Annotated in this window: 60 protein-coding genes and 3 pseudogenes (2 of these 63 cut by a window edge); 34 read left to right on the top strand and 29 right to left on the bottom strand. The window is 54.6% G+C overall.

What is annotated here, in order from left to right:
* From AV059_RS20975 to AV059_RS21000, 6 genes are all read left to right on the top strand, one after another.
* Nucleotides 1-237, top strand: partial view of a VirB4 family type IV secretion system protein gene (locus tag AV059_RS20975; RefSeq protein WP_058997950.1) — the 3' portion only. It extends 3,030 nt beyond the left edge of the window; the window shows 237 of its 3,267 coding nt (coding positions 3,031-3,267); the start codon falls outside the window, past its left edge; the stop codon is at nt 235-237.
* A complete protein-coding gene (locus tag AV059_RS20980; protein ID WP_058997952.1) occupies nt 230-607 on the top strand; it encodes a hypothetical protein in 378 nt (125 codons plus the stop codon). Before AV059_RS20975 ends, AV059_RS20980 begins: the two co-directional genes overlap by 8 nt.
* Entirely contained in the window at nt 604-1,077 is a 474-nt protein-coding gene (locus AV059_RS20985; protein WP_058997954.1) for a hypothetical protein, read from the top strand. Before AV059_RS20980 ends, AV059_RS20985 begins: the two co-directional genes overlap by 4 nt.
* Complete coding sequence (locus AV059_RS20990) at nt 1,074-1,829, top strand: relaxase/mobilization nuclease domain-containing protein (protein WP_058997956.1); 756 nt, start codon at nt 1,074-1,076, stop codon at nt 1,827-1,829. The genes AV059_RS20985 and AV059_RS20990 overlap by 4 nt, the downstream gene beginning before the upstream one ends.
* Nucleotides 1,826-4,042 (top strand): type IV secretory system conjugative DNA transfer family protein, encoded by a 2,217-nt coding sequence (locus tag AV059_RS20995; protein ID WP_058998032.1) that lies wholly within the window; start codon nt 1,826-1,828, stop codon nt 4,040-4,042. The genes AV059_RS20990 and AV059_RS20995 overlap by 4 nt, the downstream gene beginning before the upstream one ends.
* A gap of 1,175 nt (nt 4,043-5,217) precedes the next feature.
* Nucleotides 5,218-5,529, top strand: a complete 312-nt coding sequence (locus tag AV059_RS21000) for a hypothetical protein (RefSeq protein WP_058997958.1) — start codon at nt 5,218-5,220, stop codon at nt 5,527-5,529.
* 2 nt (nt 5,530-5,531) lie between these two features.
* On the opposite strand, the gene AV059_RS22200 is transcribed toward AV059_RS21000, so the two are convergent.
* The 3 genes from AV059_RS22200 to AV059_RS21010 form a co-directional block, all read right to left on the bottom strand.
* Nucleotides 5,532-5,684, bottom strand: a complete 153-nt coding sequence (locus tag AV059_RS22200; protein ID WP_154021066.1) for a hypothetical protein — start codon at nt 5,682-5,684, stop codon at nt 5,532-5,534.
* Between the two features lie 636 nt (nt 5,685-6,320).
* The gene (locus AV059_RS21005) at nt 6,321-7,472 is read right to left on the bottom strand and encodes an SOSS complex subunit B family protein (protein ID WP_058997959.1); all 1,152 of its coding nucleotides are present in this window, start codon (nt 7,470-7,472) and stop codon (nt 6,321-6,323) included.
* 1,101 nt (nt 7,473-8,573) lie between these two features.
* A complete protein-coding gene (locus AV059_RS21010; RefSeq protein ID WP_058997961.1) occupies nt 8,574-8,795 on the bottom strand; it encodes a hypothetical protein in 222 nt (73 codons plus the stop codon).
* 345 nt (nt 8,796-9,140) lie between these two features.
* On the opposite strand from AV059_RS21010, the pseudogene AV059_RS21715 reads away from it, so the two are divergent.
* The 3 genes and pseudogenes from AV059_RS21715 to AV059_RS21020 all read left to right on the top strand — a co-directional run.
* Nucleotides 9,141-9,289 (top strand): annotated as a pseudogene (locus tag AV059_RS21715) (AAA family ATPase); the annotation flags it as partial.
* 73 nt (nt 9,290-9,362) lie between these two features.
* Entirely contained in the window at nt 9,363-10,055 is a 693-nt protein-coding gene (locus AV059_RS21015) for a nucleotidyltransferase domain-containing protein (protein ID WP_058997963.1), read from the top strand.
* Complete coding sequence (locus AV059_RS21020) at nt 10,042-10,554, top strand: hypothetical protein (protein WP_014030740.1); 513 nt, start codon at nt 10,042-10,044, stop codon at nt 10,552-10,554. Before AV059_RS21015 ends, AV059_RS21020 begins: the two co-directional genes overlap by 14 nt.
* Before the next feature lie 234 nt (nt 10,555-10,788).
* Here AV059_RS21020 and AV059_RS22585 read toward each other — a convergent pair whose 3' ends face one another.
* Nucleotides 10,789-10,926: a hypothetical protein gene (locus tag AV059_RS22585; protein ID WP_195156704.1), complete on the bottom strand. Its 138-nt coding sequence runs from the start codon at nt 10,924-10,926 to the stop codon at nt 10,789-10,791.
* A 407-nt stretch (nt 10,927-11,333) separates the two neighbouring features.
* A pseudogene (locus AV059_RS21025) lies at nt 11,334-12,301 on the bottom strand (IS1595 family transposase).
* 336 nt (nt 12,302-12,637) lie between these two features.
* Between AV059_RS21025 and AV059_RS21030 the strand changes: the two are divergent.
* The 3 genes from AV059_RS21030 (at nt 12,638) to AV059_RS21035 (ending at nt 16,023) form a co-directional block, all read left to right on the top strand.
* The gene (locus AV059_RS21030; protein ID WP_058997966.1) at nt 12,638-14,785 is read left to right on the top strand and encodes a P-loop NTPase fold protein; all 2,148 of its coding nucleotides are present in this window, start codon (nt 12,638-12,640) and stop codon (nt 14,783-14,785) included.
* Between the two features lie 671 nt (nt 14,786-15,456).
* The gene (locus tag AV059_RS23205; RefSeq protein WP_369815305.1) at nt 15,457-15,660 is read left to right on the top strand and encodes a helix-turn-helix domain-containing protein; all 204 of its coding nucleotides are present in this window, start codon (nt 15,457-15,459) and stop codon (nt 15,658-15,660) included.
* A gap of 3 nt (nt 15,661-15,663) precedes the next feature.
* Nucleotides 15,664-16,023, top strand: a complete 360-nt coding sequence (locus AV059_RS21035) for a hypothetical protein (RefSeq protein ID WP_058997968.1) — start codon at nt 15,664-15,666, stop codon at nt 16,021-16,023.
* Nucleotides 16,024-16,072: 49 nt separating this feature from the next.
* On the opposite strand, the gene AV059_RS22880 is transcribed toward AV059_RS21035, so the two are convergent.
* Nucleotides 16,073-16,540, bottom strand: coding sequence for a hypothetical protein (locus AV059_RS22880; RefSeq protein WP_228841864.1), 468 nt, complete (start codon nt 16,538-16,540; stop codon nt 16,073-16,075).
* Nucleotides 16,537-17,094, bottom strand: a complete 558-nt coding sequence (locus tag AV059_RS22885) for a hypothetical protein (RefSeq protein ID WP_228841865.1) — start codon at nt 17,092-17,094, stop codon at nt 16,537-16,539. Before AV059_RS22885 ends, AV059_RS22880 begins: the two co-directional genes overlap by 4 nt.
* Nucleotides 17,095-17,387: 293 nt before the next feature.
* Here AV059_RS22885 and AV059_RS22205 point away from each other — a divergent pair, with 293 nt between their 5' ends.
* Nucleotides 17,388-17,993, top strand: coding sequence for a YIP1 family protein (locus AV059_RS22205; protein ID WP_154021067.1), 606 nt, complete (start codon nt 17,388-17,390; stop codon nt 17,991-17,993).
* A gap of 38 nt (nt 17,994-18,031) precedes the next feature.
* Here AV059_RS22205 and AV059_RS21725 read toward each other — a convergent pair whose 3' ends face one another.
* The 4 genes from AV059_RS21725 to AV059_RS22210 all read right to left on the bottom strand — a co-directional run bounded on the left by AV059_RS21725 (nt 18,032) and on the right by AV059_RS22210 (nt 20,762).
* Nucleotides 18,032-18,565 (bottom strand): stage II sporulation protein M, encoded by a 534-nt coding sequence (locus AV059_RS21725; RefSeq protein WP_195156705.1) that lies wholly within the window; start codon nt 18,563-18,565, stop codon nt 18,032-18,034.
* A gap of 1,154 nt (nt 18,566-19,719) precedes the next feature.
* Nucleotides 19,720-19,983, bottom strand: coding sequence for a hypothetical protein (locus tag AV059_RS21050; RefSeq protein WP_058997972.1), 264 nt, complete (start codon nt 19,981-19,983; stop codon nt 19,720-19,722).
* Nucleotides 19,980-20,309 (bottom strand): hypothetical protein, encoded by a 330-nt coding sequence (locus AV059_RS21055; RefSeq protein WP_058997974.1) that lies wholly within the window; start codon nt 20,307-20,309, stop codon nt 19,980-19,982. The genes AV059_RS21050 and AV059_RS21055 overlap by 4 nt, the downstream gene beginning before the upstream one ends.
* Before the next feature lie 159 nt (nt 20,310-20,468).
* Nucleotides 20,469-20,762 (bottom strand): hypothetical protein, encoded by a 294-nt coding sequence (locus AV059_RS22210; RefSeq protein WP_154021068.1) that lies wholly within the window; start codon nt 20,760-20,762, stop codon nt 20,469-20,471.
* 174 nt (nt 20,763-20,936) lie between these two features.
* Between AV059_RS22210 and AV059_RS21060 the strand changes: the two genes are divergently transcribed.
* The 4 genes from AV059_RS21060 to AV059_RS21070 all read left to right on the top strand — a co-directional run bounded on the left by AV059_RS21060 (nt 20,937) and on the right by AV059_RS21070 (nt 23,935).
* Complete coding sequence (locus AV059_RS21060) at nt 20,937-21,215, top strand: hypothetical protein (protein WP_008313668.1); 279 nt, start codon at nt 20,937-20,939, stop codon at nt 21,213-21,215.
* Nucleotides 21,212-21,346, top strand: a complete 135-nt coding sequence (locus AV059_RS23065) for a hypothetical protein (protein ID WP_255356219.1) — start codon at nt 21,212-21,214, stop codon at nt 21,344-21,346. The genes AV059_RS21060 and AV059_RS23065 overlap by 4 nt, the downstream gene beginning before the upstream one ends.
* A gap of 202 nt (nt 21,347-21,548) precedes the next feature.
* Nucleotides 21,549-22,421, top strand: a complete 873-nt coding sequence (locus AV059_RS21065; protein ID WP_058997976.1) for a hypothetical protein — start codon at nt 21,549-21,551, stop codon at nt 22,419-22,421.
* Between the two features lie 365 nt (nt 22,422-22,786).
* The gene (locus AV059_RS21070; protein WP_058997979.1) at nt 22,787-23,935 is read left to right on the top strand and encodes a Fic family protein; all 1,149 of its coding nucleotides are present in this window, start codon (nt 22,787-22,789) and stop codon (nt 23,933-23,935) included.
* A gap of 136 nt (nt 23,936-24,071) precedes the next feature.
* Here AV059_RS21070 and AV059_RS21075 read toward each other — a convergent pair whose 3' ends face one another.
* Complete coding sequence (locus tag AV059_RS21075; RefSeq protein WP_058997981.1) at nt 24,072-24,317, bottom strand: hypothetical protein; 246 nt, start codon at nt 24,315-24,317, stop codon at nt 24,072-24,074.
* 85 nt (nt 24,318-24,402) lie between these two features.
* Here AV059_RS21075 and AV059_RS21080 point away from each other — a divergent pair, with 85 nt between their 5' ends.
* Together AV059_RS21080 and AV059_RS21085 are read left to right on the top strand one after the other, a co-directional pair.
* Nucleotides 24,403-24,600, top strand: a complete 198-nt coding sequence (locus tag AV059_RS21080) for a hypothetical protein (RefSeq protein ID WP_058997983.1) — start codon at nt 24,403-24,405, stop codon at nt 24,598-24,600.
* Nucleotides 24,601-24,972: 372 nt separating this feature from the next.
* Nucleotides 24,973-25,986 (top strand): hypothetical protein, encoded by a 1,014-nt coding sequence (locus tag AV059_RS21085; protein WP_058997985.1) that lies wholly within the window; start codon nt 24,973-24,975, stop codon nt 25,984-25,986.
* Nucleotides 25,987-26,331: 345 nt separating this feature from the next.
* Here AV059_RS21085 and AV059_RS23210 read toward each other — a convergent pair whose 3' ends face one another.
* The gene (locus AV059_RS23210) at nt 26,332-26,688 is read right to left on the bottom strand and encodes a hypothetical protein (protein ID WP_058997987.1); all 357 of its coding nucleotides are present in this window, start codon (nt 26,686-26,688) and stop codon (nt 26,332-26,334) included.
* A gap of 122 nt (nt 26,689-26,810) precedes the next feature.
* Between AV059_RS23210 and AV059_RS21095 the strand changes: the two genes are divergently transcribed.
* A complete protein-coding gene (locus tag AV059_RS21095; protein ID WP_007190019.1) occupies nt 26,811-27,644 on the top strand; it encodes an HPP family protein in 834 nt (277 codons plus the stop codon).
* 187 nt (nt 27,645-27,831) lie between these two features.
* On the opposite strand, the gene AV059_RS21100 is transcribed toward AV059_RS21095, so the two are convergent.
* Nucleotides 27,832-28,851 (bottom strand): hypothetical protein, encoded by a 1,020-nt coding sequence (locus AV059_RS21100; RefSeq protein WP_058997989.1) that lies wholly within the window; start codon nt 28,849-28,851, stop codon nt 27,832-27,834.
* A 547-nt stretch (nt 28,852-29,398) separates the two neighbouring features.
* Here AV059_RS21100 and AV059_RS21105 point away from each other — a divergent pair.
* The 4 genes from AV059_RS21105 to AV059_RS21120 all read left to right on the top strand — a co-directional run bounded on the left by AV059_RS21105 (nt 29,399) and on the right by AV059_RS21120 (nt 33,768).
* Complete coding sequence (locus tag AV059_RS21105) at nt 29,399-30,238, top strand: hypothetical protein (protein ID WP_058997991.1); 840 nt, start codon at nt 29,399-29,401, stop codon at nt 30,236-30,238.
* 79 nt (nt 30,239-30,317) lie between these two features.
* A complete protein-coding gene (locus tag AV059_RS21110) occupies nt 30,318-31,574 on the top strand; it encodes a hypothetical protein (RefSeq protein WP_154021069.1) in 1,257 nt (418 codons plus the stop codon).
* Nucleotides 31,575-32,483: a hypothetical protein gene (locus AV059_RS21115; protein WP_058997994.1), complete on the top strand. Its 909-nt coding sequence runs from the start codon at nt 31,575-31,577 to the stop codon at nt 32,481-32,483.
* 373 nt (nt 32,484-32,856) lie between these two features.
* A complete protein-coding gene (locus tag AV059_RS21120) occupies nt 32,857-33,768 on the top strand; it encodes a hypothetical protein (protein WP_058997996.1) in 912 nt (303 codons plus the stop codon).
* Nucleotides 33,769-33,964: 196 nt separating this feature from the next.
* On the opposite strand, the gene AV059_RS21125 is transcribed toward AV059_RS21120, so the two are convergent.
* The 6 genes from AV059_RS21125 to AV059_RS21145 form a co-directional block, all read right to left on the bottom strand.
* Complete coding sequence (locus AV059_RS21125) at nt 33,965-34,546, bottom strand: hypothetical protein (protein WP_058997998.1); 582 nt, start codon at nt 34,544-34,546, stop codon at nt 33,965-33,967.
* A gap of 75 nt (nt 34,547-34,621) precedes the next feature.
* Complete coding sequence (locus tag AV059_RS21130; protein ID WP_058998000.1) at nt 34,622-35,452, bottom strand: hypothetical protein; 831 nt, start codon at nt 35,450-35,452, stop codon at nt 34,622-34,624.
* Nucleotides 35,453-35,509: 57 nt separating this feature from the next.
* Entirely contained in the window at nt 35,510-35,749 is a 240-nt protein-coding gene (locus AV059_RS21135; protein ID WP_228841867.1) for a hypothetical protein, read from the bottom strand.
* Nucleotides 35,746-35,946 (bottom strand): hypothetical protein, encoded by a 201-nt coding sequence (locus AV059_RS22590; RefSeq protein WP_195156706.1) that lies wholly within the window; start codon nt 35,944-35,946, stop codon nt 35,746-35,748. Before AV059_RS22590 ends, AV059_RS21135 begins: the two co-directional genes overlap by 4 nt.
* Nucleotides 35,947-35,995: 49 nt before the next feature.
* Complete coding sequence (locus AV059_RS21140; protein ID WP_004966492.1) at nt 35,996-36,376, bottom strand: hypothetical protein; 381 nt, start codon at nt 36,374-36,376, stop codon at nt 35,996-35,998.
* Nucleotides 36,373-37,242 carry a ParA family protein gene (locus tag AV059_RS21145; protein ID WP_058998004.1) on the bottom strand — a complete coding sequence of 290 codons (870 nt, stop codon included), beginning with the start codon at nt 37,240-37,242 and terminating at the stop codon, nt 36,373-36,375. The genes AV059_RS21140 and AV059_RS21145 overlap by 4 nt, the downstream gene beginning before the upstream one ends.
* Nucleotides 37,243-38,983: 1,741 nt before the next feature.
* Between AV059_RS21145 and AV059_RS21160 the strand changes: the two genes are divergently transcribed.
* Complete coding sequence (locus AV059_RS21160; RefSeq protein ID WP_058998008.1) at nt 38,984-40,660, top strand: transposase; 1,677 nt, start codon at nt 38,984-38,986, stop codon at nt 40,658-40,660.
* Between the two features lie 390 nt (nt 40,661-41,050).
* On the opposite strand, the gene AV059_RS21165 is transcribed toward AV059_RS21160, so the two are convergent.
* Nucleotides 41,051-42,790 carry a transposase gene (locus AV059_RS21165; protein WP_079990842.1) on the bottom strand — a complete coding sequence of 580 codons (1,740 nt, stop codon included), beginning with the start codon at nt 42,788-42,790 and terminating at the stop codon, nt 41,051-41,053.
* A 317-nt stretch (nt 42,791-43,107) separates the two neighbouring features.
* On the opposite strand from AV059_RS21165, the gene AV059_RS21170 reads away from it, so the two are divergent.
* The 6 genes and pseudogenes from AV059_RS21170 to AV059_RS21195 all read left to right on the top strand — a co-directional run bounded on the left by AV059_RS21170 (nt 43,108) and on the right by AV059_RS21195 (nt 48,196).
* On the top strand, nt 43,108-44,412 hold the full coding sequence (locus AV059_RS21170) for a site-specific integrase (RefSeq protein ID WP_058998011.1): 1,305 nt from the start codon (nt 43,108-43,110) through the stop codon (nt 44,410-44,412).
* Between the two features lie 232 nt (nt 44,413-44,644).
* On the top strand, nt 44,645-45,181 hold the full coding sequence (locus AV059_RS21175) for a helix-turn-helix domain-containing protein (RefSeq protein WP_058998013.1): 537 nt from the start codon (nt 44,645-44,647) through the stop codon (nt 45,179-45,181).
* Nucleotides 45,178-45,705 (top strand): hypothetical protein, encoded by a 528-nt coding sequence (locus tag AV059_RS21180; protein WP_058998015.1) that lies wholly within the window; start codon nt 45,178-45,180, stop codon nt 45,703-45,705. The genes AV059_RS21175 and AV059_RS21180 overlap by 4 nt, the downstream gene beginning before the upstream one ends.
* 22 nt (nt 45,706-45,727) lie before the next feature.
* Nucleotides 45,728-46,072, top strand: a complete 345-nt coding sequence (locus AV059_RS23215) for a phage integrase SAM-like domain-containing protein (protein ID WP_058998017.1) — start codon at nt 45,728-45,730, stop codon at nt 46,070-46,072.
* Nucleotides 46,059-46,726 (top strand): annotated as a pseudogene (locus AV059_RS21735) (tyrosine-type recombinase/integrase); the annotation flags it as partial. The gene AV059_RS23215 and the pseudogene AV059_RS21735, both read left to right, overlap by 14 nt.
* Before the next feature lie 231 nt (nt 46,727-46,957).
* Entirely contained in the window at nt 46,958-48,196 is a 1,239-nt protein-coding gene (locus AV059_RS21195; protein ID WP_079990843.1) for a PQQ-binding-like beta-propeller repeat protein, read from the top strand.
* Here the strand turns inward: AV059_RS21195 and AV059_RS21740 are convergent, their stop codons facing one another.
* Nucleotides 48,197-49,279: a PQQ-binding-like beta-propeller repeat protein gene (locus tag AV059_RS21740; RefSeq protein ID WP_195156707.1), complete on the bottom strand. Its 1,083-nt coding sequence runs from the start codon at nt 49,277-49,279 to the stop codon at nt 48,197-48,199.
* 1,202 nt (nt 49,280-50,481) lie between these two features.
* On the opposite strand from AV059_RS21740, the gene AV059_RS21205 reads away from it, so the two are divergent.
* Both AV059_RS21205 and AV059_RS21210 read left to right on the top strand, forming a co-directional pair.
* Nucleotides 50,482-50,988 carry a hypothetical protein gene (locus tag AV059_RS21205; RefSeq protein WP_058997866.1) on the top strand — a complete coding sequence of 169 codons (507 nt, stop codon included), beginning with the start codon at nt 50,482-50,484 and terminating at the stop codon, nt 50,986-50,988.
* Nucleotide 50,989: 1 nt separating this feature from the next.
* Complete coding sequence (locus AV059_RS21210; protein ID WP_058997867.1) at nt 50,990-51,514, top strand: PH domain-containing protein; 525 nt, start codon at nt 50,990-50,992, stop codon at nt 51,512-51,514.
* A 517-nt stretch (nt 51,515-52,031) separates the two neighbouring features.
* Here AV059_RS21210 and AV059_RS21745 read toward each other — a convergent pair.
* The 4 genes from AV059_RS21745 to AV059_RS21225 form a co-directional block, all read right to left on the bottom strand.
* Nucleotides 52,032-52,289 (bottom strand): hypothetical protein, encoded by a 258-nt coding sequence (locus AV059_RS21745; RefSeq protein WP_079990837.1) that lies wholly within the window; start codon nt 52,287-52,289, stop codon nt 52,032-52,034.
* A gap of 63 nt (nt 52,290-52,352) precedes the next feature.
* Complete coding sequence (locus tag AV059_RS21215) at nt 52,353-53,201, bottom strand: N-6 DNA methylase (protein WP_228841860.1); 849 nt, start codon at nt 53,199-53,201, stop codon at nt 52,353-52,355.
* A 32-nt stretch (nt 53,202-53,233) separates the two neighbouring features.
* Nucleotides 53,234-53,506, bottom strand: coding sequence for a PadR family transcriptional regulator (locus AV059_RS21220; RefSeq protein ID WP_058997869.1), 273 nt, complete (start codon nt 53,504-53,506; stop codon nt 53,234-53,236).
* A gap of 53 nt (nt 53,507-53,559) precedes the next feature.
* Nucleotides 53,560-54,000 (bottom strand): hypothetical protein, encoded by a 441-nt coding sequence (locus AV059_RS21225; protein ID WP_058997870.1) that lies wholly within the window; start codon nt 53,998-54,000, stop codon nt 53,560-53,562.
* A gap of 106 nt (nt 54,001-54,106) precedes the next feature.
* On the opposite strand from AV059_RS21225, the gene AV059_RS21230 reads away from it, so the two are divergent.
* Nucleotides 54,107-54,475 (top strand): hypothetical protein, encoded by a 369-nt coding sequence (locus tag AV059_RS21230; protein ID WP_058997872.1) that lies wholly within the window; start codon nt 54,107-54,109, stop codon nt 54,473-54,475.
* Between the two features lie 8 nt (nt 54,476-54,483).
* Here AV059_RS21230 and AV059_RS21235 read toward each other — a convergent pair whose 3' ends face one another.
* The 3 genes from AV059_RS21235 to AV059_RS21245 form a co-directional block, all read right to left on the bottom strand.
* Entirely contained in the window at nt 54,484-54,870 is a 387-nt protein-coding gene (locus tag AV059_RS21235) for a hypothetical protein (RefSeq protein ID WP_058997874.1), read from the bottom strand.
* A 75-nt stretch (nt 54,871-54,945) separates the two neighbouring features.
* The gene (locus AV059_RS21240; protein WP_058998024.1) at nt 54,946-55,845 is read right to left on the bottom strand and encodes a transcription initiation factor IIB family protein; all 900 of its coding nucleotides are present in this window, start codon (nt 55,843-55,845) and stop codon (nt 54,946-54,948) included.
* Nucleotides 55,846-55,902: 57 nt separating this feature from the next.
* A protein-coding gene (locus tag AV059_RS21245) for a hypothetical protein (RefSeq protein WP_058997876.1) crosses the window boundary here: on the bottom strand, nt 55,903-56,505 show its 3' portion. It continues 84 nt past the right edge of the window; the window shows 603 of its 687 coding nt (coding positions 85-687); the start codon falls outside the window, past its right edge — the gene reads right to left on this strand; it ends in the stop codon at nt 55,903-55,905.

Below are 56,505 nucleotides of genomic sequence, written 5' to 3' on the forward strand. Positions count from 1 at the left end.
CGCGCTGCTGATTTCGAAGAGTTCGTACGCTCGAAGGCAGTCGAGCAAGAGCTAGCGACTCGTGGATTGTCCCCGGAGAAGGCTGAACACGTCCTTAACGGACTCAGCGAAGACGAGTTGGTGGACGTGGTGTCTGTAGCACTTGACCAGACACAGCCAGAAGCAGTTGTCGCTGACGGTGGTATCGAGGCAGAGACTGATACGGAGTTTGACACTACGGAGAATTCAAATGAGTGACAAAGTTACAATTCGGCTGAGTACAGAGCAGCGAAAAGAGATCGTGAAGCAGGCTAACAAAACGGGAGAAGGGGTTTCAGAGTACATTCTGAAAGCTACGGAACAGCGTATATCTCGTGAACTACAGGAACAGCGTGCGGGGGAATTAAATCTTGGATCGGAACTGGACTACATCGCTGATGCCGTCGTCGAAGACGTTGAGGAAGCAACAAACGTTGACACGGAGCAGGAACTGTTCTACTCGGTCGCTCTGTGGGATTTAATAGCCTCTGAGTTCCCGGCAGACAAGCGCGCTACTGCGATGGAGGAAGCGACAGATAAACTAGAGGAAGAGGTTGAAACCATCCGAAACAAGGAGGGTCAGGAATGACTGAGCGACGCACTCTACTCCAGATTTACACGACCGAAGAGAACAAAAAATTGTTTGACCAGTTGGCTGACGCCGCGGGGACATCCACCTCCGAATATGGACACGAGGTTATCGAGGACTACGTTGAATGGGAGACTGGAGAGAGTCAGTATCAGCGGTACAGCACTAACACAAAAATCGAAGCTCTGCTGGAGGAGGCAAAACGCGAAGTGACAGAGCTGTTAGAAGAATTTGAGTCTGGAACAATGGAGGAGGTAAAAACCGTCCAAAAAGTCCGGACGGCATACACCATCGCGATCTGGAAACTGATTCAAGATGACTATTCAGCTGAACAGCGACGGCTTGCGCTGAAATTTGCCGGCGAGCATGTTGGGAGAGATCCAGACATAGAATCGCAAACACCAGACGAGGAAAGCAACCCTGAGTCAGATGCCTCGGCCGCTGCTGAATCGGCAGGTGAGAGTGCATGATGCTGAAAACAGATTATCAGGAGGGTGGTGCAGGGAACCTCGTCGATTACATTCAGCGTGATCGCGAACAGGACGCCGGCGCGACGGTCGACCTCCGAAACCCCGCCGGGCGAGAACTGTCTGACTCAGAGGTGAATCGGTTTGTCGACAAGAGCCGTGAGTTCGGATTCCAGCGGCACATGATCGTCTCGCCAGACCCCACGGGACAATATTCGCCAGAAGAAGTCCGTGCCAACACTCGGGACTTCATGAACAGTGAGTTTACACAGCAGCCGACAACCGACTGCGTGTATGGTGTTCACCGAGACACAGAGTTTCCCCATGCACATATCGCGGCGACTGGCGAGCGTGCGGAATTAGAAATGGGTCGGGAAGATATCCAGCAGATGCGCGAACAAGCAGCGACCGCGTTTGAAGAACCCGCTCGAACACGCGACCCAACGGCTGCCGCTCGCGATGCTCCGGAGGACATTGGCCGGGTCGTGGATGAAGAAGCTCGGGAGCAGTACCACGAGGCAGAACTATCGCTGAACCCCGAAGCAGAAAAAGCGCTCAAACGGGCGACTGAGAAGAGTCAACAGAAAGATGTCGGACAGCCTACGGCTGAGAAAGCGAGCGATGAGCGCCAAACTGAGCCACTCTCAGAACGTGCTGCGGAGAGAGCCGAAGAACAGGCGGCAACTGAACGCGAACCCGAAGTTGATCTTGAACGCGAGCAGGAACCCGAACGCGAAGTTGGGTGGTGGCAGTGAGTTCTAGTTCCTCTGCACCACCAGGACAACGCTCCGGCGAAGTCCCGAATAGCCTCAAGTACGACAACGTCGTCGGGTTCGTCTGGGCCGGGTTCATGCTGTTGTTCCCGCCAATGATCGTCGACAGCGACAAGGTTCTCCCAAAGCGGTTCTGGGCGTGGCGCTACATTTACCTCGGCTTTGGACTGATCAGCGCGGCGTTCTTCTACGACGTGCTTGTCCAAACTCCCAGCGCAGCGCTGTTGTTCCCGTTCGCACATGTCCTGGCTGCTATCTCAGTCGGGACACTGTTCGCTGACTTCACTGTGCCCGGCCTGTCGCTGCCGATGCTCTCGTACTCGACCACGGTGATCCTGTATGCCATCTCAATTGGCGTTGTGTTCTCCGGGGAACTACTCCGCCGGACCTCGCCGGAAATGCTCGCGATGAACCAGTGGGACCACGACGACGGGGAGTCCGTCGTCCCGCTCGAAGAAGTCTCTCACGAACACGAAGAGACCGAGATGCCGTTCACGCTCGATCAGGATGTCTCTACAGCCGTCGTAGGGGAAACTGGGAGCGGGAAGACGTCGATGATGAAGCTGCTGGCCTACCAGTTCCCGTACTACAGTAACACGGCAGTCATCGCTCACGACACCGGCGAGGACTTTCAAGCATTCTACGAGGAGTTGGGCTTCGACGTTCAGCGCATCCGCCACGAAGATAGCGACGTAGTCTGGAATCTGTTCAAGGACGCCGATTCAGAGTCGGACTTCCGCGAGGTCGCCGGCGCGATCTTCGGCGAAGCCGACGGCCACGACCCATTCCATCGGCCCGCCAAACAGACCTTCGCGGAGATGCTGATGTATCTGCATCTCAGCGCACAAAAGAACAACCGCCGTCACGCGCTCTGTCACGCCGATATCGTCTCACTCCTCAACGAGGGCCACATCGCGCTCAAGAAGGCACTGGACGAGTTCGACCGGCTGGATTCGGGTCATATCGACCCTGACAAGGGCAAAGGCGCACAGAACGTCTACCAGACGATCAAGGAGAACGTCGATCCCGTCTTCACTGGCGACTTCGGAGACTACGGGGAGTTCTCCCTGCAAGAGTACATCGAGAACCCGGAAGGCCGAGTCCTCATCATTGACTCGAACCCGACGGAACTGGAAACGCTCGGGCCGATGTACCAGCTGCTCGTAGACTGGTCAATCCGCTATGCGATGAACGCCTCGAATCCGACGGTCCACATCCTCGACGAGATTGATGCGCTGCCGGCGCTCACTCAGGTAACGAACCTGACGGCACGAGGCCGGAAACACAAGGCTCGGGCACTAGTCGGCGTCCAGACAATCGGCCAACTCAAGGACACGTACAGTACAATCTCTGGGATTGTCGGCAACTGTCCACAGGGAGTTTACTTCGGGCCGGGTGACAGCGAGTCGACGGACTTCATCCTCGACGAACTCGGCGAGAGCCGCCAGTACGACCGGTCGGAGATGGTGTCGATGAGTCACCAGGGGCGCGGTGAAAATCCACGAACGCAGGCTCGGGACACGTACAAGGAGAAGGACAAAACGCCGGTCACGTCCGGCCTGCTCCGAGACTTCCAGCCCGGTGAGTGCGTTGCCGTCTCGCGAACGACGTGGGTCCACGGGCAGTCTTATGAACTGGCTGACGTTCGCGATAGCCTCCCGGCGCAGGGCGCAGAGTCGCCGGACAGTTCGGAGCCGGAACCCACTGACGATGACACCGACATCGAGAGCGACAGTTGGTTCTCGTTCACCCGGGCTCGGCTCGACGATGTGCTCTATGGGTCACTTGGTGAGACCGAAGATGATGAGTCCAGAGACAGTGGCCCGGATCGTGACCCCGAAGTCGAGCCAACCGCCGACGCGACAGACGGGTTGGGCGACGACGAGTCGACCGACCCACTCGACCAGACAACAGCAAACACTGCCGTCACGTCTCCGGACACAGACCACCCAGACCTATCAGATTCAGAAGATGAGTATGACGGTGGCGATCACGACCAGCAGTCCGACGACAACACTGGAGGACTCTTCTCTGAGCCGGACCCAGATCCCAGCTTAGGGGGGACGGAATCTGCCCAGCAGGAAGGTGGTGAATCACCCACTGAATCAGGTGCAGAGGGAGACTCGAACAAGACTGAAGAGCGGGACGAAACTGAGTCAAAAGAGGAAGAGCGCGACGTATCTGAGTTCATGTAATCCGCCGTTGTGAACTCGTTCCCCTGTATAGAATATCTAATGCTTTTGTGCTGTTCTGTGACTGTAATTCTCTCTACGCCGCTGGTAAGAGTGGATTGCAAGAACGTCTATCCCCCATTTTATCAAATTTCTACACTTACCTTTATTGCTACCATTATATCGTTGAAATCGCAAGACGGCGGCGGTTTTCGCCCGGTTTGAATCACCGGCAGTGAATCACCACCCCCGACTGACACAAACCTAAATCGCAAGACGGCGGTCGAATTATTCACCGAAAACCGCCGATGTAAGACACTCTTTATCTTGTCCTTTGGAGATTCAGTCGTGAGGCAGGCGCTGGAAACAGCGATGCATAAGAAATAGAATATAACCGCCGGTAACGAGTGACGGAACTCAGATAGAGTAAAACCCGCCCACTCAGCCTCCGGCTATAACTATTGGGGAACAGATATATCTCGACTCACTCTCCAGAGTCCGACCGGGACTGCACACGGCAGGCCAGTCCCACCGAGCATCATACGATTACACTGTGCCACGCACGTCGCCGGCCGCCGACGTCCAGGGCCACGCCGATCACGACCACACTCGAACTGAGCCAGTGCTGGCAGACCCACGCTCGACCCTCGCTTGCTTCGGCCCCTCGTGGCGCACAATCCGACAGTCACCGGCCGGCGACCACACCACTTTGTCCGGAGCTTTGTATCCGAATCCCAACAAGTACAACACGCCTTGTTTTCGCATCTTTTTGATATCGTAATTTAGTATGGTATTCAGCCGGGGAACCGTCCGATTCCCGCCGGGGATCGCGCCCGCCACTGCAGGCACGATTGGACCGGCGTGAGGCGCGCGACCGCGCCGAGCGCAGCGCTCCGTCGTCCGAGTGAGCACCAGCGAACGAGGACACGACAGACGAGCATCGCGAGTCTGTCAGTGGCGTCGCGCGCTGGGACGCTCCACCAGCCATCTACTAAGCCCAGCCATTGCTGGCAGACCCACGCTCGCGACACGTCAGGGGGTAGACTCACTTCGCTATTGATCGTCGATGATCGGTGCCGGTCTAGTCCCTGCACAAGCGATTTAACCGATGCCGATAAAGAGCGATTGAAGCGATTTTCATGTCAAAGACACATCCATCTCCAGAGCGGCGGCTACCTAACGAGCGAATCGTTCCGTCAATGACTACTATCGGCCCGGTCGTTGACGAAGTCGTCGAAATCGCACAGCACAATCTTAAGCGTCCGATCTCGGTCAAGATCTGGACTTGGGAAGACGGGACATTCAAAGTTCGTGCCAAGCACTGGTATCCAGCTGGGACCACGACCCGGTACGGCCACCGGTCGGTAATCCAGTACCACAGCGACCGTGAAGTCGTCAAAGGATACCTGCTGGAAAAAGACACAGAAACAGATGAAGAATCACTCCTCCTAGAAATGAAACTCGACGAAATCAGTGATCCAGTCCCACGAAAAAATGAGAAGGGCGACTAACCCTATTTGTCCATTACGAACCGGTAGCACTTCTCACACAGCCGGTCGAACGATTCCTCACGCTCGCTATCATAGAACGACCCCAAGCGCATTCGCTCGTCATCGAGGAAGGTATTGAACACCTTCTCGCACCGCGGACATTGGACGTTTCCCACATTTCTCACCTCCTGGGACCCCTTCTCGGGCCGCCACCTGCCTGCGGCCGCACAAAATCCACGCCGGCGAGCAGCGGTATCCAAGCGCTCCCCCGACGCTTAACCAACATACCCGCGATCTCACCCGCCCAATGTTGGTTAACACCGCTGCGCCACTCTCGCCGACGCCGGATCTCGACGAACCAGCCACGAATGCGGTTCCCGTCCACCTCCCGGCGGCAGGCCGGGATCGCGCCCGCCACTGCAGGCACGATGGACCGCCGCGAGGCGCGCGATAGCGCCGAGCGGAGCGTTCCGTCGTCCTCGTGAGCGACAGCGAACGAGGGCTCGACAGACGACCAGCGGGAGTCTGTCGGTGGCGTCGCGCGCTGTTGCGACCCACCAGCCACCCAGCCTCAGTTCCTCCCGGGCCGGCTGGCCCACGCTCACGCACACACCAAGACATCGGCTCTCTCACAGCCCCCACCAGACTGACCCACGTTGACGCGCTGGTGCGGTGGCGTGCCAGTCCGTGCGCGCGGTTGTCTCGCCGCCGCCCGGTGTGCCGGAGGCGGCGGCGAGGCCGCGTGCGCGAGCACCTGTCGCACCGCCCGAGGAAGCCCCCCGCTTGATGGGGGACGCCCTCGCTACCGGGCGTTAGTCTGCGGAGTGGACGATACCGCGATGAGTGGCGGCCCCATGCTCAGTGTCGAACAGGTCCGAACACTCGGGTTCAGGACAGCGGGCCTTGCCGAGCGTCACGGCGACCGCGCGGTCAGAATCCCGCTCGTTGGCCCACTGATGGGTGTCTGACTCGGCCTCCCACGACGCCGCCGTTCGACTATCGCCCGAGGAGCCGAACATACTACTCCCGTGTCCGGTGGGCGCGGGACCGTCGCCGCGCTCGATGACACACATGAGCGTGTCGCTCGTGACGGCCACCGTCTTGATACCGTTGTAGTCGTCGGGCTTGCCCCCGGAAATCCGAACTCTGTCGCCCTCGTGAAGCGTGCGCACCATCTCGCCGCCGTGCATGGACTTGCCCCAGACCGTGACCTTCGCGCTCGTGCCGTCGTCGTCCTCGATGTAGAGGACTTGGTACTGATTGCGGGCGTCTGGCTCCGCGATGATGTGGGTCACTTCGCCCTCGACCGTACACTCGTAGCCGTAGGGACTCACCTCGTCGATAGGCGTGGGGACTTGCAGGTCGTTCTGGGCCTCGTCCAAGACAGTAAAGGAAGCCTCATACAGGCTGTTACAGTCGCCCATCTGCCCGGACACAAGGGCCGCAAGTCGGCGGCTTGCCGCCGCCTGCGACAGACTGGTCTTGTCTGCCAGCGTCGCGGCTTGCTGGTTGACTCGCGCCAGCGTGTCGCGGTCCATCCACTGTCGGGGGTCAGCCGGGGAGCGGAACCCGTCAGCCCGTCCGGTTTCGGCGTTGGTGAGCTGGCGAGCCGAGGCTTCGCGGTCGGCACCGTCGACGTGGGCGCGTGCGACCTCGGAGTGTCGGGCTTGTTCGGCTTCGCGCCCGTGGCGTTCTTCCTGCTGTTCCAGCGTTTCGCCAAACCGCCGGTCCGGACCAACCTCGGTCGAGCGCGTCCAGTCGTAGTCGTATGCCTCCTCCTGTCGGGCGTAGAAGTTGCCACGGCTATCGCTACCCCGATTCATCCTGAAATCGAGTTCGTCGCCGTTCTCCGTCTCTGCGACCGCCTCTAGAAGCTGTTCGGGGCCACCCTCGACGTGGGCCGAAAGGGAAACTGTCTGGTTGCTTGCCGATGCTTTCTTACCGCTGGAATTGCTAACGTACATTGTCTTTCACTGCCTTACGGAAAGACACTTGTCGGGTGCTAGTACACCCGATTTCTGCGGCGTGAAACTGCCCTGCCAGCGCCGCGTGCGTCGTGTCTTTCCGTACGTAAAGGCATGGGTGGATACTATTTAAAGGTAACGGACCATTTTGATTGTTTCAAGTGCAATATTCGGGTGTCTGAGTGGTTTCTAAGTGGCGTCTTGTGTTTCGAGTTTCGAGGGAGAATAGTATATAAAGACCGTAGGTGGTTGACACCCCGGCGGGCGGTCCCATCGTGTGCGGTTGCGGTGAGCCAGCATCCCGCGCGGCCAAGCGAGTGCCGGATGGGTGAAAGCCCGGCAGCGCAACGAAGTGAGCAGCCCGGAACACAGCGACTGCAAGGAGCGTCCTCGTTCCGGCGAGGGAGCGCCGGCCGCGAGGGTTCCTCAGCCGGATCGCGCGCGACTCTGACGCGTGCGTTCGATTACTGCTGTGTTGTGCCGTAGCAGTCGGGTGGGACTGAAAGGGGCACGCCGCTGGCGCTTGTTGTAGTCGCGTCAGCGGCCCCTATCCGCGTGCGGTTTGCGCGGATATGTCGCTGAGCGACCGCCAGCGGCGTGGGGCTTTCAAGGTGTGCTGATCCGACACCGAGTTCGTCGTCGTGATGTTGTTTGGAGTAGTGCCGTCGAAGCCAGTAGTTCCCCCGAGGTCAGTCGTGCCGCCGACGTCAGTGTCAGTAGTCCCGTCACCAGCAGTTCGACGAGTACCGCCAGCCGAACCGTCGCCTCCCTCGACACCGTCACAAGTGCCACAGGACTCGACTCTAGGGCCAGCAGTGCCAGAATCCCCTGCTCGCCACACACGAGACGAATCCCACCCGTACCCTCTCCGCCGGCCCTCGGCCTCCGTACCGGCTTCGGCAAGAGCGAGCGTGCTGCCCAGCGGCGGCTGCCCGGCGGTCAGACGTCACACCAGCCAACCATCCGTTCCTGCCCGGCCGTCAGTCCCACGCCGACACACACTCGTCTCTCGCGCTCTCAGCCGGCCTGCCAGCCCCACGCTGCTATCCACCAGGTATCCAAGGAGTCATACAACGTTCCCCACACTACTCAGGTAGTCTTTCAATCGGTGCCCTGTGACAACAGATTGGGCTTAAGTCCGATTACCAGCATTTCAATCGCCGCCAAGACCTGCAATCCGGCTACGGCAACATACCCCCTTTCGAACCCGAAAATCGCCGGCATAGAACCGTCAAGTCCGACATATAGAATGAAGATTGTAGAGCAAAGGATGATCGGCACGGCTATCAGAGCCACAATTCTCGATACTGTCCTGAAGAGCATACTAATACGAATCGCCAGCATAAACAAATAGAGTTTGCAACCGACCTGCGGCACTCGCATACTTACTGATAGGGTAGTTCTCTCTCAAGAGTGGTGAAACAAACTACCCTATGAACTGTTCCATGACACCGTAATCAGGTATACCTCTGTTTCGCCCGGCCGTCTGCCCCACGCTGAGAGGGACCGACTGCCAGCGCGAGTGGAGTCGTGTCCCTCTCGTCTCCAATCGCGCGTTTCGAGTAGTGAGATACGCGGATCGACCACGACTGAGACCACCCTTAATCTCGACGGCCTCCAAGCTGTCCTTCGGGAGCATCCGGTCCGGCTCGCAATTCTCTTCGACTCTCACGCCACCGAGACGACCCACGGACGAAACGGACCGTCCGGACGTACCTCTCCAAAATGGCGCAGTACAACCTCCTCGAGGCGTGGAGGACGAGTCGAGACGAAAGTACTCGCTCGTCGATTCGGCAGCTGCGTCGCCGATGCAATAGGTCGAGACAGCTCCGAGAACTCTGTATCTCTTCAGTATCAAGATTTTTGGCCCTTTGAACCATTAGACCAGCCATGAATGGTGACGCAGTTCAAAGTGAGAATCCGAAAGAGGGATCTTACGTTCGGCTCCCCATCCCGCTCGGTGAGCCCGACGCTTTCCGATATGGGGCAACTGCTGATATCCTCCATATCCTCGTCGACAACCCAGATCGAAGGTTCACGAATCGAGAGCTCCACCGGGTGACGGGAAAAGGACTGAGTAGCGTGAATGCCGCCGTCGATACGCTCGAAGCACTTGGCGTGATTACCGTCGACCGATCTGGCCGGGCGAATGCTGTTCAGATGGATTCAGCAATGCTTGTCAAGGCCGATGATCCAGTGACGACCATTCCACAAGCAGCGTATCACGCACCAGTCAGAGCAATTCTGAGTAGACTCGAAGAACGGGTTACCGACGAAATCGGCGTCGTCCTCTTCGGCAGCGTCGCACGAGGGAGCGCTGATCGAACGAGCGACATCGACCTGTTCGTCGTTGTCGAGGGCGACCGAATGCAGGCACAGCGTGAGGCCCACACCATCGAACAGGAGATCGCCGACGAGGAATTTGACGGCGATCGGTACGAGGCCCATATCGTCGTCGAACCCAGCGAGTCGGCCGCGAACCACGACCGGATCGGCAACATTCTTGCCGAAGGGCTGACGCTCCGAGAGTCGCCGGCACTCGACGCGATAAAACAGGAGGTGTTTGGAAATGGGTCTGAATGAAGTCGTCGCCGCACTCGAACACGCCGAACAGTTGCTAGAGGATGACCAAACCGGGCCGGCACAGGACTCGCTCTCCTGGCAGCGGGCTGACGACGACGCTGACATCCAACTCGGGAAGGCCTGTGCCATGCTGGGGACGTGCCGGCAGCTTCGGCAGGGAACGAACAACTACGTGAGCATCGTCGAACTGTCGTTCAACGCCATCGAGCGCTCGTTCCAGTTCTACCTTGTAGAGATGACGGCGGCGGAGTCAGCAGATTACATTAAACACGAGGAAGTATTCGACGACATCGCAGTGCGAAACGTCTTCTCCGACGAGGACGTCGCTGGTCGGATCGAAGCCTTCCGCTCGGAACATCGGGCACGCTTCTACTATGACATCGACCGGCCCGGTCGAGACTTCGCCATGGCAATGCACGACTTGGCGGAAGAAATCCACCAATATCTTGTGGAGTTTGCTGACGCTCACTCCCGGTGCAGCTGCGACGATCGAAAATGAATCCGTAAAGGAATTCTCTCAATTCAGGTAAAGAACCTCGGGGTAAATCCCCAAGGCACTCGCCTTACCTATCTGTAGAGGCGATGGATAGCTCTCTATACTGGCCGATGTACATCATGAACAGAGTGAGTGACTGTGTTTCTTCCCCAGGTGATGGGATCGTAGATCACCCTATCGAGATAGGACTTCTGGACACACACTGCCGCTGTTTGGAACCGGTAACAATCTAGGGTATCATCGCTCACCGTGAGGACGGCCCTGAAAAACTTCGCCACTGGCCTGTGCCTGCCGGTGCTGGGTACGAATGTCTGGTTGGTCGTCGGCTTCGGTGCCTGAAGGCTGCTCGTCGACGGACTGCTGTTCGGTACTCATGTTCGGGAAACCTCTCACCCTCTCGGGGGGACACAAAATACGGGCGAGTACGCAGCCGACGGGGCCTCAGTCTTTCCTTGAGCATCTTCAGGAAGAACACGATTACGATCAGTCGGAAGCACACAGCATCCTGAACAGCTAACAACCAGCTAGGGCTCTACGAACTCTTCTCTCGCTCGAATTATTTGTCAGTACGTTATATATGGATGGAAGACATCATCCATATTGTCGAACTAGCCGATCAGGTTTGCGAAATAGTCGACACCGTCGTCGAAGTATATCGCTTCATACGCCGTAAGCGGGAGGACGACCACGTTCGTTACTCAATGAGGTGAGACGAACGACTCTAACGGTGTGGTTTGTGTCACGGTTTACTTCTGAAGGCGCTCTTCGGTAGGCTGGCGGAACTAGCGGAATACATTGACGGCGATGCAATCAACGAGACCGTGGATCGGTGCCCCAGTAAGGTTCAGTGACCGGAGGAAGCCGTAGGTCCGAGCGGCCTGCTCCAAGCCCTGCTTGGACAGGCCGCGGAACTTCGCCAACCACGGCTGGAGCAGTGACCAGAGACACTCCACCTGGTTTGTGTGGACGCCTTCGTCGGAGACGTACCGGTCGTCGTGGACAACGTATCGGTGATCGTGCTCCATGCCTCGGTATGCTGGCAATCCATCAGTCCAGACCTCTCCCAGCGGCTGGGAGAGGTCGTCTGCTTCCTCGATAACTGGCCCGAGATCATCTTCGTAGTCGCTTCCCTCTTGGGCTGAGACCACGCGAAGCACGTCGCGGCAAGCCGCGACGAGCGTCATTTCGTCTCCCTGATCCCCTGTCCAGCGGGTGCGTCCGCCCTCGGGCGACCCGCCGCGGTCGAGTCCCTCCCGCGGCGGGTCTTGGCCTTTGAAGCCGAACACACCTGCTGTGTTTCATCGACCTGTGTTGGCCCATCGACTGTCTGTGATATGCGCTCCCAGACAGTCGGAAATCCCCGACAGAACGCGGTTTCAAACTCTCTGAGCTGGTCGTGAAGAGTCGTGTAACACGGTGAGAGGAGCTCAGCGATTTGGGTGATGCTGAGCAGCGTATCAGCATAGAGGATGAAGGCGATGAGGAACTCACCGGGAGTGAGTTCCGAATCGTAGAAAGGTGTGCCTCGTGTGTACGTGGTTTTCCAGTCACAGCGGCCACACCAGATACGGTCAGAGCCGTTGAGAGCATGGAGACTGTCTGCGCCACAGTTTGAACAACATCGTTCCTCCTAAGTCGTCTTGAGACGCCGCTCGACGACGGCGTCAAGCGGCTCGGGCCGAAATTCTATTACCCCAAGTTCCGAAAGTTCCGCTAGCCTCTGGCCGAAGGCAGGACGGTCCTCATGCATACCCGTTTTTGCCGAGCCAGAGGCACTAATACTCCTGGTTCCGCCAGTTTACTGAAGAGCGTCTGAAGGAGAACAAGTCAGCATCTGCCAAGCGACTTCGGATCGCAACTTCGCCAGCTCTTCAGGAATGAGCTGAAAGGAATCCAATGGTTTCTACACCGTTAACACTTACCAACCTCAAGCAGCCTCTCATGCAAATCCCAAGGGGTATTGGACGACAGGCTACCTGAACGATCGCAGATTTTGTAGCACACTTTGTTTTGATTTTACTGGTACTTTTGAATCCGGATCCCTCTATCCGATTATCTTTTATTGTTGTTGAGATCATCATTACACATGGGACATGAGGAGGGGCAGAAGCTGTACTCTGATACTGCATTGAACGATATTGAAGCAGATCAGTTAGGTTACGGGACCTTTGCTGAACATCTTGCAGATACTATCTGTGGTTGGACCCCAGACGAGGAGTTCGTCATTGGAATCTACGGACAGTGGGGATCAGGAAAGAGCAGTATTCTGAATTTTGTCGAGTCAGAAATTGAGAGCCGTGAAGAGCAGCCAGTCATTGTCAGGTTCAACCCATGGTGGTTCTCTGGACAAGCAGATCTAATAGAGAAATTCTTCTCGCAGTTGCGGACAGGCTTGGGGGATGACGAAAAGTTCAGCGACGCAAAGGAGAAGTTGGCTGATCTTTCTCGCACTGTATCAAAAGTTCCATTCTACAAGCTTACCGGTGTCCCTGCAGGCCCATTTCTCGGAAGGTTTGCAGATATGATTTCGATTGAAGAGGAGAATATCGGCAAGCTCAAGGACGAGATTTCTGAGTTGCTAACAGGAATAGATCAACCTATAGTGGTGTTCATCGACGACATCGATCGATTAACTGATGAAGAGATCAAACAAATGTTCCGGCTCGTCAAAAGCGTCGCTGACTTTCCAAATCTAATATACGTCCTCGCATTCGACCGCGACATTATCACTGAGGCCCTTGAAACGGGTGAGAGGGGTGTGCAGAACGGAGATGAATATCTGGAGAAAATAATCCAGTTACCCCAACATGTTCCAATACCCCGTGAGGGATCACTTGACCAGTTCTTTACTGACCGATTAGATGCTATTGTCGGGGACGACGAGATCGTATTTGATTCGTCTCATTGGCAAACGGTATACAAAGAGGGTATTGAACCGTTGGTTCAAACTCCCCGTGACGCTATACGCCTATCCAACGCTGTCAAGACATCGTATGGTGCCCTCCAGAACGAGATTAACTATCTTGACCTCATTGCAGTGGAGGCACTTAGAATCTACTTCAACAGTCTATACGACCAAGTCAGAACGAATAAATCGAAATTTACCAACCGGAGGCAAATGGAACGGTCTAATAGTCCCGACTATTCTTTTTTATGGGAAAACTTCGATGGTGATCACAAAGACTCTGCAACGATGCTTCTCTCATATCTATTCCCGCGATTTGAAGAAGATGACTTCGCCATGGGCCGCACTATATCAGAGAACTCAAACACATATCGGAAGAGGAACCGAATCTGCCATCCAGAGATGTTTTCCTACTACTTCCGACAAACCGTGCCAGAGGGACAAATCCCAATAGACGAATTCCAATCGATAGTCCAATCCACAGAAAACCCTGAAAAATTTGAGAAGCACCTAATGGAGCTATCAGATCAGAGGAGAGATTCAGGGAGGTCTGAGGCCCATAACTTTCTAAAAAGGTTCGAAGAACATGCCGCTGAAGTCGGAAATAAAAAAGGGGCAACAAAAGTGCTCTTCAGACTCAGCGACCACCTGATAGAGGTTGACCCACCTGCCAACCAGTTCAACGACGGTAATCGAGGGCACATTTACCGAGCTGTACACAACATGCTCGAAGATACAGCTGATCCAGGACCCATCTTAGAAGACGCCATTCGACGCGATGGATCGACTTACTTCACCACCCACTTTCTTATTCGATGTCTACAAGAACATGGAGAGCACGGCGGCAACACGAAGAGAGAAGAGAATCGACTGCTATCCATGGATACCATCAACAGTCTCAAACAAGTTTGGGTGGAGCAGGTAGAAGGGAAGGCGGAGAGTAATAAATTATCTGAGCAGCCACATCATCTTGACAGAGTTCTTGACACTTGGATAGAATGGGGGGATCAAAAAGAAGCAGTAGAGTGGTCTCAGAGCTACGCATCAGACGACGAGTCGCTGGTGGACTTGGTTGATAGCTTCCTACGGGAAGGTCGTTCGTCTGCAATAGGGCGGTTTTACTATATCGATCCAGAATGGCTTGAACCATTCATAGACATAGAAGAGGCTGAAAAAAGGCTGCAATCAATCGATAAGAACAGACTTGATGAAGACGAAAGGAAAGCGGTGGAAAAGTTCTTGCGCGGAAGAGAGTTACGGGAAGCAGGAGAAGACCCCAGCTCTCTTGAAGCATGGACATTTTCTAAGCGCAAGAACATGAACAAATAGGTCGGTCTATCGTAGCACATTGTTGATAGCTGACAATCTTGCGGTTTTGGTCGGTGTCAGATAATCGCTAATCGAGTTAGAGAGGCATTCTATTCGTTCTCGTCGACCCCCATCAGAACACCGAGAGCGTATCAACAATCTCCTACTGAAGAGTGTTGGTTAGCGGACCCCACCCCCGGAAGTACAAGCCATCTTTATTACACCCTATCACACACCGCCAGAGTACGCCCCTCATAGGCACTCAAGCGCCCGAATTACATAGCGGACCAACTCGATCCTCAAGGGCAAGACCGCTCAAACACGCTTAATCTCCTGATGCTCTGTACCTCCCGGAAGTCCAAGCAGGAATGATAGACCAGTCGCGACGGCTTCTATGACGGACTCCTAGTTCCACTGCATTTGTAGAGAGGTATTATGACAGTAGCAGAACGATTCATTGCCGTGACCGCCCGATTCGACGAGCCACCTGTCGACGAGTGGCTGCATCCCGACGATCCCGACGACTACCCTGACGAACTGCATATCAGAGCGGGGGCGGCGTCGACGAGACAGCCGACACGTTCATTGAGCAGTTCGAGGACCAGAGAGCGGCCGCTGCCATTCACCACTTCGACAATCCGTCAGAACTGCGGACGCTCCTGTCGCCGCAGCGTGTTGCGCTCATCCGCGAACTGCAACGAGGGCCAGCCGACAGCGTCACCGAGTTGGCCGACCGCCTCGACCGGAAGAACCCGCAGGTGAGCAACGACATAGGTGTTCTCGAAGACGCCGACATTGTCCACTTCCGCGAGGGCAAAGGGCGGGCGAAAGCGCCGTTCATGCCCTACGAGCGCGTGCACATCCAAGCCGAAGTGACCGCTGCTGGAGAAAAGTAGCTCATGATGCCGACAGACGATACAGCGGAGCTGACCGAACAAGACGTGCTGAAAGCGTTCGACTACGAGACCACTGTGGATGCTCCGATGCTGACTGTCGCCGAGGTCGCCGACGCGCTGGCCGAGCATTTCGATATCGAGGTCGGCAGCGAGATTATTCGGTGTCGCTTGCGGGAGATGGAAAGCGACGAACTGGTCGCAAGCGAAGGCACCGAGGACTCCACGGTCGAGTGGACCGCACTTGTCGCGCTACGGCTCTCCGACGAGGTGCTGGCCGACGTCGAAGCGGTCGAGGGCGAGTTAGAGCGCGGCGAAACGGTGCCGCTCAACGAGCTTACCGACGATTTGTTCGGCGACAAATAGTGTGGTCAAAAATTATCGCGTCAGCGGTTTTTCCGGTATGGAAGCTACGCTACTCTGGCCCCAGCTCGGGATCTGGGTCACCAGACGAGCCTTCTAGTTGACTGGTGTGCTGTAGCCCTTCTCGTTCGACATAAACATCGACATCCTCAGCCAGTTCTTCAAGTTCCGCCATCAATTCATCTTCATGCGTTTCCAGCGTTTCACGCATTTCTGCCGTTAGTTGCTCTTTCAGCAAGTCCGTATATGCGACGCGGTATTCAAACGGGGCATCCCGAATCAGGCCTGTTTGACACCCTTCAATAACACCGCGGTGTTTTTGGACATCTCGGTCGATCCATTCCTTCAGTTGCCAAATAAACCCGCTCTCGACCTGAAGCCGTTCTCGGTCGGATTCGACAACTTCGTTGTGCCATCGTTTGACTTGATTGACGACCTCTCGCCGGAAGGTCCAATCAAGTTCGTCTAAGCTCCCTGAATCGACGGCGACAAAGACGTCACCAGAAAAGACGACGCTCATATTGGCAAATATGTCAGTCCGAGTTTCGTCTTCGCCTTTTTTGTCCGTTCGCTCACCTCACCAGTTAGTAGAACTCGGATTGAGTCTTGATGGATGATTGGGAAGGTCTCGAACTCTTTTCTGGTATAGCCATAGATGCCGCCACCTGTTGCTACGATGCCGAGGAGCGTCCAGAGAAGACCGCCACCGCCGATACCGAGCAGGAGCATCACAATCCCCAAAACAGCACCCATGGCACCATGTGGGCCATACGGGCGGTATTCCAGTTCCCCGTTTCCGACTTCAAGCCACTCTGAGTCGGCCCGCAGTCTCCCTTTCATCGTGCCCGTTTTTGCTCCAACGTCTTCGCTCTCGATTTCGAGATCGGCACTTTGCGTCCCCTCCGTCTCATATTTGAATCCGCCGGGGTCTTGGATCTCTTCGACAGCGCGCTTTAATTTCCGATAGAAGGATCGCGGATTGATACCACTGTAATCCCCCTCAACGAATTTGGTTGCCTTGCGGAGGTCTTGTCTCGTGAAACTTTCTAGTCCACCCTCATCTGCCTCTGTCATTTCCATGTAAGAATTATTAACATGATGTATAAGTGTTAGGTACTGTTATCAAATTTAATTCAAAGAGAGGGAAGTGGTAGGTACAGTCCTGAATCATGGATTTCGGCATCGCAGGTGCTCAATTTTGAGTGGGCTCTTCAGTCTCCCGAAACCCGAAACGGAGCACCCAGCGCTAGTCACCAAACGTGGCCGACGTATAGCTGAATCGCGTCTATAGCCTACCTGAATTGAAAATACAGAGTCGAGCAATATATCTAAATACGGTCAAATTCACAAACAAATACAATAATAGTATGATTGGCAAAGTTATTCATTCTCCAACCAAATTTTTCGTGAAACAGATAGAACAGTCGGGAGTCGGCTATTCTGTCGTCGTTGTGGGTGTTGCTGGATTAATGCTTGGTGTGTCTATTATTATTTCAGCGTTCGCAGCCCTTGGAAACACATCAAGCGACGCGGTAGTCTATTACGTTATTGGGAATCTTGTCACAGCAGGAATGGTAGTGGCGCTACTCTATTTGCTATGGTTATTCTATGCGGGATCGATCTACACCTTTTCTACCTATGTATTTGGAACAAGCGGGGAATTCAGAGAACTGTTGACTGTAATTGGGTGGGGATTTATTGGTCTTGTCGTTGCAGGCGCTATTAGCGTAGTTTTTGAAGGAGCTGTTTTGTTTTTGGGAGTGGATGGAGCCAGTACTATCCCGGTAATCGGGCTAAAAGCAACGTCTTTGTTTCATCTTATAAATAATACATTATTCTTGTGGACGTGCTATCTATGGGTGACGGGCGTCAGAGTAGCAACCTCTAATGGGATTAAGCGATCGGTTCTACTAGTTGCAATCCCAGTTGGGTTCTCACTGCTTGTCTCGTATATTCCCTCGATGTACGCATGAAACCTCAACTGCCTCAGCGAGAGTCTCTATAAGGATACTCATCTTATAATACTGTGCGTGACCGAATATTCAATTATTGAGCTGATGACTATTAGAGTCTCTGCTACGAGAAATAATTTTACCGTGTCAACAAGGTCTGAATGAGTTAGTGGCTCAGATTTTTCCTCTCGGAGGTACTCCTTGAGTCCAAGTGGGATGATTAATCCAGCCGCTATAGCAGTAAATAAGGCCGGAAGTTCAATAATTGCGTGAGGAATGAATAAGATTGCAACGCGATAAATCCCTACAGACTCAGAGATTCCTGTTCCAATAATAATACCGTGAATGAGGCCTGTATAAGACCCAATCAGAATAGTGAAGATCCCCATTGAGAGTAGTCCAAGGACTATAATCAGTACGCTCAACATGTTATTTACAACTAAGCTAAGTAGCTCAATATTGGTCTGTATCGAACTTTCGCTTGATACGCCAGGAACACCAGATGGGTCCACAAATCCAGTCTCTAATGCCAATGTCAAACCAATAAGGAATCCAACACTATAGATAGCTCCACCTATCTTCAGTAAACTCACACGGGTTCGGAGAGCAGAGTATACTCCATGATACATTGGATACCAAATATTAAAACGAAATGTCTTAGAGCCGTTGTTATAGAGCGTACCCGAGGCTTTTAAGCATCTGCATGACCCCTCGGGGAGCCAAACCGGGTCCGGCAAAGAATGTGATAGTGCCAGAGCTAGCCGTCACGACACTGTAAGCAACAACGGAATCCCCTGGAATCGGACTCGCCACCGTAATGCCCAAAATCACGAGAGCACCATCAGCTGTCGCAACTGCTCCGCCGACACCTCCGGCGAGGAGGACGAGGGCCGACAGGCAAGTAAGCAGTGCTATTCGAGCATCTTCCCCTATTTTTCTGTCTAAGTTTATTTGAACCACGATGTCATTTGTATCCTCACTCTTATTGAATTTTTTCCTGATAATACATGCTGATCTGTCCGATGAGATCAGATTGCTTGGTCCACTCAGTCCGTCCGAACAAGGTACTGATGCTTGGACTACGGAGGCGTCAGCGGGAGTATCAGCCCGGCCAATGCGAACTCTCGAAGCACTTCGGGCGGGACACCCCCAGTCTCTCACAGCATGGGGTCGAGAAACAGCGGGCACTGAGACAATCGCTTGTGATGATTCGGTCAGTGCAGTGACTGTAACTTGCAGACCACAAAAGCTCTGGTACTAGTCAGAATTGGTCGTGAACAGGACCTACACCGAAATGAAACCAGTCCGTAAAAAGACACTCTACCGATCATCAGCAGCCAGTCCGGCTAACCAACACTGGACCGCCATCACCACCAAGTGTTGGTTAGCGACCCACCACCCCGGAAGTACAAGCTATCTTTATTACACCCTATCACACGCCATCAGAATATAGCCCTGACAGCGACTCAAAAGGCCGAACTGCATAGCGGGACCATCTCGGTCCCCAAGACCAAACCCACTCAAAGGCGCTTATTCTCGCACTACTCAGTACCTCCCGGAAGTACAAGGGGGGGTTTACATACAACTCGGCCGTCAGCCACAGATACATACTCGCGCTGTCGTGGGACCTGCCTCACCAGGTCCCGGCGCGGGGTCGCGAGCTGTCAGGAGTAGTCTCGGAAACCATCGCAACCCATGCAAAAGGCACGCCTAAATCATCAAAAAGATAGAGGTATCGCTGTCCCGCTCAGGCCGTCGCAACGACGTGCTGATGCTCAGCCTGCGTGGGCGTCGGTTGGAGCGTCAGCCCGGCCAGCGCGAGCTCCCGGAGCACTTCCGGCGGGACACCCTCAGTCTCTCGAAGCACGGCGTCGAGCGTCCAGGCGTTGTGTTCCGAACGCACCGGCGGCGTCGTCTCGACCACCGCGGTCGGCGCGGTCTCCCGCAACGCTCGGGCGGCCCGCTGGACTCGGTGGCGGTTCTCGACCGTACAGCGAACGGTCTTGCTCATGCGTTCAGCCCCCGAGCGAGATCGCCGATGAGTGAGCCGCCGACGTGCGGGCCAACGGCCCAGCCGCGTTCGTCCTGCGTGTACTCGCACCATCCTGCGAGTGTTTCATACGGCGTCTCGGCAAGTGCGACTTTCTCGGCTTGGTCGTCCGTCGCAACGACGGCCACGGCGAACTCATACGAGTCCCAGTAGTATGCCGCGCCTTCGCCGTCGACGCCCAAGAAGAGCGGGCGGCCTTGCGTGAGCAGTTCGCGAGCGATACGTTCCTGTGGATGTGCGTCAGTCGTGCCGACAGATTTACTAGTCGGCGAGGCAGACTTACTCATGGTTCTTCCAGGAACCGACGCGCCTGCCGTGTTGTGACCACGGTGGGCAACTCGTGTTCTCGAAAGCACGAAATCGCCCAGCAGCGCGTCTGTTCCTACTCAATAGTCACGGCTTCCGGCTACTTAGTGCTTGTCATAGTACTATGCCAAAAAGAAGCGCTAAGATTGGTCTCCGTAGTAGTATCTTCGTCCCTTTTCAGTCGCTTTGTAGAACCCATCAGTACTATCAACTCTCTCTACGTATCCTTCCTTAAGCAGTTCCTTCAGATATCGATTAACAGTCCGTCTTTCGAACGTAGCACCTCTCTCCTTACAGTTGTGGAAAATAACGTTTGGCGGGAGGTGAAGCTCTGTTTCGACCAACAGACCCAGCACTTGTCTCACTCTTTCCTCCTTACCCATACTGCTATTTTCATCGGGTTTGCTGTTATTTCCGCCGGATTTGTCGGGCATACCTTGTTCTATGACTTGTGGCATTGTTCTACTGTATTTGGCACAGTACGATGCCAACCACTAAGTGCTTGTGATGGTACATCACCGAATATGTGCGACTCGCCGGGGAACAATAGGCTACCAAAATCGAGCCACCGGGGTTAGGGCCCCGCTGACCCGGTCGCGCACGGCATCATGACCGAAGCAATCAGACCACAAAACGATACCGCACAGGACCGTCAGGAGCGTAGACTATCGACAGCCAAGTGCCTCTTATCAAACGCCGACACTGACGCCGCCGTCATCGAGTACTGCCAGAGCGTCCTCGATCCGCCGGGCTACGAGCGCAGCTACACCCAAGCACGCCTCGACGCCTGCGCAGCCCGACTTGCACTGGCCCAGACAGACACCACAACCAGACGAACACGCGAAGCCAGACAGGTGCTCCTCGCCGTCAGCGGAGGCCCACAATGAGTACGCACCGATCAAACTGCCCGGCCTACCTCCACGGCCATCCGCATCTGGCCGCCCAGCCACTCGAAGCCCCCACAGTGTCGCCCACAACTGTACCACTGCCACCAGCGGGGGTGTCCCGCGACCGGTGAACCCAGTGTCACGCCGGTCCGGGCGACGGCAGCATACACGCACTGCTAGTCGGCGGCGTGTTGCCACGACGCAAATCCACTAGACGGAGCGGGGTCGCCACGAGCCAACCGCTCGTCTAGAGAGCGCCAGCTACGTCACCGGTAGCCCGTGCTGTGGTCAGCACTGCTCGGTTCGATTCCGAGCACGGGCCCTGTGGTCACAATGCCACGACAAACAAACTCCAGCGACGACGACACAGCCACCAACCAAGCCCTCGCCGACCACCTCGACATGGATATCGAACAGGCTGAGATGGATACCGACGAACTCCAAGCGCTCGTCAGCGATCTCGACGGCGACGTGTCACCCCTCGTTTCGAGTGTTCTTGAGACGCTGGTCGCGACTATCGATGACCTCCACGAACGCGTCACCGAACTAGAGGCCAACCTCGAACGGACCCACGAGGTTGCCACCACTGCCGTCGGTGACGCCGCCACGAACGACCAGCGCCTTGACGACCTCGAAGCACAGCAGGAAACCACCCGCGAGGTTGCCAAGAGTGCTATCGCCAAAGCCCAGCAACTCGAAGCCGACGCCGACCAGCAGGAAGACGCCGAGCAGCTCCCCGAAGGAATCGAACCCAGCAGTTCACCGCTGGATTTCTTCGCGAACTGCCGCCAATCGAAAGTCAAGACCATGTTCGTCGAGCGCTCGAACCGCCAGAACACCTATCGCGCGATCAGCATCGCCAAGCGCTGGCCAGAGTTTGCCACGAAGCGAACCGACGGCAGCGGCGTCTTCATGACAAAAAGCGATATACAGACTGCCCTCACCGCCGAACTCGGGAAGGAACCACATCGCCAGACGATCAAGCGTGTCTGGGAGACACTGGTCGACATCGGCGGCGACGACGTCGTCGAGAAAACCCGGCAGGTCGGCCGAGCCCAGACACAAACCGAGATCCTCGCGATGGATATAGAGACAGCTGAGGGGTTACTCGAAAAACGCTACGTCGGTCTCGATCTGCTGGAGAACAGCGACCACAAAGCCGCCACAGGTGGCGTCACACCCGTTGTGGTGGAGTCCACGCCCTGACCCTGTGACACACGCCGGATAGGATCGGAACCGACACTGAACCAACGCTACTGGACGCGGTGGTACGTGCCCTGCCGCCGTCGACGCCGCTGTTTGCTAGCTGCAGCAACCGGGAGCGACCCCCTGTTGTCAGGAGTGTAGTGAGTACTCGTAACACGAACGAAGCGACCACAGCAATTCCAGTGGTCACAACGGGTGTGACGCCAAGACCAGTCACAAGAACTTCCTGTAGCTCGTATCCCCGATTTGGGTTAGCGGCGGTGTCCGGTTTTCCGCATATATAGAGATGTCGGATATTCGCTGCGCTAACCAAAATATATCACAGGTGTTTTTGCCTTAGCCCGAATACGATGACCGCAAGCAAAATGGCGGGCAACAGTCTTCCCGATGAAGCGCCTGGCGAGTATGTTCCCTTCGGACGCCGGCCATACTATCTTCCAGATCCACTGCCACCGGCACATGCCCTCGAATTCGACGCCGACTTCCAGCAGTTGCTGCAGGACGCCATCTATCAGCTCGGACGGCTGGAAGGGATCGGCGACGAGACGGAAGCCAATCCGTTGCTATACACGACAATGGTCCGTCGCGAAGCCGTCGAATCGGTCGTGCTTGAGGGTGCAGATATCGATATCGAGGACGTATTCCGGTCCCAGGAACTTGCCGATAGCGGTACCACTCGGAAGGATGTCCAAGAAGCACTCAATTACGAGCGGACGATCACTAAAGGTGCGACTCGGCTCTCCAAGGGCGACCAGATCACACTTGGACTGTTACAGAACCTGCACGAGTTGCTGATGGCGGACGTGCGTGGTCACTGTGAATACCCTGGGGAGTTCCGTGCGAAGCCGATCAATCTCCCGGCAGCCTCGTCGTTCCAGGAACCATTCGTCCCGCCAGCACCGGACCGGATTCCGGAGCTGATGACGAATCTAATCGAGTACTGCAACACGACCAGCGAGTACCACGACCTTGTCCAGCTTGGGCTCGTCCACTATCAGTTCGAGACGATTCACCCCTTCGAGGATGGGAACGGCCGCTTGGGACGTATTCTCATCACGTTACAGCTGATTCAGAACGGCTACCTCACACAACCGTATCTGTATCCGAGCGCGTATTTCAACCGCAACAAGATCGAGTATGCTGACCGGATGCGAACAGTCAGCGAAACGGGTGCCTGGGAGCCTTGGCTAGAGTTCTTCGTCGAGGGGATTCGCTCACAAGCTGCCGAGGCAGTCACACGAACGAACAATCTTCGGAATCTCCGTCGAGAGTACGAGCGAACCTATGGACACGAGAAAACAGCTGCCGACCGGTTAGCGATGCGCCTGTTCAAGCAGCCATACCTGACCACGAACGACGTCGCTGAGCTACTGGATGTGACCGCACAGACAGCACGGAACGCAATTCAAGAACTTGAAGCACAGGATGTCCTGACCGAAACAACGGGGAAAGAGCGGTATCAGGAGTTCAAGGCTGTCGATATCTTCGACATTCTCGACCAGCCCCTAGAGTGAGAGCGGGGCCAAAACGAACTAGCTTGGTCTGTACTGTGTGCTTTTCCGACATAGCTGGTAGTCAAGACGCTCTCTCTGGAACGCCTCTCACCCGGCGGAGGCTCACAAAATACGGGCGAGTTCCCTTGCTGTCAGACTAGGATTGCTCTAGTGGCTCGACCCACTCGGGAGCGCAATCATGGATCCCGCCGTAGATCGAGCGGTCGGGATACTGGTCGTCGTCAGCCTCAACAGAGACGATCACGTTGCCGCCGGAACACGAAATTTCTGTAACGGTTCCGACGACTACATCGAGTGGGCCGTCTCCCTCGGTCCAGTCGGCTCGGACGCGACCGCCGCGGTCGAAGTCATACTCCTCGAAGGAAGGTGCTGTCGTACTCATGCTCTCCTCCGGCTTCGAGGGAGACACAAAATGGCTCGGATGCCAGCCAGAGTGCTGATACTGCTTGCCGAGAGAAGAAGAACTGATGACCGAATTGCGGGTCCGGAAACCCGATGGCTGGACGACCGTCTCGTTTCCCGACGAAATCGGTACAATCTCGGTTGTCGGAGGGAAGGTCGACGGCCAGCTGTGCCTGACACTCACCGGCGAACGGGAGGACGGTCCCCGTCTCGTCGAACCCGGTATTCTTGATGTCGCCCCAAGAGACCGGTTCCGTCGCTGATTCCCGTCATCCGTGGGACAGCGTCCTCTAGAGGTATCGTTCCGTCACCGTATGGTCAAGTCATCAAACCTGCCATCCCTGCGGACCGTCACCCGTCTTCCGCGGGCGTCGGCGTGACGACAAAGGGGTCAACCCTCAAAGCGGTCGTGTCCGGATTGAGCTCTAGATCAGTTCATAATTAACACTGAGGAGCGCTCTCCAAGATGAGCGCTCCGAGAACGTGATTTATGCCCCTCGATTGAGCTACCTATCTCGGCACGATCTAGTGATTCTCAACAGAGCCCGATAAATCAGTTCCATACCTACGCCGTCCCCGACTCATGGAGTGAATCCAGGGGAATATTCATACGGGTTGAGTCTACTGGTTGACGTGTGTATCAGTTTACTCCTGACGAAATAGATAGAGATCGCGCCCATCACCAAGCGGTGAAGCAGGGCGCAGATAATGTTGATGTGAAGCGTATCGGAAATCTTGGGGAAATCGCGTTTGAGCAGTTCTGTCGAGAGTACCTCCCAGCGGAGATGTGGGAATGGGAGAACGAGGATGCGATTCGACGGTGTAACCCAGAGAGCTACTCTGGTCACGATTTCGAGGTTTTTGGCTATAATATCGACGTTAAGACCTCTCGGGACGTTTCGTCATTCCTGCCTGAGACGCTTGTTGAGAAAGATTCTGAAGATGATATCATTGTGATGGCCTGGCATCGAGACAACGAGGATAGTTTGATTCTGCTCGGCTGGGAGCACGTCGAAACGCTTGAATCGAAGGTCGAGACAGAGGAACAGTTCTCTGGTAACTCGCCTGAGAAACTCGAACACTTGGCAACTCGACCAATGAACGATCTCCAGGACCTCGGGCCGAACACCGCAAATATGAATCAAACTCCCGAGAATCCGTTCCAGCCGGGAGATCGCGTCCAGAAGTGCGACGACGAAGATGCATCAGTGGGTGTTGTAATTGAGGTTCTCCCCCCAGAAACGCAGGTCGAACTGTATGGACAAGAACTCGATGGAGAAGCTGTCAGGGTAGCATTCCCGAGTTCACTTGATGAGGGGCCCGGTGACTGGAGAGATATTTCACCGGCCCTGCTCTCATCATACTGCGATGATCAGGATATTAGTCTCTATACGTACAAGCACGAGAATCTGGAATTCGCCGAAAATCCGTTCACGGTCGGCGACTACGTCATCAAATCTTCACACGATGATCCCGATCTTGCGGTGGTAGTCGAGGTAGATGGGTACGATGTTACTGTAGTCTATGAGGGCCCGAAGGGAGACGAGGTCATCCCAGCGAATCTGAGCGAGCACTGTGAAAAAGAAGGCCTATCCACATACCAGTATCTGGAGGAAGAGTTAGAGTTTATCGACTTGAACAGTCTCTAAGCAACAACAATACCTACCCTCTGAGGTTTTGACCGGACTTTTGCATTGGGACTGCCCCGTCGTATCGCTTGTGAGCGTGCGTTCACAAACTCGCTCGGCCACCCACGTAAGGAGGTTCCACTTGTATGAAGATAGCCTTCAGCGCGGAGCGTATTGTGTACTCACTTCGCGACTGTAGACTCGGCCATTGATATATCAGCCGCCTTCGTCAACAACGAATGCTCTTGGAATGTCACAGTTCTCGGTGAGAGGTGTCGGTGACTCATGCATTGAGGAAACGTAGTGCTCAGCACCTTCCTATACCTTGGAATTCGAGGCCAGCCGTACGTCGTCCGGGGCAATGGTTCAGGCGCTTTTGAATTCCGCAAGTGAGTGATTCTGACTATCAGTATTCCACTTACCGATCTGGATCAATTCAAACCCATCGACAGAAGTCGCAAGTGCGTCAGCGACTTGTGTCCGAACCGCAGTAGAAAGGCTCTCTACAGGGATCGCAGTGAGCGTGTGCTGAGTGAGGGCGTAACTAGTGGCAAGGCTTGTTGGAGCAACGACCACGACGTCCGACCCATCAGCGTTGTCGAGTGCAATTTGTGCATCTCGGTGCTGGAGCACTATCGCGTCCAATTCATCGACAGGAAAGAGACAGTCAGCGGCACCGTACTCAATACTCGCCCCCGCTGACTCGAAATGTCCTTTAAGCATATATACTATATAATATATGCCCATAGTGCATTAAGCTTGGGGTAGATGAGGACCCAAGTCTGTCGCAGATGCACTGCATACATTCCGTTGAGTTAATTTATCCAGCAATTTCACCAGCGGATATGCCACGCGACCTCTATGACTGCACCGCGTCTGAACTTGCTACACACTCTATCGAACATCTCGACCGCGATACGTCACCAAGTGATGCCGCTGCGTGGCTCAATGAAAACGGATACGATGCGGCCCCGGTCTACGCTGACGGCGATCCAGTCGGATTCGTACATAAGAATGACATCACGAACAGCGATAAGGGAGAGACTCTCAGCGACTCTCTCACCCCACTGACCATCGATTATATGATCAGCGGCGACACCCCGTTTACAGACCTTCTTTCTGCCCTCATTGAGAAGCCCCTCTACTTCCTTGGCGGTCACAGCCACGTCACCGGTATCCTCACCCGAGCTGACCTCAATACCCCCCCAGCACGCATCTACCTCTTCGACCGTATCACATATCTTGAGCAACACCTGCGGGAACTCATCCTCGATAAGAAGCCAGACTGGAGAAATTCGCCAGTCACTACAGACGAACTCGAGGGTATTGATGACCGATATGAGGACGCACAAGCCGCTAACGTCGCTCTAAATGAGCTCCACTATGCCCAGTTTTCCACGCTCGAAACGATCGTTTCCAGCGTCAAGGCCTGCTGGCAAGTCTGCGGGTTCTCGACGAAAGGGAGCGCAGGATCACGCCTCCACGAAGTCACCCAGCTCCGCAATGACGTCGCCCATGCTAACCTTCTTGTAGAGAACACAGACAGTAACGAGTTCCTTAGCAGCGGTCGCACCACAGAAAACCTATACGACACTCTCGAAACAATCGAGCAAGTTCTGACAAGTCTCCAAGAGGCCGGGTACGCTCCAGAGACAGCGGAACCACAGAACCCCGAGTAATACAGTACGGATCGTACTCTTCACCTAGTCAAGGCGGTAGTATTTCCCTCGAATCGGTGAGACAACATGGCTAGTGCGCACAAGGCTGACGAGCACTTGCTGGAGAATACAGTGCCCCGGACCGAAGACGGGACGAGTGTCGTTTTAGATCGACTACTGCCGGATTGACTGCGATTTCAACTGAGGACTACCGCTCCCACGGGAAGAAGCCATTCCGCTCGCGATAGGCACTGATCTGGTCCTGAAACTCTTGTTCCTGGAAGTCTGGCTCGTCGCCGTGGATGTCCTCGGGTGAGACGCCGTCGGGAAGATGCTCATAGCCCGTGACGTCCGCCGTGTCATCCTCCTGTTCGGGCTCGTGTCGGTGCTGCCCACACTCTCTGCAGGTCCAGATCATGCGGTCAAGGTGTGGGTGGCACTCGAAGCCATCGAGCCCGTGAGATTCGTGTCCCGTCACGGCGCCACACTGCCGACAGTGGAACCCGATACCGATTATCTCCGGTTCGGCTCTTGCCTGATGGCGCTTCACAACGCCGGGCACAAGCCAGTACGTGCCGTCGTCCTGTCGGAACTCATCCGTGAGCTGCTGGAACTCCGAGCGGTCGGTAACTGGTGACCCGTCCTCGAGATAGATCCGTGGCTGGACGTCGTCCCCATCCCCGTCCCAGTTGGTCTGTTCGTCGGCTGTCTCTAGAAGCGCCTGTCCGGGTTCCGCGTCGATCGTGGTTTCGGTCGGCAGGTCGGGCCAGCCCTTCGTGAGAGTGGCGGCTGGCTCGGTCCCGAACGCTGCTCGACACTTCACCGTTCCATGGGAGGTGTCTTCGACGCTCGCGATGCTGTCGGAAACGGAGAAGGCCGCAGCGCCGAGGGCTCGTGCATGGAAGTCAGTATTCGCTTCAACGAGCGCGAGCACCACCCGACCGAACGTCCACTCCCCAAGTGGGCTGCTATCCTGATCGTCGAACGAAGTCTCTGAGATGCCGGTTTGAGCGCAGAATGGACACTGGCGTTCATCCCGTGGAATGGCCTGTCCACAGGTCCGACAGGTACGAGTCTCATCCTCTGTACGGTCGGGATAGCCGGTGGAGTCGAGGACTCGTTCCCGTCCGTTCCCCCTCGTTTCAGGGTCGGAACTCGCTGCGCCGAGGATATCAGCGGGATCGTACTCAGGATTTCGGTCAGTCACACGCTTGGTTGCGTTCGTCATCGTATTTAAACCTCGGCCCCGGGGGAAGCACAAACCGACAGAGAGCGAGAGTCTTGCCTGATCCAGTGAAACAGCTGTCGACCTGATGATGTTGTCACTGGTTGCCGTGCAAGATGTAGAGGGTGAAGTCAGCAGTCGGTGATTGATATTTTCACACCGGTTCGGATGAATCAGCCAATCAGTAGAACTGCGAATTTAGCACGTCACCCACTGGCTATTTACTCTTCTAACCCAACCTTCCGAACACGATGTATCCCGCCTTACAAATTGGTCTTGAGGGGTCGGGAAGTCCCACCGATTTCCTTCTAGCGGTGGTGATTTTGTTCGGTGCATTCGTCGTTGTCTTCCTGATTGGCAGGCTATTTGATAGCGTTTTTTGACGCTGCGAATATTGGCATTTCGCAAACAGCTAGCTGGTCGCTGTCTCCCCTGTATTTAGTGAATCCCCGTAGCATACCAAGGGTCTGAGAACTGGTTTATCACACCCTCTTTTGGAGAAGTAATTGATTATAAGTCCTGAATATAGTTTGTAAGAGTAAGGGATTCCATGGGAACAATCAGTAAGAGAGTCTCTCAAGCTTTACTGATAGTCATATTGGGGTTAATTGTACTGTCTGCGGGAGATTTTATGCTCAGAGATGGGTCTGTCTTCCTCAACGGTGTATTAGAATACGCAGACACGCACAATACAGCCCTCTCAGTACTGCTGTCTGCGCTACTGTTTACTGCGTATTTGATGCAGTATTTCATTCAAAACACGCAGACTGACTTGGCATCACGACAAGAACAACTGATGCGAGCGGGATACACGCCAATCGTGGGCGTTAAAGACAGAGAATGGGGGAAGAAACGAGTGGACGAGACTGACATGGCAACGTATGAGGCGAACAAGTATTACTTGCAACTCGTGAACAACGGGAATTCGGCGGCGCGAGATCTCAGACTCTGGATTGGGGTTGCGTATGATGTTCCGGAAGATCAAGAGATCTACTATGCTTCAAATGCGGTCCCGTTGCAACGGACTGATGAGGGGACGTGGTGGCCGACTGATGTGGGAGGTGCGCTGTCTGACACGGGGGATGAAGCAACGGAGTTCGTTGCCAGGCCTAGGCTTGTAAAGATGAAAATGGGTGGTTTCCTGAGGAATGACTCAGAGTTAGGTGAGGAAGATATCGGTGATGCGCTAGAATCGATTCACGGGGATGTGGAAGAGGTTTCCTTGGCATTCAGTGTAAAGTATACAACAACGACGGGCGATGATCAAGAGATTACAATCGGCGTAATCAGGGAGAAGCTATCGAAGTTGGAGGAGGTTGATTGGACTCTGTATGATGCTCAGGAGGCTAGTAGTGACGAATACGATGAAATAAAACAGAACGCGAATTGATTACTTTGGCCGCGTGGATAATCAATTTATACCGTGAGAGAGACGTTCGAACCATCCCGGGAACCTATGGTGATCAATATTGCTCTTTAGCGACCAAGACGTAGAGAGTGAATCGACTGAGAAAGTACTCGAAAAATTCGTAGATTTCGTCACAAAAACGGATGAAGAGATTGCTGAAGAAGGTAGGGAAAAAAAGAAGCAATCCACAGAGTTGAAGCTGTATACAGCAGCTAGTAACGGATTTGAAATTGGACAGTTACATAATACAATTCAGGAGCTTGTTGCTTCAGACTCTCTAAATCAAGCACCTCAGCAATTTTTTGAAAAGCATACATTTTCTATCGAACCAGTGAATGATGAGGCGTCACTGCTGGTCATCACAACGCCCAAATACAGTCGTGACGATGAGTTTCTGCTCATTGAGGGTGATGACTACCTGAAAGCAGTGACGGTGGTTCGAAAGACAATTGCTGAGGATACGATCGAACGGTTAATTCAGTATATTCCATCTCTGGACAGGATATTCCTGAGCTCAGAAAACCTTCAGGAGATTGTTAAAGAGTACAAGAAACGTGATTTGTCGGGGTTCACCGCTAAATATGAACCATTCTTTAAAGACGAATACATCAGCGTGCAGGTCCATGGGGGGTCAGACGATCATCTACGCAAGGTCGAAGAAGATTTCGACGCTCGCCCTAAGCGCGTCGTATTCAGTCAGCGAAATAGCCCTGCAGAGGCTGTGAAAGGCACCGTGAGTCAACACGGATACGCATCCATCCCTCGTGTACGTGAAGGGTCAGGCGACGTCGGGATAGAGACGATTGAGAATATAATTGAAACTACGCAGCAGAAAGATCAGGAGAACTTCGCTGTCCCCCACCGTCCAGAACGGCTCACACCGGGTGACCGGTACTTTTTAACGCAACTAACTCTCGATGAATCTGGCGACGAGAATGAGACAGACGGAGGGATTCCTGAAGCGTTGCGTGATGCCGATCAAGGCAGTGTACTTGACGGACTGACGATCTGTGTGTTCAGAGAGGAACTACGAGATGAAGACTATCCGGATGATGATGCCGTCGCTCAGAGTCTTAAAGAAGATATCCTAGAGTACAAACAGCGGTATCGGTACTCTTTGATCGGTAACAATCAGTACTTAGTGTACGATGGGGATAGGGGGCAGTCGTTCGAAGTAATCGTGTCAGAGAAAGATTTGAAAGTCTACACGAGAGGAAATACGACTCAGGAAGGCCTTCGAGACTTTTATCAAATCATCGATGACGAATTTAATTCGTCCTATAGTATAGATAAGACGGCCAAGAAAATGAGGGCATGAATGAACGGGTGGGTACCTCAGAAACAACACATTCAGACCCATAACCTCTTTCACTCAGCTGTATTCGGGGAAGAGAATAGAGGGTTGGTTGATCTCGGATTCAGAATTGTCGGTGATTTTATGTATATCCCTGATACCCGGAACGACGTTGATATAGAACCTCCGTACACACTGCTCGATCGTAACACCGTCGTCTTCTTCGATTTTATTACGCCAGAACGAATCACTGACGACGATATTCAACGAATAGCCCGATATAACGAAATCGGGCTTGAGGCAGTCGAAAACCACCTGAGCAGAACCCCGATATCCGAGGATCATCTCGATTCAGACATTGACTGGTTTGATCACTGCACCGTAATGCAGGAAGATCAATACATTGAGCACCAATCAGGGTCAGCGGAGCAACGGGAACACCTGCGACGACTCGAAGATGTGAGTTCCATTGCAACCGTAGCCCCTGGTACATCTCTATCGCTCGAAACACGAGAGATACGTCACGATGACCTCACTGAACTACTCAACAACGGGATTCACGTCCCGAAAAGTCCCCCGAACATGGTGTATTTGACTCGGGAGGTGAGAGATGAATCGTTAGCGGTTGGGATTTGTGAGGAAATAATATTAAACAGGGATCTGAACGGTGGGGTTGCGCTGAGCTACGAGGATGTAAAAAACCACTTCGGGCGGGACATTCAGTATGAACAAATAGAGGATGTCTTAGCGTATCTCCGTGATATTGGAGCATGTCGGAAAAGAAGAGATGACGGGAAATTCCTCTTTACAAAATATAAACTTAGTCAAATAATGGGGTGCAGACACAGATTGGAGAGAGAATCTGTAGAGGAACACCTATCTGACGAGGATGATGCTGAAGAAGGGATGTCTGATCTGTCAGATTTCATGTGACGTGGAAGTTATACAGGAATGAAAGTAAAGTGAGGGTGCTACACGGAGGACTTTCCGTTCAGCCTCACTCACGCCAGAAAGGGCCTGCTCGATCTCGAATGGCAGAGCGAGAAAGTCCGTAACCTCAGAGCTTGACTGCAGCTACGTCTCGTTTTGATTGACCTTTCTCACGCTGAACCGTCCGCTCACCAAGCACCCAAAACGACCGTTACGATTCCTACCAGCTTCTGATGATTGTCAGAGTCCCGTGCAAGATATGGGGCACAAATGAGACTCCGGACGGTTTTATTGAGACCGGCGTCCGCCACTCGGATATAGTACCTCATAAAAACGGGCCAACCAAAGCTAAATTGCACATAATTTAACCACAACCATGGACGCTGAACTAGTACGCCTGATAGAAGGTCTTCTCGCCGACATTGCCTGCTACAACTGCGGAACAGAATTCGTCATCCAGGCAAACCGACTCACTAGAGAGGAAGAGGGTCAGTACACCACCCCACATTCCTGTCCCGGATGCGAAGCCGAGTATGAAATTACCGTGGAGAACGACAAGCAAATCCTCAGCTACGAAGCCAACCGACTTGACGAGGATGATGACCACCTGAACATGTTCTCCAGTTCACGGAAAGAATCACTCCACAGACAAACGCACGTTATTAGAGAACTAGTAGAGGGCTTCGGTGAACTCAACGCTGCACTCGCCATCCTATGGGAGAACAGAGATCGCATCCACGATGCTTGCGATACCTTCCGAGGCGAAGGATTAGACGGCAAAGGAGCAGAGTTTGACCGACAGGTCAATACTGACGTCCATAACTACATGGCGAGTGCCTACAGCTTCAATCAAATCCTCCAAACGATCGAGCCAAACATCCCGACCGACGGCCTCGTAGAGGAGGCGAAGGAAGAATTTGAGGACGAAGAACGGTTGATAATAGGGCTCAGAGTGTATGCGCAGCACAACCTCTCACTTCCCTTCGTCTACGCTCAATTTATCGACGAGAACACGGGTAGTACAGAGATGACGTTGAGTGTCGGCTTGGAAGAAGTGAATGTCATCGAATCCGACATCGACACCTACGGTCCCGATGGGTACAGGGAAGGTGCGGATCACCACTACGAGAAAGTCGAAGGCGATACGATCAACATCGAACGTCGCATCAATTTGCACTACGAGGCCGCAGAAGAGTTGGTTGATGCTATCGGTGAACACGCCGAGGCAGAACATGGCGAAGAGATTGAGGATTATCGCCAGACAACGACATTCGAAGCCGAACGATGACGTAATAATATGACCCCAGCAACTCCTCCGCTGGATTCATCACTGTATCGACTGATTCTCTTGGCCCGCGATTTGAGTAGATTTTCCTGCAAGACTCGCGCTGTGCATCTTGCACATCCCAATCTACCACCCCCGAGACAGATACCAGTGTTTTGCTGTCTTCGGTAAGAGCCGAGAGCGATATAGGACGAGTTGGCTACTCGCCGCCCGTGCTGTCCGTCACTTCTGCGATGAACGTGTCCGTGGCCCTGTCCAGATCATACTGGTTGATGAGTTCGAGGGCAGCCAGCGCTGCGCCTGTGTCTACGAGGTCTGCGGCGAGCAACCGTTTGAGACGAAGAGTGCCTTTGTCGGCACGGTCGGAATCTGAACCGCGCATCTGGGTAAATTCCATGAAGAGTCGTCGCCACGCAGTCGCCGAGCCGGTCACCGTGAGATTCCAGTCCGGGGCTTCATATCTAGAGGACGACTGCCGGCGGTAGTGGCCTTCAAGTCTGTCGAGCAAGTCGTCGATGATCGTGCCCTTCTCAACGGTCCGTCCGTGTATGGCGTAGTCTGGGTCAACGAGATTGCGCCACTCGTCGTAGGAGTCGATATCGTACTCGACAGCTAGCTCAACCTCGACTGTTTCGAGACAATCGGCCTTCCCGGGTTCATTCACGCGCCGAAGTCGGTTTGCGGTCCCCTCGGCGCGGACTGTAAGGTCTGGGAACTGCGCTTCGCTGGATGTTGATTGCTGTTCTCCGGTCTGATCGCTGTTGGTGGTCTTCGATGCCATGGGTACTGTCGGGACGCTCTCACTGGACCGCCCCGCACCCGACCGGGGGCCAAAAAATCGTTCTCGGTCTGTGGGCTACTGAACAGCTGGGTCCGGCTCCATCGGCTCGACCTCGAAGGTCAGCAGATGCGACCGAAGTTGGGCGTAGGCCCCGTCGCCATCAGTCGTGACACAGTACCGATTTGGCCTTGCCTGACGAGGATTGCCGTCGTTCTCTTGCCACTCTTCCAGCGTGAACTCAAGCGCCTCCAACTCGCTGTCAGCGTCTTCAAAGACGGCCGCGACCGACGGCGTCCCATGGTTGTCAGCGACGTAGGCAACCTCAACAGCGTCGTGGTTGGCGTCAAGTCTCGTCCACTCGTCGAGTTTGTCTGGCGGGTCCTCGGCGAACTGCTCGATTTCGCGTTGGGTCAGTTCGGCTTCTGCGGCGTCGCGCCACGCTTGCTTGATGTCCTCGGCTTGGGACCGCTCGATCTCCTGAAGGACGTCGCTGTCGATACAGTCGGCGGCCCACGCAAGCACGGTCTTGGCCTTCTTGTACCTCTCCTCGGGTTCGCCGTCCAGTTGTCCGAAATTCATCTCTTGGGGCGACATCAAGAGCACTGACGACCGCCAGTAGCCGGGGTCAGCGTCGCATTCCTTGTCGGCATCGGGAGCCCACGACTCCATTGAGGTACGGACTTCTTCGTGGTGCCCGAAGCCGGTTCGGACGCCGCCGGTGCGCAGGATTCGCTCCGCGAGGTCGATGGTTCGCTCGCACTCGTCAGCGGGCGCTTCATCGGGGCAGTCAACGTTGGCGTAGAACGGTAAGCCGACTTTGCTGATGATCGTCTCTTTGTAGTTTGGGATAAGCAGCGGTTCATCGACGAAGATCGGGTCAAACGGTGGTTCGTCTGTCGGCAACATACTGGAAAGCCTCCAGCCACTGAGGCAGCACAAAATCGCGCTGGGTCGAAGTCCGATCTAGAGGTACTGGTCGGCAGTGTCGCCGTGGTTCGCTTCCAGGGCTTCCCAGTCCGCCATCGCGTCGTACTCTGGCCGGACCTCTCCGTCAGAGAGCATATCGTCGACGAAGGCTTGGACTTGTTCGTCGATAGAAGCGTTCTGCAGGTCGCGTTCACGAGCGACAAACTGGATACCACAGAACGAGCGTCCGTCTGCTGCGAGCTGCCAGAGTAGGAGCTTCCGGTTCTGATAAATCAATCTGTCAAAACAGAGGCCAGTATAACTGCACACCCGGCGACGATACTCAGTTGTGGCAGCGCCGCCACGGCCCTGATTACGCCTGAAAACGGTCCGGAGGTAACTTCGATACTGGTGCTCAAAATTGTCTGTTCGACAATTACGCCGATTGTCCCAACGAACACGAAGCCAGCGCCGGCTTTGATCGTCCTGTACATACTTCCGCAACTGAGAGACCGGTGTATATTTTTCCAAGATATCCCTTGGTTACTCTGCGTCGTAGCCCCACTCCCGTAACTGGCCGGCGACGGCGTCTAAATTGGCAAGACCCACTAAATACGCTGCTTCGCGGAGGTCGGCTTTATTAACTGATTCAGTGATATCGACGTCTCGCAGCGCGGCTTGCTCCTTATCGAGAGTCGATTGCTGCAGGTGGAGCTGCACGGTCCGGGCGCGGCCATCGGTAATTCCATTGCGCGCGTAGATCCACGGCAGGCTTGACGTAGACGGCTCTTCCGTGACATCGGTGTCTGACTCTATAGATATCTCCGCGTCGGTCATCGCCGGCGTATCGTTGTCGTCTCCGTCGCTATCATCATCGTTGCCGAGCGGGTCGTCATTACTCGCACCGCTCTTGAAGCCCGTCATGCTGTTTCCTCCAGTGCGCCGGGCTCGGGCGGACTCGGTGCATCGACGCCGCCTTCGGCCTCAAAGAACCGGGCGAGACGGTCAAACTGAGCAAGCGTCTCGACCTCGTAGTCGCGGCGGCGGTCGCGATGCTCTTGGACATATCGGAATGCAGAGCACTGCTGCTTCCAGCAGCCTTCCATGAGCGATGTCCTGTCGCCGATGGTCTCTGGCGTGGCGAACTCGATGTCATCGAGCATCTCGCGCTGGTCGCTCGTGTTCTTGACACCGTTCGGGACGGCGCCGAGGACGCCGACATCGATATTGAGCTGGTCAGCGAAGTTACTAGCGAGCTCGGCAAGCCCCTCGACACTGGCCTGCCCCTTCCAGGAAGGTTCGACGGGGATGACGAGATTCCGCGTCGCGTAGATTGCGTTGTAGAGGTGGTCCGACTCAGTTGCCGGTGGGTCACAGATGAGGATGTCGTACTTGTCGGCAACGCCGGCGTCACGAAGTACACGCTGCAACTGCGCGTAGATGTTGTACGCGTCGCCGAGGTCCTCAGCTTTGTCTTGCTCACGGGACAGGTGGTCCGAGAGGTCCGAAAGCATATTGTGTTCTGGGACGACGTCAACGCCGTCGGCGGTACAAATGAGGTCCTCGAACGGTCCTCGGGGGCTGTTTACCATATGCCGGACGAGGTTGTCGGAGCTACTGTCGGCGCGGTCGTCGTCGACGCCCAGCAGTCTGGAGAGGTCACCATCCTGTGGATCGAGTGGGATGGTCAGGACATCGAGACCGGCCCGGGCGTGTGCGACGGCGAGGTTCGCGGTCAGCGATGTCTTGCCGACGCCCCCAGCTTCAGAGTACACTGTGTAGCTCAGCATATGTTCTTCTGTGTCCTTCTAAGATAAGTAACTACGTCAGACAACTAATCCAAGAGTCTTATCTAAGACAGTTAGCTAAGACAGCTATCTAAGATGCTTGTCTAAGGCTCAGATATATGTAGTCCAGAATGACGCTCCTAATGCGTGTGATTCGACGGATAACTGAACGAACGCACTGTTGTAACCGTCAGTTTCCATGAATAGCCTGAGTGGCGTGTGGGTCATCAACTGTCACGATGACCCACACAGCCACGACCTGTGCAAGAGCATTCGAACCGCTTCACGAGAAAACCAAAGCAGTCCTCTCAACAGTTCGGAAGGTCACCACACCAAGCTGGATAAATGTGCGATCATGAAGTTGATCACTTTGGGAAGGTCAGATCGGAAGTCAAGAAAATCTAAATTCCTCGGTATGTGACGAACGCGAATATAATCCCTACTATCAGAGATAGAACTAAACCAAATACATTCTTGATGAACATCTCCACTATCAGGGTAGCAGCAACTGTAACAAATGCCCATACTACAAGGGCCAACTTGATACGCAGATATTCGCCCCCTAGCTTATCAAAACTATCAGTCACATATTTGTTATTTCTTCGCAGGTATTAAAATATAACCTATCATGAACCAACCTTGCTTCATTCTCAGCCCACTGTAACCGCTGAGACGGCTAAATTCTCACGCATCAGACGTCCATCTTGGTCTCCTGCACGATCTATACTAATATGTTGTTTCTTAGAGGTCAGAATTTGGGGCCAGTAGTTGAGACTGGCAGTCTCAATGCATACGAAATGAGATTCAGGGACATTTTGGCTGAATTAGCTGTTCAATCTGGATGCAGATAGAGAAATATGAGTTAGGTATTTCATCAGCACAGAGTTAGTGTGAATTGATGCACCCCTCCAAAACGGTCGCAATTTGTCTCTTCGCCGTTGCGATTTCAGAGTTAGCTGGCCTATTTGTTGGTACGGAGCTACAGATTAACGTTGCCACGACTGTACAGGCTTTTGCTGCAATAATTATACTCATTGCCAGTTTATTTGCATTCTTCCGTCACAAAACTCATACCATTGTGAATGAGTACGATTGGAAGAGCTATCTCATAATTGCTGGTTCAGCGATGTGGACCATTGGATCACTCATACAATTGTACTGACCGGACGACGACTTGTCTAAGAAGTCGTTATTCTGAATGTGGCTTCATTTCAGCATAGAGTTATCGAATAAACTGCGCAGTAGGTCTGTTTATTGAGCGTCAATCACTGGGAGACGATTGCAGAGTCGATGATGCTTCGTTATCGGTATTGCCTGAGGACTCGTGTACAAGTGCCACGCCAGCATTAACGCCGCCGAGCCAGAGACAACCCAGGAAAACCACTATCGACAGATCATCGGAGAGGAGAGGACTGTTTGGCGTAAGAAGCATCAGCGTGGGTGCCAACACACCGACGAGAGTGTACCAGAATTTCGAGTGGGGACCAGACCATCTGGTTCGATACTGGGGATACGCAAGATAACCGTACCCTGCAATTGACGATGTAACTGCAATACTACCCCCAATCCACAGATCTCCGCGCCGTATACCAAAGACATAGCCAAGTATGGCACCGATTCCGATACCGACCAAAGCCGAGGACCAAGACTTCATGACAGACACAACAATTGGATGTGAGATAAATTATTCCTCTGTACTGAGCAGTAAACGGATTCTTGAGCCTGCCGTGGCCAGCATCTCGTAGTGGTTGCGAGTTGCGACTCTCAACGCAGTGTCTTTCGACGAATCGCACAGCAGTCATACGCTGAGTGGCCAGCATATGATTCGACTTCACTCTACGACCGGAATTCTCTCGCCGGCCTGAAAGAAGACATCTGGACCGTTGCGTCCACATGGTTCGACCACCAGGCTCACCACTCCGTCGACGAGTTCGTATCTCACTACCCAGTAGCGTACGTCGAGTTTGGGCCACATGACCGGTATTCTGGAGCTATTCAGTACGAGATGTCCCAACTGTTCCGATTGTTCCTACTCAAAGAACTTCACGGCTGGACCCACGAGACGGCACTCCTCACGTATCTCACTCACCATCCTGAACTCCGTGAACAACTAGACATAGAGACGGTCCCAGACCAGTCGACGCTATGGCGAAGCTGGCACGAACGATTCACTACAGAGCTTCGCGAGACAATTGAGGCAGCTGCGCGGACAATTCTAATCAAAGCTCAGAACGCGGGCGTTGCTGTTCCGCGCGAGCCAGAACGTAGCTTTCCATCGCAAGATGACGAAGCGAGCAAATCAGACCCAGACGATCAAGCCGTTCTCGACGAAGCGGCATCGATTACGGACCACGTCAGCCGTATTGTCTTGCCAGCCTTCTCGTTAGATCGTGGTGATGGTTGTGAAATCCACGAGAACGCATATTGGGACTTACAAACGCATCTCGGACTTCGAGAACGGTTGGCTGCTAACGAGGGGGCTCGCAGTTTCGTTCACGAGTCGAGCCGGGACCGGACGCCGTTGGGACACGCCCATCGGGATCAGATTCGTGACCTCTCGATTGAACAGGTTCGGGAGATGTACCGGAAAGCTGTGAATCGGTTACTGGATGAAGTCGAAGAGACAGAGGAGTTCTTCCGAGCGGGGATCGTCGCTATCGATATTACTGAAGCGGACCCGTTCAAAGGCGACAGGACCGGGCACGAAGACGAGATTATTGGGACACAGGAGAAGACCGATGAGTACGCCTATCAGTGGGCGACGGTCCAACTGGTCGGCAACGCCGTTCCAATCGTGCTGGATGCGCGCCCGGTCCGAAAGGGTGAGACTCGTAAAGAAATAGTCGAAGACTTGCTCAACTCTGCCGAGGACCTCGTTCACGTCGATAACGTGCTGATGGACCGCGAGTTTGACAGTCAGCATATTATAGAGATGCTTAGCCAGCGCGGGCTGTCGTACGTCGTCCCAAAGAGAATGCAGACGAGCGAGAAAGCACAGGCCAAGCGATTGCTCCAGCGGGGTCAAGACCGATACGAGACTGATAGGAAACTCCATCTCGGGAAGAACGAGTGGCACGAGACGACGCTGATCTACCGCCGGAAAGAAGACTCTGAGCACGACGATCACCGACAGTATTCGGTGTTCATGTCTAATCGCGGTAGTGGCTTCCTCACTGAGTACGGGTATCGGTGGGAGATCGAGAGTGGCTACAGGTCGATTAAGCGATTCATGGCCGCCACGACCTCGAAGGACTTCGGACTCCGATTCTTCTACTTCGCATTCGCGTGTCTGTTGTACTCGATTTGGCGTGCGGTGGATCTACTCGTACAGGTCGAATTGACCGGTGAATACGAACACTCGCCAATTGTGACAGCCGACAACACGCTGACGCTGTTGAAGAAAGAAACCGGAATCGGATAGTGAGGTTCTCCACCCGTAATAGCGCGGTGTCTGAGTGGCAACGCTGTCGGAAGTCGTCTAAATTCGCGAACATGAGTGGCAGTGCAACAAGATCGGGCGTTTGGAGAGCAATCTAAGTCAATTCCCGTTCACTGAATCGGCTGAATCCACGCATTATAGCCCCGCTAAGCCCGGTGCAGTCTCAACTTCCACGTTTTCGGGATATAGAGCATCTACAAACGAATATCGGTCGAATCAGACGTAGTTTGAGATGTTCTCACGGAGATGCTATGCATCAGTCGCCGGCTGACGAGGAGAGACGGGCCGATTGGAAGAGAACAGCCGATATCGTGCTCAGACCGCGAGTCCTGCGGCTTGCCGCAGGCGAGCGACAGGTGCAGTATCACCTTCTCATCCGACTTCTCGGAGAGAGTGGCCGACCGCCCGGACGAACGTCCTGGCGGTCACGACCGGTGGCGACCTGATCTCTCGTTCTATGCCGACTTTCACCAGAAAGTCAGTGAGACGCCACAGATTGTACAGTAACGCTGCGAACGTGAAGTTGAACAACCGTATTCGGTAGTCTGTTGAGGAGGTCTTCGGAAGGTACGCCTTCACCGACTTGTACTGGTTTTCGATATCCCAGCGACGGCTGTAGCCGTTCGTCACGTGAGCGATCTCGTCGGGAGCGACGTGATCGCGATTGGTCACGAATACGGCATACTTGCCTTCAGCGTCGTCACTGGTGGCTGGAACGTACAGATATTCTGCAGTATGATCGACGTCCCCGTCCATCCCGACGGGGACGTCGTGATTGACAGCGGCGTCTACCCCGTCTTTGCTCTTGATGTGTTTGATCGCCTTGTAGTCTGACTCATATTTCGGTACTGGCATCGTGTACAGTAGGCCACGACTGTTGATCTCTGCACGGACCTCTTTCGCGTAGAAGCCACGATCCAGCAGGATTTCGTCCAGATCGACGTACTGCTGGGCTCTCGAAAGCAGACGCCCAACGACGTCTGCTTTCGAGTCAGCCGGCGCCTCGGCTGGTTCCCAGTCTGAGTGTTCTTTGACGCCCTCAATCCCCAGGATAATCGGAACGTCGTTCCCGACGATTGTGATCGTCGCGAACGTGTAGCCGTGTTTCAACTCACCGTCGTCGACGTACCCGCTCACCATCGGCGGGTACGTCGACTTTGGAATCTGTTCGTCCTTGTCAATCCACGGCCAGACGTGATAGGGGACGTGGGTGAAATCGACGGCCGCCACGACGTGGCGGTCGTCGAATGGATCTTCGTAACGTATCGTCTGGAGGATGTTCTCGGTGGCAGTATCGAACGCGTCCATGAGATACTCGCGGAACACCTCGGTGAACGCGACGATATCCTCGATCTGTTGGTCTTGGAGCGAGACGGGCACGTCTCGATCAGCCGGCATTGCGAACTGCTTGATCACTCGGAGGAACGTAGAGTCGTCACAGGCATCGTTCTCGTCAAGAAACCAGCCAGCTTCACCCTCTGAATGGGCGCTTCCTTGAGTGAGGCATGCCGAGGCGAACAGATCGAGGATCTGTTCGTCCTCGTAAACTCTATTTTGAGCCCTATCAGAGTCGAACTCGCCGAAGGCGTGCCTTCGGGCGAGCTCGACGATCTTGGTCCCCTGCTTTCGAACGTGTTCGCGTGTGACGGTTGGTTCATCACCGTCTTCTTCGATATCATCTTCATCTGGGATGAGTGGAACTCGTGCTTTCAAGATGACGCCGCGGTCAACGGCTTCTTGGGCGATACCTGTAGCTGCCGCGTTGAGCGTCCGTTTGGTCTGTTCACTGAACTGCTTCCACGCGTACGAGAGTGATTGCTGGCTCGGTGCCTTGTCCAAATCAAGCGTCTTCAGGAGTGACGGTCGGTTTTCGAGGCGATCTGCGACCTCGCTCTGGGCGAGGTCGTAGATCTCCTGATAGAGATACACCCGAGCCATCGGTTCAGTGCCGTTTGCGGCCTTGTGTTGCTGGCGGTCGTCGGTAAGTCCATCAACTGGAATCGATACCTCTCCAAGGACACGCCAGAGATGATCCGCTGATTCACAGACTTCCCCAGCGTGATAGACGATCGCCCCCGCGAGCGCGGGGGCGTCGTCATCAACCGTCGACATCCGTTTTGAAGTCATCGTAGTTCTGAGCGCGGCGGCGAGTGGTTTCAAGTCGTCACATTAGTCGCAAAAACGACTGTTTCAGAATCTGACCGAACTCATAGCTGTCTAGTCCCACGGTATTGTTGCCCAACGAATTTATCAGCAATCTAGTGGTTGGTAGAATTTGAGATCCCGAAAACGTGATCTCCGCGACGCGGCGATTGTATACAGCGATATATACTTTATGGCAATATTTGCCAAACCACCGTAGAGGCATAAGTCTGGCACACGTCTCCTGTCCCAACAGAACTATCAGGATTCAATGTGTTTAGCTCTGCATGCCGAAATCGGCTGATTCAGATTCAGAACCGGGACAGCACGACAGTTCCCCCGGAATTGAGCGAACGAAGCCGTGGCACTCGGCCGACGACGTGCCCTGGACGCTGCTCACCGAAGCCCAGCTCGCCGACGCGTACGAGGCCGTGGTCGTTCCGGCGCTGCGACGCGACGGCCAAGACCCCGAGACCGACCGCCCCTCCTACGAGTGGCTCTCGAACAACGGCTTCCGCGGGCTCACGTACGCGCTGAAAGAGTACCACGACACCACCTTCGCCACGTTCTGGTCAGAGATGCTGGACTACGACACCGAATCCAGTGGGTACGACTGGGACATCGAACATGACGAGACACGCGAGTCCTTCCAGGAGTATTTCGATGCCAAGCAATCGGCCGCGGACGACTGGACGGACAGCACCCGCGAGACCATGCGCTACCGGCTCGCCCGCTACGCTCGCTCCTACCGGGAGCGCCACGACACCGACGATCTCCTCTCGCCCGTCGACGCCGACAGCGACATCACAGAAACCGAAGCCGTCGACCGCTGCCGGGAGACCTTCGCCTACATGTCGAATGAGTACGCTGAGTCCACCATCGCACGCGTGCACGATGCAATACGGACGTGGTACGGCTGGCTCGAAGATCGGCATGTAGCCACTGTCAACCCCACCAACGGGGCTGAAGATTGGTTCTCGTGGACTCGCTCTTCGGACACTGACCCGGTCGCCCTCGAGCCCGAGCACGTCCGGGCCATGTTCGACGCCGCCATCACCAGCCTCGACCGGATGCTCATCGTCGCACTCGCGGGCTGGGGGCTACGCGCTGGCGAGGTCGCGGCGCTGCACCAGGACCAGCTCCATCTCGATGCCGACGACCCATACATTCAGTTCGACGAGCGAAAGAACGGGCCCGGGACCGTCGCCATCGTCTTCGGCGAAGACGTAGCCCGGCGGCACGTCTCCCGAGTCGATGGCTATCTGTTCCCCTCGGAGCGCTCGAAAACCGGCCACGTCGACGGCACGACAATCGCGGGCTGGTTCCACGACCTCGCCGACACAGCTGGGGTCCCCGAGGAGATCGACGGCGTCGCCCGGAAACCGCATATGGGGCGACGCTTCTGGTACGACGCCTATTCGAGCACAACGGAGGACCTGCTGGAACACGTCCAAGATATCGCCGACGAACAGGGCAGTGCAAGTGCGAAAGTAGTCTTTGAGGATTACCTGACCGACGAGCGGAAACGAGAACTCCGACGAGAGTTCATGCGAGAGAAACTTTCAGATGCGTTCGGTAACGAGTCATCGTAGAGAGTAGTAGAGCATCCATAGTCTTGGGAGTGATTACGAGCATAATCAAGATCACTTTGTCGTACCCCCGTCGCCGTCGGGTAAGCACGAATGCTACAACTGCCTCACGAAGCCGCTTCTCCCGGGATAGAGTCGCTGCAAGCGGCTAGCTCTCGGGGAGTGTTGGATCAGGTGCGAGTTCCGAACCTTCGCCGGAAGCCTTATCACGAATTATCCACAATTCGTAATCGAAATGGCGCAATCACCTCCCCGGTCAGGCCGGCCACCAATTCAGCAGCTTCAGACGGTGGCCGACCTTCTCGACACGCCGGCACTCGCTCGGCTGTATGCCCATATCTTGCAACACGGTCCGGTCACCGTGTCCAAACTGGTCGACGAGCTCGACATTCCACAGGGGACTGCCTACGACTATGTGCAGCATCTCGAAACAGCTGGCTTAGTGGAGAAGACCCGTGATCAACGCCCGTACGAATACGACGCCGAGTCGATTGCACTCACACTCTCGACGGATGGTGAGACCCAAACGATCACGCCGGCACTTATCGCCGCCGTGGCGCGTCGCGACCAGGACGAAGACATCGACGTCTATATCGAGCGCCATGGCCTCGACGGTCTTGCTGTCGCCCTCGCATACGCCTACGAATACGTCGACGGCACGGTCAACCATCGGATTGCGGCCCGGGAACTTGACCTGTCACCGCTTGAAGCCGAGATCATTCTCCAGGCGCTGGAACCGGTTGCCACTGAGTACGTCGACGCGGTTGCATGACGACGGTCTATATTGCCGACACCGGCGTCTTCGTCCGGTGTGGTGGGCCGGACAAGGACAAATTTCAACAGCTTCGCCGGGCACTCCGACAGGCTGGTATCTCGTTGCGTATCCCCCAGCGCGTCTACGAAGAACTCGGAGGCGATCCGGCAACGGACGAGTATCCTTCGGGGAACATTCCCTATCCCGATGGATTCGAGGAAGGGTGGATCATCGTCGCCGACAAACTCGACTACGCCAATCCGCTCGTCTCGACGGTAATGGACGAAGCACGCCGGTTCATCGCCAACGAGACCGACCGCGACGAGGATATCACCGAGAAAGCGGACACGGCACTCGTAGGGCTTGCTGCTCAAGTACTCGATACGGGGAAGGCAGACCACGTTGTTCTCCTTACAACCGACAAACCAGCGGGACGGGCGGCCGAAACGCTCCTCCCGCAACACGGCTTCAGCGACCGTATCGAATTCCGGTACGTCAGTGTCGAGTATCTCGAGACGATCACAGCCGACGAATTTCGCTAACGTATCGCCGAGGTGAGGGCCGGTGAGCGACGATCGGTCTTCTTCTCGTCTCGAAAGCGCTCTCGACGAGAGCTTCGGGCGCTACCTCCAGGACAAGGGGAAAGGCCGCGGTGGCGACGCCGGGAACTATCGACGAAACGCTGCACGCGAGTTGGAACGATTTGCGGAGTGGGCCGCCGACGACCGCGGCGGCGATGACTGGACCGGGATTATTCCTGACAACGTCGACCGAGATCCGACCTTCGATGATCTCGATGAACGCGTCTTCCGGGAGTATACCCAGCATCTCAGCGGAGATCGTGGCCTCAAGCAGAATACTGTACAAACCTATTACCGCTATATCTCTGCGTGGTGTCGCAACAGATGAGACGGAAACAGACCAACAGTACTGGACGACACGCGACCGCGAAGCCATCTGTGCCACTGCGACGGCCCGCGTCGACGAAGCCGGGATCGGCGATGACATTGACCGTACGGCAGCCTACCGCGACCAGGCGCTTGTTTTTTGCTCGCCTACTCAGCAGTCCGTAGCGCAGAGCTCGTTGCCGTCTCTGATGATGAGGAACGGAACGGCCTGCGGTGGCGTCACGTCGACCTCGAAGCCGGCACAATGCAGGTGTTCGGCAAGAACCGTACCCGCGAGTCTGCTCCGATTCTTGACGATGCGATTCGCCCACTTCGGCGCTGGAAGCAACTCCGCGATCCCGATGAAGACGAAGCTGTGTTCCCCAGACTCGACAACGCAGCGAAGGCACTGGACCCGACGCCGTCGATCACAACCCAGTCGGCCCGGAACATCTTGGTGGATCTGTGTGAATGATCTGACTCCGAGTTCGAAGACCCACTGAAGCCACATGGCGCCCGCCGAGGTTTCGGGCGAGAAATCTATCGCGAGAATCATCAGTTGGCGCAAGACGTACTCCGTCACAAATCGATCGAGACCACACACGAAGGATACACACAAGAAGCCGCGAAACGCACCCGTGAGGAAGCGAATCAAATAATTTCTGAAAATGAATAGTGGATGTACCGCCGTTGAAAACACGAAAGTTAGGCATTACCAACCTTCTGTCCCTTTCTATTTACTGATGATCTTTATTATTATGAACAATCGATCAAAATCGCAACGTAATAAATATTCATTCAACGACACATATTAATTCTTAGATCTCATGGATAAAAAGGCAAATATCATGCAGATAAACATTTATATCATATACATTTCATACTGTATAGATGATAAACTAGCTCCATGACTATATCATCAGATACGACTCGTCGACAGATAATCGCGACATTGGGTGGACTGTCATTTTCTACGGGGTGCCTTAGCTTTACTGACAGTAGCGATACGTCACAGACTGCGATAGAACGTACATCACCTAATAGTAGCTCAAGTACAGCATCTGTTCAAACTACGGATACCAAATCGCCAACTCAAACGGCTCAATCAAGTACTCCTGCGGTTGAAATCACGGAACATTGGACCTACCAACAGGACGTGACCTCATTTACGACCCAACAAGATCTCGATGAGGGATTGATTGTCTGTTCACCAGAAACGGCATTTGTCCGACTAAAGAAGAGTGATGGTAGTGTTCAATGGCGGCAATCGATCAGTGGATCCGGCTCAACTGATCAGAATATTTCCACTCGCGGCGCTGTGAGCGGGTCGCAAGTGATTGTTGGAGGGGGAACACATCTTTATGCTCTGGATATCAACACCGGAGAAGTCAACTGGGCGACCGAAATTCCAGCACAAGAACCGTTGCACAACACCACAACGGAAATCGTGACTTCAGATAATGTCGCGATTTGTGGATATAGTTATAGTCTGGAAAATGGGGAGGACTTCGCTGGTCTGGCGGGCCTCAATGTTGAATCGGGCGAAATCAAGTGGAACAAAACCCACGATGAGATTGCGTCCACGTATGATAGCTGGCTTGGAATTCAGTCGCTCTTGCCGCCGATTGGGGATCGGGTTATAGTCGCTGGCTGGAACCAGGCGTTCTGGGTTAACATCTCGACAGGTAAGGTTGGAAATACGGCTCTGGCTGACGCCCGATATGAATTTCAACTATCTGATGACACACTCTATTCAACAGATGCGGGAAAACTCTACAAGTGGACTATCGGCTCTGGCGGACTAACAGAGGAATGGATGTTTGAACCACTTGGCAGAACGACTTCGGCACCGGCAATTGGGGATGATACGGCCTATGTTCCCGCAGATGATACCGGTATCTACGCCGTCTCTGAAGGGAATCAACAATGGCGGTTCCAAGCTGATAGTACGGTCCAAACCCAACCCGCTGTGGGTGAAACCGGCGTCTGGGTTGCCGAAGACTCGCTATACTGGATTACTAAATCAAGTGGTCAAGGTGTCATGAAAGCTCTTGACCAGATTCCATACGCACTCTCCACAACTGGAAATCGGTGCTTCCTAACTGGTACCGACGGAACCGTTTGTTTCCAGGTTCGTGACTTGTAATCACTGAGTTCGCTTGACTAACCGAATTGAAGAGGAGGCTGTAGGATAAACAAAATAATCCTCTTCAACCGCTGGAAGCAATGACTCTGCTACGCTAGGTGATAGGTCGTGTGTCTGTTTGAGTGTCCCATCCGCAATAGCGAGTTCGTAGAGTGATGATTTTGCAGTGATGAGATGCCCATTGAGGGCCTCAATACGATAGCCAGTTCCAACTTCGGTTCCATTTATAGACCATTGACGACTGCCTGATGTAACATCATACGCATAAATGCCATTACCCCCGAGCGGCACAATCACAAGTCCTTGGGTGACGACTGGTTGACCAACGACATTGCCATCCCTGTCAACAGTCGCCCGCCAGCGCTCTTCTCCAGTTGCCGTGTCAAACGCTGCAGTAAGTCCGTAGCGACCGACAAACACCGAGAGAGTACGATCTGATGAGAGTGCAACAGCAGATACCAGCGAATCGCTTGTGATGTCAGTCTTCCATTGGACAGAGCCATCTGTTGGATCTAGCCCGTAAATACGACTTTTTTCACTTGGAATTGTATCCGTATCGCCCGCATCACTCACGATTAGCGTGCCATCCGCTAAATCCGGTTGACCACCCCACGAAGCCGTTCGTTTGTCCCATATACGGTCGCCGGATGCGATGTCAAATGCAGTAAGCCGGGAACCCGATGAATAGTATAAGCGGCCCTGGGAGACAAGCGGCGTATTGATACCGAATCCAGTTATTTGCTCGCTGGTGGAAAACGTTATTTCACCAGTTTCAGTGTCAATGCCGAAGACACCAGCGGGACTACTGCCGTAGATTACTCCTTCAGCATATGTGAGCCCTCTACCGACCTCATCTCCAACATCTACCGCGAACTCTTGCTGTCCAGTCTGCAGGTCAATCTTGTATAGATTGTGATCTTGACATCCAACGAAGACGTTCCCGTCACGAATCAACGGTTGGGTTGTTGGTGGGGCCGGAAACGACTGGGTCCACTCTTTAGCTGGTAGATCCGTTTGTGTCGCCGTGCCCTCTTTTGTGCCTGATTGATCCACTTTCTCTGTTTCCTGTGATTGACTGCCCATCGTGGACCGCAGACATCCACTCACACTACCTGCTAAGACTGCCGTCAGCAGTTGCCTTCGTGTAGATAGACCAGGCATGTTCGATCTAATATTTCCCATCTTTGTTGCTGCTTTAATATCAAGTGAATTCTATTATTTGAAAGTGACCCTTATACGAGAGTCCTTAGTGTCAGATGTGTGTTCTCAAGGTCAGCAGTCTATCCGTTCTAGCCTCAGAAAGAAACCATACCTACGACTGCTGGTGGCATTCGTCGTGGTATCACTGTTCTGCCCAATGGCTAACCGATTGCTATCTTGTTGGTCTCAGAGAATTGGTCCAGGGCGAAGGAACAGGAATATGACCACATTTAGCGCCAACCCGAACAGTGTGGTGACACTCCCCGCTGTCAGCATAAGTGCCCCTTCCCGGGTACTGTACTGTCGTCGAACTACATAGCCACAGATGAGGGCGATTGGACCAAGCACGTATGGGGCAATAACAACAGCGAGTGTGGCAGTAAAGATTCCAGAAAAGAAAAGCAAGCCGTGGCGATTGTTCGCTTTTCCGTGTCGGAGACGGAACTGTGACAGGGCGTAGGCGGCACCCACAACCAAATTGAGTCCTGGAACGAGGGTCCCACCGATGACCGGCCACGAGAATGACCCAGCTTGTCGACTATCAATGGCTACAAGCGGCACCAAAAGAACTGAGGCTCCCCAACAGGCCCAGAGAAGATCCCGGGTAGATCCAAGGGTAAGCAAATACCCAAGCACAAGTCCAGCGATCCAAAGCGACACAGTCACGGTAATTATTAAGGGTAATTTCCCAGCCTGACGAGTCATACTCAACCAATATTATTGTCGATACTAAAAACAGACTATTCAAAAAGTACTATGAAACCAAAAGCTAAGTATCCCTGATAAAATAAGAGGCGTATATGCCTGTGAGAGGTGTGGGGGCAATACTACGCGGTGGATTTGATGCCATCTTTCGCCCGCACAAATTTGTAGAATTTCAAACAGATTCGTATGGGGCTTCCCGACTTGGTGTAATCCGACAATTAGGCTCACTATTGGGAGTCTATGTCGTGAACCTTGCCGCATACGCGATCCCGCTCACCCTCGCTGGCATTGGTATTCAGTCCTCACAGCCTGCCCCAGAAAACTACGCCAGAATCGCTGGTTCATATAGTATTGATCCAGTGGCCAGTTGGCAGTTGCTCATGGCGTTTATTCAGAATTCCTTGTTCATCTCGATAGCAACTGCAATCACGCTAGTGACGTTCCACGCGGGTGTTCTCATCGTTCGGGATTCGCAAGGTATTGTCCAGAGCATGCACACTGTCGTGTACACGACAAGTGCATACCTCGTTGCGACGTTCTCCGCTGTCTGGTATCTGACTAACCAAGCTGGCGTCAGTGGCGCACGCCAACTCATCAGGAACCTTCAGGCCGCGTTCGTCTATGCCATTATTGACGCACTCGGTGCAGGAGTGGAGCTTCCTGGTGGGCGGCCAGACTCTCTTGGCGTTACTACTATTTCGACCGAGGGCCAGTGGATTCTGGCGATCCTAACGCTAACGCTACTATATTACCTCTTTTCACTGTATCTCGGCGCACGAATCAACCATCGGGCAACGCGGAGTAATGCGGCGATTACCGTCCTCGCTGTCGCCCTCTCACCGGTCGTCTACGTTACTGGGTCCATCATCGCATACATTATTTCCTAACATGTCACAACAAGACCAACAGACATCGAATGAATCGAATCAGTCGACTACCACAGGCCAATCAGATGATCACGAAAAAGTCATTCTCGAAACCAATCCGACGACCAAGCCAACGTTGATTCGACTGGCCGTCGTCTTACTCCTCAGTCTGGGTGTGGTTGGGTACCTCCAACTCAATCCAGAGGCACTTGGATCGCCAGATATCACAAATACGGCAGCACTCGTTGTCCTGTTGCTCGGACTTGTATTGACAGTCCGGTTTCTGGTCCGAACTATTATTCTCGTTAGGACAACCTATACTGTTACGAGCAGTCGCGTTGAACAAGAGTACGAGCTCCTGTTCCGTACCCACTCAAAGGGGATCCGATTCGATAAACTCCGGAGTCACGAACTGAACCAGAACCGTATCCAGTCGACCCTGGGGTACGGGACAATCTCGATGAACCGTGGGCTGGGTCCGCTTCGATTAGAGAACGTCGACGAGCCTGAGGCCGTCTACGAAACCATTAGAACGTGTGCCAAGTAATCGGACTAGTCCTGTAAATCGCCTCGGGATCAAGCTTTTCGGCGTCAGTATGCATGATTGCTCATAGCGTGGCCCATCTGATAGAGGCATGCCTGCCGGGGTAAAAGTGAAAGTGCCGGACTATGCCGGCACCGAATGGGGATGGGGTGGGGGTGGGTACACAGACACCGAAAGGTGATTCAGGGTGGTGCCTGTGATTGGATTCGTCTCTTCTCGGCTATCAACCTTCTGGCCTACGTGTTAATCTTCGAATGATTCGTCATCACTATCGACGGTGTTCACCAGCTAACCAACACAAACACCCATTCGACCTGTATATTGGTTAAATTGCTACCACATCAGCGAGCAACAGCAGTGAAGACGTGTCTTCGATTTCTTCGGTCGAAATATCGTGTGTTTCGGGCCGATTGTCAGCACGTTTACCGAGGTTGAAACCGTCCACGGTGTAAATCACGCACGAACCGTCCTCAACGACCGCTACTACTCTTGCTCGGAGGCAAGAGTGAATAAGTGGGTTCTATTCGTCGTCTTCCTCGGGCTGAATATCCCGAAGCCGGCCACCGATCTCCTGCTCGTACTCTTCCAAGAGCTTGTAGAACTCTGCAATCGTCTCCGCAGCAGTCTCACCCTTCGACTTGATGGTCACTCTGTCTTGATCGCGAGTGTCAGTGCCTCGATCCAACCGTGCTTCCATACTGCATCCAAAGTCCGTTCGTTCGACCTTTTCGACTGAGTCTGGAGCCGTGTCTGGCTCTACATCTGGTTCACTTGACATGGGTCTTCTCGGGACGCTCTCACTGGAACGCCCCGCACCCGACTGGGGCACACAAAACAGCCGTCAATCGCTGCCCTCGAACGCATCCAGACTGGCCTGCTCACTTGGGACAGACGTCGCAACAGGAGATGCTTGGTCTTCCGCGCCCGTGTCTGTCCTCTGCGTTGGACTGGGCTGGTTCTCCGCCTCGACCGTATTCTCGAAGGCGTCGGTCACCCACTCGTGAAGCTCTTCGACCTCCTCGTCGTCTAGCTCGCGAACGCTCCCACCCAGCGAAGAGTACGAGGTCTGCCACGCTCGCTGGAACTCAACAGTCAGTGAGTCGCCCTGGATAACGTAGGCACCCAGATTCAGGAAACAGCAGTTCAGCGCCGTCATTCGGGCACACAGTGGGTCCTTGTCTTGCCCGACAAACAGCGCGTCTGGCTGCTTTCGACCGGCGACCAGTAGCGTCCGACCGCTCCCACAGGCTGGGTCACAAACCGTCTCCCGGTCCTCGCTATCGCTCTCGTCTCCGACGCCGGCGATTCCAGCCATTGTCTCGCAAACAGAGTGGGGCGTGAAGTGTTGGCCGAACGCATCGCTGGACATTCCATACGCCTCGTAGACAGCACCCAGAACGTCAGCGTCAGTGGCCGCCATCCGTTCTTGGAGCTGGCCGAACGCCTTGGCGAAGGGGTCGACCGACCGCTGTCCTTCTGGATGGGCCATATCGCCGCGCTCGCGATAGTCGTCAACGATCTCCAGATACGGGTCGTCTCGGTCCTGCAGTGCGAACAGCACGAGGTTGACCCAGTCTCGGAAGACCGTGTGCGCGCTGTGCCCGCGCTGGCGAATTTCCTCAAGCGTTGCAACAATCTCGTCGACGTCGATCTGTGGCGAGCCATGCTCTCTCAGCCACCAGAGAGGCACAAAATCTGGCCTGCCGACAGTCGTGAATCTGGTCAGTTGTAGAACTTATTCTCCCAGTCGCACCGGGCTTGAAGCTCTCGACGCCCACGATTGGTGATTATGTAGCCATTCGTCCGTCCGTCTTTCTTCTCTTTCTCGACGAGACCTTTGTCGATGAGTGTATCCAGATTTGGATAAAGTCGGCCGTAATGAATCTTCTTCTCGTAATATTCTTCAATTTCGTCTTTGATTGCGACACCAGCGGGTTTGGATTTCCCAGCAACTACGAACAATAAGTCTCGTTGAAATGCTGTCAGGTCGTGCATATTCGCGGTTACAATATTACATATATGAGCATATTGGTATGAGAGCGCCGTTTTCACTCCACGTCGTACAGGTCCTCAACCCCCCGTCGGTAGTAGTCCTGGCTGGAGTCTGGAACTGGATCAGCCTCCTCCAGATGCTTCGCGATGATGCTGGTAAACTGCTTGGGCGGCTTCCAACTGTCATCAATTTCGCGGGCCTCCAACTGCCTCATGACCGCATACTCACCGTCGGCGGTAACGTACAGAACGCGGATCCCCGGCTTCTCGCTCAGCGGGCCTCTGAGTAGCTTCCCCGTTCGTGTATTGACCAGCCACTCAAGCAAGAGCCCAGCCCGACACTGGATTGCGTACAGTTGCACCTCATCTTCTTCGGGAGATTCTGTGCGACCGTTGTCGGCCCACGACTGGGGCAGCGACCGATTCTCAGTTGCATCTTTCCAGCGCCACTTCAACTTTTTCGGCCCGGTAGTCCCTCGTCGGTATCCACTACTCATTGTTGGATTCTCTCAGCCACTAGAGAAACACAAAATCCGCTCTGTATCGCCTCTATAGCAACTTTCTTGCTGTTTGAGGATATATGTGTTAGTACGAGGACTCATCATGAAAACAGCCGAGTCCCCAACCGCGACTAGCGAGTGTTCGCCCCCAGATCAGTGGATATCCCGCCAGCCCAGCGGCACCCGTGATCTTGACTTCCAGCAGATCCGACAGCGTCGGTCAGCAACGTGGAACGCCGCCCTCGATGCCAGTGTCGACGTAACGAAGGGCGGTCGCCCGGACCTGTTTCTCGTCTCCGTCGACGGCGACTGTCCTGTGAACTGCTCGCTGGCCGAGCATCCTAACGGGACCCACGCCGGCTGGTGTAGCTGCGAAGTCTTCCAGGCGACGACTGTCTGCCCGCATCTCTGTGTTCTCCGCCAGCACGCTGCCCTCGGTGATCTCGACCTACCGATGCGGGACCAGACCTGAAGCACAGCTCAGTCGTCGCTCATCGAAACGTCGGCCAGCGGTCGGACATCAACGCGCCCAGTCCGATCGTGGTCAAGACACTGGCACAGTCGTTTCCGAACCGTCGCTTGCGAACACGGCTCGACGCCAACCCCTAACCGTGGGTCGTCTCGAATCTGGACATACGCGGCGTCGACGTCCAATGGCGTGTGCTCAACCCGGCACCAGATTGTCTTCGCTCCGGCTTGGTCTAGCTCGGTCACGTACCGAGCAGCCACGGCTTCATGCCGAAGTTCGACAAGGACTCGTTCGACAAACGATGCGACCTTCGTTGGCGACCGTAGCGCTGGGACCGACGCAAAAACACTCGAAGAGTCGTGCTGTGCCGCCGATTCGGGAGTATCTATAACTGACATATGTCTCTCTCAGGACGTGCTTGCTGGCTCGCCCTGCACCCCGCCGGGGCACGCAAAACAGGCCGTCGCGAGAATTCATTCAACGATATGCTCCTCGATCTCCTGGAACCACTGCCGGGCCGTCGTAATATGCACATCCAGTGGCTCGCAGATCGTCGCCTGCGTGAGCCGGATGTCTGACTCTTTCCCGGCGAGGTACAGAGCGCCGGCTGCGATACCGTCTGGTCGCCCGTTGATCTCGGTGGACTCGGTCGCCTGCTCTGCGAGTTCGAGCGCTCGCTGGCGAATATCCGGCGCAATGTCGAATGGAAGGTCCGAACAAATCCGCGCCACCCAGTCCACCGGGAGCGATACTGGGATCGGAAGGTCAAGTTCTGTCAGGAACGTTCGGTAGCAGTTCCATATGTGGGAGTCTGAACACCGGGCAACGTCGGCTACCGTCTCCATCGTCACGAGGCCATTGCATCGGCAGGCAGCGTATACAGCGGCCGCTGCACCGCCCTCAATCGACCGTCCGATCAGGAGGTCCTTGTCTTGGGCTTCCCTGAAGAACGTGGCTGCCTGCTCTTTCACCGCATTGCTCTCAGACAGCGCACTCGCGATGCGTCGGATTTCACCAAGCCCGTGAGCAAGATTCCGGTCGCGCTTGCTGGTGAACTTCGACCGGCCGTGGAGTCGTCGCTGACGAGCAAGCCGTCGACGCCGTCTCGGAGAGATGTCTGCACTATCGACGCTTCCGATGTTCGTCGACAGGCCTCGGTCGTGGCGAGTGACCGTCCGAGGTGCGCCCGTCCGCTGCTGTTCCTCCTGATCGTACGTCCGCCACGATGGCCTGCGGTCGATCCGGTCTTGGTCGGTCACCAGGCCACAGTCCTTGCAGTTCGTTTCTCGCCCGCTGCTATCGAGTTCGCCGCCACACTCGGGACAGCTCGGCGTAGCCGTAGACAACGCTGTCTGGACAGTTTGTGAAGACATATTTCGAGACATCCTCTCACCTGACCAGAGGGGCAGAAAACACACTGCGGCGGCCGGTTAGGCGTCTGGCAGTTTTCCATCCGGGCGGGGGACTCGCTGGGCGTCGATCTCGATCTCGACCCGGCGACGGTGCTTGCATCGCTCGGCCTCATCGGGACAACTGCACGTCTCTTCGAGCACGTCGACCTCGTACCGGCTATCCGACGCCGAATGGACCTCGTAGCGACCGGGCTTTGCAAGGAAGGAAACGTCGATATCTTCCTGCTTCGCTCGTTTCGTACGTGGTTCGTCCTCGGAGGTGACGGCCAAGGGGTCCTCGTTGGGGTCTGTGACACCGCCGTCGTCGAACCGGACCTGCATGACTCCACCGTCAGCGACCGCTTTCCGTGGTTCGCCGTCGACGTGTAGTCCAAACTGGTCGTCTAGGGCGTCGTCGTCCACCCACTGCGGGATGGGCCGCTCGCCGGTCGCGAAGGCGACTCGCTTCTGGTGCTTGCACTCCTCGCCGGGGTTGAACTGTTTCCACTTGCACTCACAACTCCCTGTTCGAGTGTCGACAAGGTACTCTGAGCCAGACCCGGAGTTGACCAAGAAGAGGTCGTCGGCGTTTCGTGCCCGACCAATCGAGTCCAACACGGTCATCACTTCGGTCAGTGCCCG

The organism is Haloarcula sp. CBA1127 (assembly GCF_001485575.1).
Lineage (GTDB): Archaea > Halobacteriota > Halobacteria > Halobacteriales > Haloarculaceae > Haloarcula.

What these genes read in the sequence shown, in the direction of transcription:
- AV059_RS20980 (WP_058997952.1), top strand. Translation starts at nt 230, where the DNA reads ATGAGTGACAAAGTTACAATTCGGCTGAGTACAGAGCAGCGAAAAGAG.
- AV059_RS20985 (WP_058997954.1), top strand. Translation starts at nt 604, where the DNA reads ATGACTGAGCGACGCACTCTACTCCAGATTTACACGACCGAAGAGAAC.
- AV059_RS20990 (WP_058997956.1), top strand. Translation starts at nt 1,074, where the DNA reads ATGATGCTGAAAACAGATTATCAGGAGGGTGGTGCAGGGAACCTCGTC.
- AV059_RS21000 (WP_058997958.1), top strand. Translation starts at nt 5,218, where the DNA reads ATGACTACTATCGGCCCGGTCGTTGACGAAGTCGTCGAAATCGCACAG.
- AV059_RS21005 (WP_058997959.1), bottom strand. Translation starts at nt 7,472, where the DNA reads ATGTACGTTAGCAATTCCAGCGGTAAGAAAGCATCGGCAAGCAACCAG.
- AV059_RS21010 (WP_058997961.1), bottom strand. Translation starts at nt 8,795, where the DNA reads ATGCTCTTCAGGACAGTATCGAGAATTGTGGCTCTGATAGCCGTGCCG.
- AV059_RS21015 (WP_058997963.1), top strand. Translation starts at nt 9,363, where the DNA reads ATGAATGGTGACGCAGTTCAAAGTGAGAATCCGAAAGAGGGATCTTAC.
- AV059_RS21020 (WP_014030740.1), top strand. Translation starts at nt 10,042, where the DNA reads ATGGGTCTGAATGAAGTCGTCGCCGCACTCGAACACGCCGAACAGTTG.
- AV059_RS22585 (WP_195156704.1), bottom strand. Translation starts at nt 10,926, where the DNA reads ATGAGTACCGAACAGCAGTCCGTCGACGAGCAGCCTTCAGGCACCGAA.
- AV059_RS21030 (WP_058997966.1), top strand. Translation starts at nt 12,638, where the DNA reads ATGGGACATGAGGAGGGGCAGAAGCTGTACTCTGATACTGCATTGAAC.
- AV059_RS21035 (WP_058997968.1), top strand. Translation starts at nt 15,664, where the DNA reads ATGATGCCGACAGACGATACAGCGGAGCTGACCGAACAAGACGTGCTG.
- AV059_RS22880 (WP_228841864.1), bottom strand. Translation starts at nt 16,540, where the DNA reads ATGAGCGTCGTCTTTTCTGGTGACGTCTTTGTCGCCGTCGATTCAGGG.
- AV059_RS22885 (WP_228841865.1), bottom strand. Translation starts at nt 17,094, where the DNA reads ATGACAGAGGCAGATGAGGGTGGACTAGAAAGTTTCACGAGACAAGAC.
- AV059_RS22205 (WP_154021067.1), top strand. Translation starts at nt 17,388, where the DNA reads ATGATTGGCAAAGTTATTCATTCTCCAACCAAATTTTTCGTGAAACAG.
- AV059_RS21050 (WP_058997972.1), bottom strand. Translation starts at nt 19,983, where the DNA reads ATGAGCAAGACCGTTCGCTGTACGGTCGAGAACCGCCACCGAGTCCAG.
- AV059_RS21055 (WP_058997974.1), bottom strand. Translation starts at nt 20,309, where the DNA reads ATGAGTAAGTCTGCCTCGCCGACTAGTAAATCTGTCGGCACGACTGAC.
- AV059_RS22210 (WP_154021068.1), bottom strand. Translation starts at nt 20,762, where the DNA reads ATGCCCGACAAATCCGGCGGAAATAACAGCAAACCCGATGAAAATAGC.
- AV059_RS21060 (WP_008313668.1), top strand. Translation starts at nt 20,937, where the DNA reads ATGACCGAAGCAATCAGACCACAAAACGATACCGCACAGGACCGTCAG.
- AV059_RS23065 (WP_255356219.1), top strand. Translation starts at nt 21,212, where the DNA reads ATGAGTACGCACCGATCAAACTGCCCGGCCTACCTCCACGGCCATCCG.
- AV059_RS21065 (WP_058997976.1), top strand. Translation starts at nt 21,549, where the DNA reads ATGCCACGACAAACAAACTCCAGCGACGACGACACAGCCACCAACCAA.
- AV059_RS21070 (WP_058997979.1), top strand. Translation starts at nt 22,787, where the DNA reads ATGGCGGGCAACAGTCTTCCCGATGAAGCGCCTGGCGAGTATGTTCCC.
- AV059_RS21075 (WP_058997981.1), bottom strand. Translation starts at nt 24,317, where the DNA reads ATGAGTACGACAGCACCTTCCTTCGAGGAGTATGACTTCGACCGCGGC.
- AV059_RS21080 (WP_058997983.1), top strand. Translation starts at nt 24,403, where the DNA reads ATGACCGAATTGCGGGTCCGGAAACCCGATGGCTGGACGACCGTCTCG.
- AV059_RS23210 (WP_058997987.1), bottom strand. Translation starts at nt 26,688, where the DNA reads ATGCTTAAAGGACATTTCGAGTCAGCGGGGGCGAGTATTGAGTACGGT.
- AV059_RS21095 (WP_007190019.1), top strand. Translation starts at nt 26,811, where the DNA reads ATGCCACGCGACCTCTATGACTGCACCGCGTCTGAACTTGCTACACAC.
- AV059_RS21100 (WP_058997989.1), bottom strand. Translation starts at nt 28,851, where the DNA reads ATGACGAACGCAACCAAGCGTGTGACTGACCGAAATCCTGAGTACGAT.
- AV059_RS21105 (WP_058997991.1), top strand. Translation starts at nt 29,399, where the DNA reads ATGGGAACAATCAGTAAGAGAGTCTCTCAAGCTTTACTGATAGTCATA.
- AV059_RS21115 (WP_058997994.1), top strand. Translation starts at nt 31,575, where the DNA reads ATGAACGGGTGGGTACCTCAGAAACAACACATTCAGACCCATAACCTC.
- AV059_RS21120 (WP_058997996.1), top strand. Translation starts at nt 32,857, where the DNA reads ATGGACGCTGAACTAGTACGCCTGATAGAAGGTCTTCTCGCCGACATT.
- AV059_RS21125 (WP_058997998.1), bottom strand. Translation starts at nt 34,546, where the DNA reads ATGGCATCGAAGACCACCAACAGCGATCAGACCGGAGAACAGCAATCA.
- AV059_RS21130 (WP_058998000.1), bottom strand. Translation starts at nt 35,452, where the DNA reads ATGTTGCCGACAGACGAACCACCGTTTGACCCGATCTTCGTCGATGAA.
- AV059_RS22590 (WP_195156706.1), bottom strand. Translation starts at nt 35,946, where the DNA reads ATGTACAGGACGATCAAAGCCGGCGCTGGCTTCGTGTTCGTTGGGACA.
- AV059_RS21140 (WP_004966492.1), bottom strand. Translation starts at nt 36,376, where the DNA reads ATGACGGGCTTCAAGAGCGGTGCGAGTAATGACGACCCGCTCGGCAAC.
- AV059_RS21145 (WP_058998004.1), bottom strand. Translation starts at nt 37,242, where the DNA reads ATGCTGAGCTACACAGTGTACTCTGAAGCTGGGGGCGTCGGCAAGACA.
- AV059_RS21165 (WP_079990842.1), bottom strand. Translation starts at nt 42,790, where the DNA reads ATGTCGACGGTTGATGACGACGCCCCCGCGCTCGCGGGGGCGATCGTC.
- AV059_RS21170 (WP_058998011.1), top strand. Translation starts at nt 43,108, where the DNA reads ATGCCGAAATCGGCTGATTCAGATTCAGAACCGGGACAGCACGACAGT.
- AV059_RS21175 (WP_058998013.1), top strand. Translation starts at nt 44,645, where the DNA reads ATGGCGCAATCACCTCCCCGGTCAGGCCGGCCACCAATTCAGCAGCTT.
- AV059_RS21180 (WP_058998015.1), top strand. Translation starts at nt 45,178, where the DNA reads ATGACGACGGTCTATATTGCCGACACCGGCGTCTTCGTCCGGTGTGGT.
- AV059_RS21195 (WP_079990843.1), top strand. Translation starts at nt 46,958, where the DNA reads ATGACTATATCATCAGATACGACTCGTCGACAGATAATCGCGACATTG.
- AV059_RS21740 (WP_195156707.1), bottom strand. Translation starts at nt 49,279, where the DNA reads ATGGGCAGTCAATCACAGGAAACAGAGAAAGTGGATCAATCAGGCACA.
- AV059_RS21205 (WP_058997866.1), top strand. Translation starts at nt 50,482, where the DNA reads ATGGCGTTTATTCAGAATTCCTTGTTCATCTCGATAGCAACTGCAATC.
- AV059_RS21210 (WP_058997867.1), top strand. Translation starts at nt 50,990, where the DNA reads ATGTCACAACAAGACCAACAGACATCGAATGAATCGAATCAGTCGACT.
- AV059_RS21745 (WP_079990837.1), bottom strand. Translation starts at nt 52,289, where the DNA reads ATGTCAAGTGAACCAGATGTAGAGCCAGACACGGCTCCAGACTCAGTC.
- AV059_RS21220 (WP_058997869.1), bottom strand. Translation starts at nt 53,506, where the DNA reads ATGCACGACCTGACAGCATTTCAACGAGACTTATTGTTCGTAGTTGCT.
- AV059_RS21225 (WP_058997870.1), bottom strand. Translation starts at nt 54,000, where the DNA reads ATGAGTAGTGGATACCGACGAGGGACTACCGGGCCGAAAAAGTTGAAG.
- AV059_RS21230 (WP_058997872.1), top strand. Translation starts at nt 54,107, where the DNA reads ATGAAAACAGCCGAGTCCCCAACCGCGACTAGCGAGTGTTCGCCCCCA.
- AV059_RS21235 (WP_058997874.1), bottom strand. Translation starts at nt 54,870, where the DNA reads ATGTCAGTTATAGATACTCCCGAATCGGCGGCACAGCACGACTCTTCG.
- AV059_RS21240 (WP_058998024.1), bottom strand. Translation starts at nt 55,845, where the DNA reads ATGTCTTCACAAACTGTCCAGACAGCGTTGTCTACGGCTACGCCGAGC.